The sequence below is a fragment of the Enterococcus sp. AZ078 genome (assembly GCF_051714985.1).
In the GTDB taxonomy this organism is placed as follows: Bacteria; Bacillota; Bacilli; order Lactobacillales; family Enterococcaceae; genus Enterococcus_B; species Enterococcus_B hirae.
On sequence record NZ_JBIOSW010000001.1, the window covers coordinates 2,777,672 to 2,835,342 of the forward strand.

At 37.0% G+C, this 57,671-nt stretch carries 55 protein-coding genes and 1 other annotated feature (2 of these 56 running past the window's edge); of the genes, 12 read left to right on the forward strand and 43 right to left on the reverse strand.

Annotated elements, in window-relative coordinates; genetic code table 11:
* From lanM to yfmF, 8 genes are all read right to left on the reverse strand, one after another.
* Positions 1-195, reverse strand: the 5' portion of a protein-coding gene (gene lanM, locus IGJ18_RS12950; RefSeq protein WP_438843408.1) for a type 2 lanthipeptide synthetase LanM. It extends 2,709 nt beyond the left edge of the window; the window shows 195 of its 2,904 coding nt (coding positions 1-195); its start codon is at positions 193-195; its stop codon lies beyond the left edge, outside the window.
* Between the two features lie 474 nt (positions 196-669).
* On the reverse strand, positions 670-2,226 hold the full coding sequence (gene rny / locus IGJ18_RS12955; protein WP_010720620.1) for a ribonuclease Y: 1,557 nt from the start codon (positions 2,224-2,226) through the stop codon (positions 670-672).
* A gap of 569 nt (positions 2,227-2,795) precedes the next feature.
* Positions 2,796-3,836, reverse strand: a complete 1,041-nt coding sequence (recA, locus tag IGJ18_RS12960) for a recombinase RecA (RefSeq protein WP_010720621.1) — start codon at positions 3,834-3,836, stop codon at positions 2,796-2,798.
* Positions 3,837-3,941: 105 nt separating this feature from the next.
* Positions 3,942-5,189 carry a competence/damage-inducible protein A gene (locus tag IGJ18_RS12965; RefSeq protein WP_438843409.1) on the reverse strand — a complete coding sequence of 416 codons (1,248 nt, stop codon included), beginning with the start codon at positions 5,187-5,189 and terminating at the stop codon, positions 3,942-3,944.
* Between the two features lie 321 nt (positions 5,190-5,510).
* Entirely contained in the window at positions 5,511-6,089 is a 579-nt protein-coding gene (pgsA, locus tag IGJ18_RS12970) for a CDP-diacylglycerol--glycerol-3-phosphate 3-phosphatidyltransferase (protein ID WP_010720623.1), read from the reverse strand.
* Between the two features lie 169 nt (positions 6,090-6,258).
* A complete protein-coding gene (locus IGJ18_RS12975) occupies positions 6,259-7,149 on the reverse strand; it encodes a RodZ domain-containing protein (RefSeq protein WP_010720624.1) in 891 nt (296 codons plus the stop codon).
* Between the two features lie 230 nt (positions 7,150-7,379).
* A complete protein-coding gene (yfmH, locus tag IGJ18_RS12980) occupies positions 7,380-8,669 on the reverse strand; it encodes an EF-P 5-aminopentanol modification-associated protein YfmH (protein ID WP_010720625.1) in 1,290 nt (429 codons plus the stop codon).
* Positions 8,662-9,930, reverse strand: coding sequence for an EF-P 5-aminopentanol modification-associated protein YfmF (gene yfmF / locus IGJ18_RS12985; protein WP_438843410.1), 1,269 nt, complete (start codon positions 9,928-9,930; stop codon positions 8,662-8,664). Before yfmF ends, yfmH begins: the two co-directional genes overlap by 8 nt.
* 235 nt (positions 9,931-10,165) lie before the next feature.
* Here yfmF and mscL point away from each other — a divergent pair, with 235 nt between their 5' ends.
* Positions 10,166-10,630, forward strand: coding sequence for a large conductance mechanosensitive channel protein MscL (gene mscL / locus IGJ18_RS12990; RefSeq protein ID WP_010720627.1), 465 nt, complete (start codon positions 10,166-10,168; stop codon positions 10,628-10,630).
* Between the two features lie 226 nt (positions 10,631-10,856).
* Here the strand turns inward: mscL and IGJ18_RS12995 are convergent, their stop codons facing one another.
* From IGJ18_RS12995 to IGJ18_RS13050, 12 genes are all read right to left on the reverse strand, one after another.
* Positions 10,857-11,294 (reverse strand): GNAT family N-acetyltransferase, encoded by a 438-nt coding sequence (locus IGJ18_RS12995; RefSeq protein ID WP_010720628.1) that lies wholly within the window; start codon positions 11,292-11,294, stop codon positions 10,857-10,859.
* A 92-nt stretch (positions 11,295-11,386) separates the two neighbouring features.
* Positions 11,387-11,632 (reverse strand): Veg family protein, encoded by a 246-nt coding sequence (locus IGJ18_RS13000; RefSeq protein WP_005875105.1) that lies wholly within the window; start codon positions 11,630-11,632, stop codon positions 11,387-11,389.
* A gap of 113 nt (positions 11,633-11,745) precedes the next feature.
* Complete coding sequence (locus IGJ18_RS13005) at positions 11,746-12,324, reverse strand: sigma-70 family RNA polymerase sigma factor (RefSeq protein WP_034700053.1); 579 nt, start codon at positions 12,322-12,324, stop codon at positions 11,746-11,748.
* 77 nt (positions 12,325-12,401) lie between these two features.
* Entirely contained in the window at positions 12,402-12,932 is a 531-nt protein-coding gene (locus IGJ18_RS13010; RefSeq protein ID WP_034700055.1) for an NYN domain-containing protein, read from the reverse strand.
* A gap of 4 nt (positions 12,933-12,936) precedes the next feature.
* The gene (rlmB, locus tag IGJ18_RS13015; RefSeq protein ID WP_438843411.1) at positions 12,937-13,824 is read right to left on the reverse strand and encodes a 23S rRNA (guanosine(2251)-2'-O)-methyltransferase RlmB; all 888 of its coding nucleotides are present in this window, start codon (positions 13,822-13,824) and stop codon (positions 12,937-12,939) included.
* Positions 13,817-14,212 carry a Mini-ribonuclease 3 gene (locus tag IGJ18_RS13020; RefSeq protein ID WP_438843412.1) on the reverse strand — a complete coding sequence of 132 codons (396 nt, stop codon included), beginning with the start codon at positions 14,210-14,212 and terminating at the stop codon, positions 13,817-13,819. The genes rlmB and IGJ18_RS13020 overlap by 8 nt, the downstream gene beginning before the upstream one ends.
* Positions 14,209-15,621, reverse strand: coding sequence for a cysteine--tRNA ligase (gene cysS, locus IGJ18_RS13025; protein ID WP_207433446.1), 1,413 nt, complete (start codon positions 15,619-15,621; stop codon positions 14,209-14,211). Before cysS ends, IGJ18_RS13020 begins: the two co-directional genes overlap by 4 nt.
* Positions 15,618-16,154: a serine O-acetyltransferase EpsC gene (gene epsC, locus IGJ18_RS13030; protein ID WP_010720635.1), complete on the reverse strand. Its 537-nt coding sequence runs from the start codon at positions 16,152-16,154 to the stop codon at positions 15,618-15,620. The genes cysS and epsC overlap by 4 nt, the downstream gene beginning before the upstream one ends.
* A 75-nt stretch (positions 16,155-16,229) precedes the next feature.
* Positions 16,230-16,470, reverse strand: a binding site (T-box leader).
* On the reverse strand, positions 16,467-17,927 hold the full coding sequence (gene gltX / locus IGJ18_RS13035; RefSeq protein ID WP_438843413.1) for a glutamate--tRNA ligase: 1,461 nt from the start codon (positions 17,925-17,927) through the stop codon (positions 16,467-16,469). It overlaps the preceding feature by 4 nt.
* A gap of 216 nt (positions 17,928-18,143) precedes the next feature.
* The gene (locus tag IGJ18_RS13040; RefSeq protein ID WP_010720637.1) at positions 18,144-19,304 is read right to left on the reverse strand and encodes a PIN/TRAM domain-containing protein; all 1,161 of its coding nucleotides are present in this window, start codon (positions 19,302-19,304) and stop codon (positions 18,144-18,146) included.
* Positions 19,305-19,337: 33 nt separating this feature from the next.
* A complete protein-coding gene (radA, locus tag IGJ18_RS13045) occupies positions 19,338-20,708 on the reverse strand; it encodes a DNA repair protein RadA (RefSeq protein WP_010720638.1) in 1,371 nt (456 codons plus the stop codon).
* A 51-nt stretch (positions 20,709-20,759) separates the two neighbouring features.
* Entirely contained in the window at positions 20,760-21,290 is a 531-nt protein-coding gene (locus IGJ18_RS13050; protein WP_053765952.1) for a dUTP diphosphatase, read from the reverse strand.
* Between the two features lie 201 nt (positions 21,291-21,491).
* Here IGJ18_RS13050 and proB point away from each other — a divergent pair, with 201 nt between their 5' ends.
* The 3 genes from proB to IGJ18_RS13065 all read left to right on the forward strand — a co-directional run bounded on the left by proB (position 21,492) and on the right by IGJ18_RS13065 (position 23,987).
* Positions 21,492-22,298: a glutamate 5-kinase gene (proB, locus tag IGJ18_RS13055; protein ID WP_010720640.1), complete on the forward strand. Its 807-nt coding sequence runs from the start codon at positions 21,492-21,494 to the stop codon at positions 22,296-22,298.
* Positions 22,295-23,539: a glutamate-5-semialdehyde dehydrogenase gene (locus IGJ18_RS13060; RefSeq protein ID WP_034700060.1), complete on the forward strand. Its 1,245-nt coding sequence runs from the start codon at positions 22,295-22,297 to the stop codon at positions 23,537-23,539. Before proB ends, IGJ18_RS13060 begins: the two co-directional genes overlap by 4 nt.
* 103 nt (positions 23,540-23,642) lie before the next feature.
* A complete protein-coding gene (locus IGJ18_RS13065) occupies positions 23,643-23,987 on the forward strand; it encodes a hypothetical protein (protein ID WP_438843414.1) in 345 nt (114 codons plus the stop codon).
* An 88-nt stretch (positions 23,988-24,075) separates the two neighbouring features.
* On the opposite strand, the gene IGJ18_RS13070 is transcribed toward IGJ18_RS13065, so the two are convergent.
* Both IGJ18_RS13070 and IGJ18_RS13075 read right to left on the reverse strand, forming a co-directional pair.
* Entirely contained in the window at positions 24,076-24,393 is a 318-nt protein-coding gene (locus IGJ18_RS13070) for a hypothetical protein (protein ID WP_010720643.1), read from the reverse strand.
* Positions 24,394-24,654: 261 nt separating this feature from the next.
* Positions 24,655-25,869, reverse strand: coding sequence for an MFS transporter (locus IGJ18_RS13075; protein ID WP_034700062.1), 1,215 nt, complete (start codon positions 25,867-25,869; stop codon positions 24,655-24,657).
* A gap of 112 nt (positions 25,870-25,981) precedes the next feature.
* Between IGJ18_RS13075 and IGJ18_RS13080 the strand changes: the two genes are divergently transcribed.
* Entirely contained in the window at positions 25,982-26,497 is a 516-nt protein-coding gene (locus IGJ18_RS13080) for a PadR family transcriptional regulator (RefSeq protein ID WP_081128956.1), read from the forward strand.
* Between the two features lie 153 nt (positions 26,498-26,650).
* Here the strand turns inward: IGJ18_RS13080 and IGJ18_RS13085 are convergent, their stop codons facing one another.
* Positions 26,651-27,091 carry a DUF2798 domain-containing protein gene (locus IGJ18_RS13085; protein ID WP_010720646.1) on the reverse strand — a complete coding sequence of 147 codons (441 nt, stop codon included), beginning with the start codon at positions 27,089-27,091 and terminating at the stop codon, positions 26,651-26,653.
* A gap of 445 nt (positions 27,092-27,536) precedes the next feature.
* A complete protein-coding gene (locus IGJ18_RS13090) occupies positions 27,537-28,364 on the reverse strand; it encodes an SDR family oxidoreductase (protein WP_438843415.1) in 828 nt (275 codons plus the stop codon).
* A gap of 127 nt (positions 28,365-28,491) precedes the next feature.
* Here IGJ18_RS13090 and IGJ18_RS13095 point away from each other — a divergent pair, with 127 nt between their 5' ends.
* Positions 28,492-28,959 (forward strand): Rrf2 family transcriptional regulator, encoded by a 468-nt coding sequence (locus tag IGJ18_RS13095; protein ID WP_010737255.1) that lies wholly within the window; start codon positions 28,492-28,494, stop codon positions 28,957-28,959.
* A gap of 156 nt (positions 28,960-29,115) precedes the next feature.
* Positions 29,116-30,348 (forward strand): SWIM zinc finger family protein, encoded by a 1,233-nt coding sequence (locus IGJ18_RS13100; protein WP_034700067.1) that lies wholly within the window; start codon positions 29,116-29,118, stop codon positions 30,346-30,348.
* 348 nt (positions 30,349-30,696) lie between these two features.
* Here IGJ18_RS13100 and essC read toward each other — a convergent pair whose 3' ends face one another.
* The 11 genes from essC to IGJ18_RS13155 all read right to left on the reverse strand — a co-directional run bounded on the left by essC (position 30,697) and on the right by IGJ18_RS13155 (position 45,944).
* The gene (essC, locus tag IGJ18_RS13105) at positions 30,697-35,007 is read right to left on the reverse strand and encodes a type VII secretion protein EssC (RefSeq protein ID WP_438843416.1); all 4,311 of its coding nucleotides are present in this window, start codon (positions 35,005-35,007) and stop codon (positions 30,697-30,699) included.
* 70 nt (positions 35,008-35,077) lie between these two features.
* Complete coding sequence (gene essB / locus IGJ18_RS13110; protein WP_438843417.1) at positions 35,078-36,250, reverse strand: type VII secretion protein EssB; 1,173 nt, start codon at positions 36,248-36,250, stop codon at positions 35,078-35,080.
* On the reverse strand, positions 36,251-36,526 hold the full coding sequence (locus IGJ18_RS13115; RefSeq protein WP_010720653.1) for an EsaB/YukD family protein: 276 nt from the start codon (positions 36,524-36,526) through the stop codon (positions 36,251-36,253).
* A gap of 150 nt (positions 36,527-36,676) precedes the next feature.
* On the reverse strand, positions 36,677-36,970 hold the full coding sequence (locus IGJ18_RS13120; protein ID WP_010720654.1) for a WXG100 family type VII secretion target: 294 nt from the start codon (positions 36,968-36,970) through the stop codon (positions 36,677-36,679).
* Positions 36,971-37,230: 260 nt separating this feature from the next.
* Positions 37,231-38,100: a phytoene/squalene synthase family protein gene (locus IGJ18_RS13125; RefSeq protein ID WP_053765960.1), complete on the reverse strand. Its 870-nt coding sequence runs from the start codon at positions 38,098-38,100 to the stop codon at positions 37,231-37,233.
* Positions 38,087-39,577, reverse strand: coding sequence for a phytoene desaturase family protein (locus IGJ18_RS13130; protein WP_063627654.1), 1,491 nt, complete (start codon positions 39,575-39,577; stop codon positions 38,087-38,089). The genes IGJ18_RS13125 and IGJ18_RS13130 overlap by 14 nt, the downstream gene beginning before the upstream one ends.
* A gap of 860 nt (positions 39,578-40,437) precedes the next feature.
* Entirely contained in the window at positions 40,438-41,400 is a 963-nt protein-coding gene (locus IGJ18_RS13135) for a tRNA dihydrouridine synthase (RefSeq protein WP_010720657.1), read from the reverse strand.
* Positions 41,401-41,516: 116 nt separating this feature from the next.
* Complete coding sequence (locus IGJ18_RS13140; protein WP_053765962.1) at positions 41,517-42,035, reverse strand: GNAT family N-acetyltransferase; 519 nt, start codon at positions 42,033-42,035, stop codon at positions 41,517-41,519.
* A 260-nt stretch (positions 42,036-42,295) separates the two neighbouring features.
* The gene (locus IGJ18_RS13145) at positions 42,296-43,066 is read right to left on the reverse strand and encodes an ABC transporter permease (protein ID WP_010720659.1); all 771 of its coding nucleotides are present in this window, start codon (positions 43,064-43,066) and stop codon (positions 42,296-42,298) included.
* Positions 43,059-43,994: an ABC transporter ATP-binding protein gene (locus IGJ18_RS13150; RefSeq protein ID WP_010720660.1), complete on the reverse strand. Its 936-nt coding sequence runs from the start codon at positions 43,992-43,994 to the stop codon at positions 43,059-43,061. Before IGJ18_RS13150 ends, IGJ18_RS13145 begins: the two co-directional genes overlap by 8 nt.
* Positions 43,995-44,294: 300 nt before the next feature.
* Positions 44,295-45,944 (reverse strand): MutS-related protein, encoded by a 1,650-nt coding sequence (locus IGJ18_RS13155; RefSeq protein WP_438843418.1) that lies wholly within the window; start codon positions 45,942-45,944, stop codon positions 44,295-44,297.
* 232 nt (positions 45,945-46,176) lie between these two features.
* On the opposite strand from IGJ18_RS13155, the gene IGJ18_RS13160 reads away from it, so the two are divergent.
* Positions 46,177-46,545 (forward strand): hypothetical protein, encoded by a 369-nt coding sequence (locus tag IGJ18_RS13160; RefSeq protein WP_438843419.1) that lies wholly within the window; start codon positions 46,177-46,179, stop codon positions 46,543-46,545.
* Positions 46,546-46,667: 122 nt separating this feature from the next.
* Here IGJ18_RS13160 and IGJ18_RS13165 read toward each other — a convergent pair whose 3' ends face one another.
* Complete coding sequence (locus tag IGJ18_RS13165) at positions 46,668-48,101, reverse strand: 6-phospho-beta-glucosidase (RefSeq protein ID WP_088762092.1); 1,434 nt, start codon at positions 48,099-48,101, stop codon at positions 46,668-46,670.
* 585 nt (positions 48,102-48,686) lie between these two features.
* On the opposite strand from IGJ18_RS13165, the gene IGJ18_RS13170 reads away from it, so the two are divergent.
* The 4 genes from IGJ18_RS13170 to IGJ18_RS13185 are packed head-to-tail and all read left to right on the forward strand — an operon-like array spanning position 48,687 to position 52,030.
* Positions 48,687-49,571: an ABC transporter ATP-binding protein gene (locus IGJ18_RS13170; protein WP_368020519.1), complete on the forward strand. Its 885-nt coding sequence runs from the start codon at positions 48,687-48,689 to the stop codon at positions 49,569-49,571.
* Positions 49,568-50,320, forward strand: coding sequence for an ABC transporter permease (locus tag IGJ18_RS13175; protein WP_438843420.1), 753 nt, complete (start codon positions 49,568-49,570; stop codon positions 50,318-50,320). The genes IGJ18_RS13170 and IGJ18_RS13175 overlap by 4 nt, the downstream gene beginning before the upstream one ends.
* A complete protein-coding gene (locus IGJ18_RS13180) occupies positions 50,317-51,432 on the forward strand; it encodes a sensor histidine kinase (RefSeq protein ID WP_094940713.1) in 1,116 nt (371 codons plus the stop codon). The genes IGJ18_RS13175 and IGJ18_RS13180 overlap by 4 nt, the downstream gene beginning before the upstream one ends.
* Complete coding sequence (locus IGJ18_RS13185) at positions 51,425-52,030, forward strand: response regulator transcription factor (RefSeq protein ID WP_034700108.1); 606 nt, start codon at positions 51,425-51,427, stop codon at positions 52,028-52,030. Before IGJ18_RS13180 ends, IGJ18_RS13185 begins: the two co-directional genes overlap by 8 nt.
* 250 nt (positions 52,031-52,280) lie before the next feature.
* Here IGJ18_RS13185 and IGJ18_RS13190 read toward each other — a convergent pair whose 3' ends face one another.
* The 7 genes in view from IGJ18_RS13190 to IGJ18_RS13220 are tightly spaced (at most 26 nt apart) and all read right to left on the reverse strand, a layout consistent with a single transcriptional unit that may run on beyond the window.
* Positions 52,281-52,796 (reverse strand): YjbQ family protein, encoded by a 516-nt coding sequence (locus IGJ18_RS13190; protein ID WP_034700170.1) that lies wholly within the window; start codon positions 52,794-52,796, stop codon positions 52,281-52,283.
* Positions 52,793-53,488, reverse strand: a complete 696-nt coding sequence (locus tag IGJ18_RS13195; protein ID WP_053765969.1) for a triose-phosphate isomerase — start codon at positions 53,486-53,488, stop codon at positions 52,793-52,795. The genes IGJ18_RS13190 and IGJ18_RS13195 overlap by 4 nt, the downstream gene beginning before the upstream one ends.
* 12 nt (positions 53,489-53,500) lie before the next feature.
* Positions 53,501-54,328, reverse strand: coding sequence for a class II fructose-bisphosphate aldolase (locus IGJ18_RS13200; RefSeq protein WP_438843421.1), 828 nt, complete (start codon positions 54,326-54,328; stop codon positions 53,501-53,503).
* Between the two features lie 26 nt (positions 54,329-54,354).
* Complete coding sequence (locus IGJ18_RS13205) at positions 54,355-54,639, reverse strand: PTS sugar transporter subunit IIB (protein WP_010720673.1); 285 nt, start codon at positions 54,637-54,639, stop codon at positions 54,355-54,357.
* A 22-nt stretch (positions 54,640-54,661) separates the two neighbouring features.
* The gene (locus IGJ18_RS13210) at positions 54,662-56,008 is read right to left on the reverse strand and encodes a PTS galactitol transporter subunit IIC (protein ID WP_034700117.1); all 1,347 of its coding nucleotides are present in this window, start codon (positions 56,006-56,008) and stop codon (positions 54,662-54,664) included.
* A gap of 23 nt (positions 56,009-56,031) precedes the next feature.
* Complete coding sequence (locus tag IGJ18_RS13215) at positions 56,032-56,493, reverse strand: PTS sugar transporter subunit IIA (RefSeq protein ID WP_010720675.1); 462 nt, start codon at positions 56,491-56,493, stop codon at positions 56,032-56,034.
* Between the two features lies 1 nt (position 56,494).
* A protein-coding gene (locus tag IGJ18_RS13220; RefSeq protein ID WP_438843422.1) for a BglG family transcription antiterminator crosses the window boundary here: on the reverse strand, positions 56,495-57,671 show its 3' portion. The gene runs 767 nt beyond the window's last position; the window shows 1,177 of its 1,944 coding nt (coding positions 768-1,944); its start codon lies beyond the right edge, outside the window; the stop codon is at positions 56,495-56,497.

Consider the following 57,671-nt stretch of genomic DNA (forward strand, 5'->3'; position numbering starts at 1 on the left):
TGAATCAACTTGTCTCCATTCTTTTAGTTCATTCAACATCTCTTCGTTCTGATCTTTTAGCAGTTTTTTTGAATGAACATACTGTTCCTTAAATTCATTAATATTCTGAAAATGAAAAAATTGTAAAAATTCCTCTTGCATATCTGAAGTCATAAATTCTGCTAAATTGTATTCCAACAACTCATAATTATCCATCTGCTTATCCCACCTCATCTATATTTAGATCATATAGAATCAATTACTTGTGTTTTCAAGAACAAAAACTATATCTTTCTACCCAATAAATCCTAGTAAAAAATTGTACATAAAATTGATTTCAAACTCATAGATCAATATATTACTAGTTTATACAACTTTTATCTCTCGTTAACAAAATGTACAATAATGCAACAAATTTTATTTCCTAACTATTCTTCATCCTAGTTTGATTTTCTAGTAGTCATTAAGAATAATTTTGATCTACTTTAATGATAGAATAATCGTCTCTAGTTAGATTATGCCTACTTCTTATTAAGAAGCTAATTTAGAACTCAAAGTTAACACACCATGTTTATAGCTGCTCAACCTCTTATCAAAATAATGTTAAAACGATCAAGCTTGATTAAATAGTGGTTTAAAACAAAAAAGACGCTACGATTATCCTAACTAATCGTAACGTTCTTTTATTTTTTACTTAGCGTAGTCTGTCGCACGCGTTTCACGAATAACGATGACTTTGATATGCCCTGGATAATCTAATTCTTCTTCAATTCGTTTACGGATATCTCGTACTAAACGAACTGCATCTAAATCAGAGATCTCTTCTGGTTTTACCATAACCCGAACTTCTCGTCCAGCTTGAACAGCAAAACTAGATTCTACTCCGGCAAAGCTATTTGAAATGTTTTCTAAGCTTCTTAAGCGACGGATATAATTTTCCAAGGATTCACTTCTAGCTCCTGGTCGTGCAGCGGATAAGGCATCTGCAGCAGCTACCAAGACAGAAATAACTGACGTTGCTTCAACATCTCCATGATGAGATGCAATCGCATTGATCACTACAGGATTTTCTTTGTATTTAGCAGCTAACTCTGCGCCGATCTCTACGTGAGAACCTTCGATTTCATGATCTAATGCTTTCCCGATATCATGAAGCAAACCAGCTCGTTTAGCTAATTGGATATCTTCGCCTAACTCAGCGGCTAGTATACCTGACAATTTAGCAACCTCTACTGAATGTTTCAAAACATTTTGTCCATAGCTAGTTCTAAAATGAAGACGACCCATGATTTTGATCAAATCTGGATGAAGGGTATGCGCACCAACTTCAAACGCCGCTTCTTCCCCATACTCACGGATTCGTTCATCCATTTCTTTACGCGATTTTTCGACCATTTCTTCGATTCGTGCAGGATGGATCCGTCCATCTTGGATCAGTTTTTCTAAAGTCATCCGAGCGATTTCTCTACGAATTGGATCAAAACCTGAAAGGACCACTGCTTCTGGTGTATCATCAATGATCAAGTCAATTCCAGTCAATGTTTCTAGTGTACGGATATTTCGTCCTTCTCGACCAATGATGCGTCCTTTCATTTCATCATTTGGTAAAGTTACTACGGATACAGTTGTTTCAGATACTTGGTCTGCCGCACAGCGCTGAATCGCTAACGATAAAAGATTTTTGGCTTTACGATCTGCTTCTTCTTTTGCACGTTGTTCCGATTCTTTGACCATTAACGTCAATTCATGATTCAATTCTTCTTCAGTTGATTTCATGATGACATCTTTTGCATCTTCTTTAGATAAACCAGCAATTTTTTCTAATTCTCTTTGTTGTTCTTCAATCAACTTTTCAACGTCTTTTTCTCGCTCTTCAATCAATTGCTGTTTTGAACTAAGTGCTTCTTCTTTGCTTTCAAGTGAGGTCTCACGTTTTTCCAATGAGTCATCCTTACGATTCAACGTTTGTTCACGCTGAATTAAACGATTTTCTTGAGATTTTAATTCTAACTTGCTTTCTCTCAACTCACTCTCCACTTCAGAACGATATTTCTGGTTTTCCTCCTTAGCTTCTAACAATGCTTCTTTTTTTAGAGTTTCTGCTTCTTTCTTTGCACTATCAATAATTCCAGCTGCTGATGATTGAGCACCTGCAATTTCTTTTTCATGACGTGACTTTGCAACCATAAACCCTAAACCAAGACCGACAATTAAACCGATGATAGCGAGGAGAATATTGAATACCATAAAATCCACCTCCATACTATCTTTTTCATTTTTATCATCTATATAACTTTTATGATAAAGTACTCTAAACTTGTTAATATGCTTTATGCATAGGTGTACAAAAACATGCACAAGTTTATTCTAATGTTTGTACCCCGTAGTGTCAACTTTAAATACATAAGAAACGGCTTTCTCGATTTTCATTTAAAGGTCATTTTATGAATAAAAGATAATATTAAATAATAACCAAAACATATTAAGAACAAATAATTTTGCATTAATGAAAATTAAGAACAAAAAATGACTTTTAAGTAACATGTTATCCTTTCATTTAAGTAGAATAGTCCCTTTCTGTCGATGTAGTCAATCACTGCTTAAACATCCACCATTTTCCATTATGTTTTAGGAGAAAGTATAGTCAAATGACTACTTAAAAGACAAAAAATAAGCCGAAATTTTAAAAAATTTCGGCTTATTAGATTCAATCGACAACATATCAAAGGAAAACACTTTCTCTGAACGACGCGAGTTCTCTCGATGCTCAAACATCCTTTGAATAGTTATTCGATTATTTCTATTCTTACTTCGTCTTATTCCTCTAAAGGAAGTTCTGCTTGCGTTTCTTCGGGTATTTCTACATCTTCACCGATCCCATAAGCCGCCCGGACTAAAGCAGAAACTTCTGCCATCATTTCAGGATGAGTGGACATGTAATTTTTTGCATTCTCACGACCTTGTCCAATACGATCTTCTTTGTAAGAATACCAAGCACCACTTTTATCAACGATATCTTTTTCAACCGCCATATCAAGCAATTCTCCTTCTTGAGAAATTCCTTGCCCATACATCACATCGACTTCAGCAATTTTGAATGGTGGCGCTACTTTATTTTTAACTACTTTGATCTTCGTACGGTTACCAACAATGTCTGTTCCTTGTTTCAATTGTTCCGCACGGCGCACTTCTAAACGAATCGTTGCATAGAATTTTAATGCACGTCCACCAGGTGTGATTTCAGGATTACCGAACATCACTCCAACTTTTTCACGAATTTGGTTAATGAAAATAGCGATCGTTTTTGTTTTATTAATCGACCCAGATAGTTTACGCAATGCTTGTGACATTAATCGAGCTTGTAACCCTACGTGAGAGTCACCCATTTCTCCATCGATTTCAGCACGTGGAACTAAAGCTGCAACCGAATCGACTACTACGATATCTACTGCACCACTTGATACAAGCGCATCAGCGATTTCTAGTCCTTGTTCCCCAGTATCTGGTTGTGAAAGAAGTAATTCGTCAATGTTTACCCCTAATTTTTGAGCATATTGTGGGTCTAAAGCGTGCTCAGCATCGATAAAAGCGGCTGTTCCGCCATTTTTTTGTACTTCAGCGATTGCATGTAAGGCAACGGTTGTCTTACCAGAACTTTCAGGACCATATACTTCAATGATACGTCCTCGTGGGTAACCACCAACACCTAAAGCAACATCTAATGCAAGAGAACCACTTGGGATAGTCGAAACTTGTTGGTCGATTTTTTCGCCAAGTTTCATGATCGAGCCTTTCCCATAGTTCTTTTCAATTTTTTTCAACGCAGCATCTAAGGCTGCTTTACGATCATCTGCCAATACGATAATCCTCCTTATATTCACAAATCAGTGCGACATTTCATTGTACTAATCATATCGTTTTTAATGACAAAAAGCAAGAAAAAACCGAACAAATATTCGCATTTATTTTTTTCTTAATAGTTGTCTTCTAATGAGATCAAATCCTTGCATTACTGCGCTATTCCTTATATGAGAACGGTCTCTGGTAAATTGGTATTTCTGCGAAATGACCTCCCCTTCACTTGTTGCAACCGCGATCCAAACTGTTCCAGCTGGCTGTCCTTCTAAGGTATCTGGTCCAGCCACTCCAGTAAACGAAATCGCATAATCTGTTTTTGCTAAATTACGTGCTTGGATAGCCATTTGTTCTGCACATTCTTGGCTGACGGTTCCATGCTGCTTCAATAGTGCATCATCGATGTGTAAAAATTCTGATTTAGTTTCTAAAGAATAGGTAATGTAGCCTCCTGGGAAGACTTGAGAAACACCAGAGATCTCTCCCAAAGCTGATTGAAAGGCTCCAGCAGTCAAACTTTCTGCTGCAGTTATTGTTTGGTTTCTTTCCTTTAATAATTCTACGACCACTTTAGGCAATGAATTATCATCACCATATCCATAGAAGTACTCTCCTACTCTCGCCAATACTTTTTCTTCCAAAGCAAGTAAGGCTTGGTTTCCTGCATGTTTGTCTTTGGTCTTCACAGTTAATCGTAAAGTGACTTCGTTAGGTTTTGCGTAAGGGGCAATCGTTGGGTTGATCTGTGTTTCAATCAAGTCTTTTAATTCTGTGACTAGTTGAGATTCCCCGATACCGTAAAAACGTAAAACTTTTGAGATCAGCATTTCTTCAGATGGAAAGTTTTGCTCCAATAATGGGCGAGCTTGTTCAATGAACATTGGCTTTAATTCACTCGGTGGTCCAGGTAACAAGAGATAGACATGGTCCGCTGTTTGATAGAACGTACCTAATGCTAAGCCTGTGCGATTAGGTAAAGCAATCCCCCCATCGATGATTTGTGATTGTTGTAAATTGTTTTCAGTCATTTTACGCTTGGTCGTTTCAAAAAATGCTAACAATTTTTTATAGCCTTCGGTGTTTTGGATCAATTCTTCCCCTAGATGTTTCGCAGTAACTTCTTTCGTCAGGTCGTCTTCTGTCGGTCCCAACCCTCCACATAAAATGATCAAGTCACTTCTGGTTTCTGCTAATTGGAGTAATGATTCTAAGCGGTCGGGATTATCACCAACCACCGTTTGATAATACACATCAATCCCGAGGTCTGCTAACTGTTCGGATAAAAACGTGGCATTCGTGTTGACTACTTGTCCTAGTAAAAGTTCTGTCCCTACTGCTATGATTTCTGATTTCATTTTTTCGCTTCCTTCATTACAACAGACGAATTCTCGTTGGCCTGTTTTGGTCTCTTCTCAATCTCTTTTTATCTACTAATAGTATACGCCATTTGCTAAACGTTTCATTTATCATTTGCTCATTTTCTGATAAAGAGTTTCATCATTTTCATTTTCATCTTCATCATAAGATAGCTAGGCATCTAGCTAGTTTAGAAAAATGGCGATCAAATAAATGATTGAAACGTGAATCAGCATAAATAAATTCGTCTTACCCCAAAATATAAAATGTTATTTTGGGGTAAGACGAATTATCGAAATGGTACATCTTTGTAAGGAATCTTACATCGAACCTTTGAACACACCACTATTTTTCATAAAATAATCAACACCTGAATAAATCGTGAAGATCAAACAAGCATACAACATGATTTGATCCATCGGTAAATTGATCAGATTAAATGGAATATTATTGATGAATAATAAAATAATAGCCACCATTTGCGTAGCCGTTTTTACTTTTCCTGGCCACGCTGCTGCCATGACTTCCCCATCTTCGACTAACAATAGTCGCAGACCGGTAACAGCTAGTTCTCGACAAACGATAATCGCAACTACCCATCCTGGTGCCTTACCTTGCCCCACCAACATGATAAAAGCGGTCATCACTAACATTTTATCTGCTAATGGATCAGCAAACTTTCCAAAATTGGTAACTAATCCTCTGGCACGAGCAATTTTTCCATCGAGCCAATCGGTAATACTTGCTAAAGCAAAAATAATCGCTCCTACTAATTGTGTTACAGCAAGTGATGTTGTTCCTACGGTTACTTGTCCCCAATCTAAGGGTAATCCGACAACTAAAATAAAAATCGGGATCATACAAATTCTAAGTACAGTTAATTTATTTGGTAAATTCACACTATCGACTCCTTTCTTCCCTATTCTACGTGACTCGTTCTAAACTTTCCACCGATAATGATCAGTTTTTATCAGCAGTCGTGAAAAAAAGATAAGCACCTAAGATGAATCTGCCTTCCCAGGTACTTATCTTGTTTTCTTTTTTCACATCATTCTACTTATAAGCGATTTACTCTGCATACTGTAGTGTCAATGTGACATTTTTAGGATTTTGATTATTCGCTCCTGGATTAACAGGGATTTCTTCCCCGTTTATCTTAACCGTTGCATTACTTGCAGCTCCTAATCGAATCGTTGCATTGGTTGCCGTTTCCGGTAATTGCGTGCTTTGTGTTTCATTTGCTGCTAATGTCCCTTGATAAACATAGGCATTATCCACTAATACACCGATCCAAATTCGGTTAGTCGCTGCAAATTCAAGTGTAACAGGTTTTTTCGCATCCGTAACATTCACTGCGATCGTACTACCTGTGTCTTCACCAGCCGTAATCGCCATCTTTTTCTCTTCTTGTGTTGTTGAAGTGGTTGTCGTACTTGTTGAAGAAGAGGATTCACGCTCTTTCTTAGTGCTAGATGTCGTTTGTGTAATTGCACCGTCAACCGAAACTGAAGTTGCCGTTGTATCAATAATCGGGTCAGATTTTCGATCCTGCCAAGTCATATAACCCACAACAGTAATAATTGCTAAAGCGACTAAACCAAGTAAAATAACCGGTAGACTTGTCCAAAACTTACTTGGATTGGCTTCTTCCTGATGCATCGCTTTTCTCGAACCACTCACCGTTTCTGGTTCAGGACGTGCGACAACTTCTCCAGCTGATAATTTGCTTTTCCCATCAAATACATCAACTAAATGATCGCCATCTTCACCGACAGCTTCTGCATATTGACGAATAAATGCCCGAACATAAAATTTTCCAGGTAGTTGATCAAAATCATCATTATCGATTGCTTCTAGATAACGTTTTTGAATTTTCGTAATCTGCTGTAATTCATCTAAAGATATTTTCTTATTTAGGCGAGCTTGCCTTAATGTTTCTCCGATGGTTTCAAAAGCCACTCGTTCATCTTCTCCAGTCTTTTTATTCTAACCAGCAATTGTATAAACGCTAGTCGTCTAATTGTTCCTTTTCGTTAAGAATGTAACACGCCATACACCAACGCCCATTTTTTATTCTTTATCTTCTTAAGAATACCATAAACGAAGTTATCTTAGGGTAACATTGAATGCACTCTATAACGAAATTTAAGAGTTTAACTACTTTCCCATTCGTCATCTCTACTTCTATATCAGACATTTGGCTGCATATAAAACTCACTGAACGCTTCTTCTTTGATAAAAGAACGACCTACTTTTAATACATCTGCTAATTGAATGGATTCAATAATTTCTGGTAAATCAAATAATGTTTGATCCCCAAATAGGCTTTGCGTGAATTGGTTTGCAATGTATTCCAGTGAATTTAATGTTTGGAAATATTGTCCTAACATCTTTTTCTTCAACAATGTTAGATTTTCTTCAGACAGTTCTTGATCCTCTTCAAAATGCAGAAGAATTTCTTTCACTTTTTCAGCTGCTTTTTCTGGCTGATCCGTGTCTCCGCTAAAGTCAGCAAAATGAAATTCTCGATCTAAACTAAATTCAAAACCGAAGCTGTCATCAATTAAACCATCATTGTACATTTTCAAATAATTTTGAGAAGTATTCCCTAATAACAATTGGAATAAAAGATTGAGAGCGGTCTTGTATCTCAATAATTCCTTCCCTTCTGCTGGTAAAACATCTAGCCCTTTGATCCCCAAGACAAACTTATCTCTAGTGATTGCTGAGCGCATTGAGCTTTTCGCAATAATATCACCATTATTGTCAGGGAAATAACGTTTGATTTTTTGAGCTGGTGGAAAATCCTTAGCATTTTGATTGGTTCGAATCAATTCCATCAACTTTTCCGGCTCTAATTTTCCTACTACGAACAAGACCATATTACTTGGCTGATAAAATGTCCGATAGCAAGTGTATAAATCATCAGCAGTGATTGCTTCAATACTTTCAACTGTGCCAGCTATATCGATATGCAAAGGATGTTCAGGGTATAAATTATTCAAAATGCCAAAAAACATCCGCCAATTTGGATCATCTTCATACATTTGTATTTCTTGTCCTATGATCCCTTTTTCTTTATTAACAGTTTCTTCCGTAAAATAAGGTGCTTGGACAAAATCAAGTAAAGTCGTCAAATTTTTTTCAACTTGATCTGTCGTTGAAAATAAATAACTTGTTTTGGTAAAACTGGTAAACGCGTTAGCTGAGGCACCTTGTTGTCCAAATAATTGAAAGACATCGCCATCCTCTTTTTCAAACAATTTATGTTCCAAGAAATGGGCAATACCATCTGGAACTTTTATCTTTTTATCTGAACCATATGGAATAAATTCATTATCGATCGAACCGTAATTTGTACTAAATAAACCATATGTCTTATGGTAATCATTTTTAGGTAATAAATAAACAGTCAAACCATTTGGTAATACTTCATGGTACAGTGTTTCGTTGATTTGATCATATTCTGTTTTATTCATTTGTTGTACCTCCGTCTAAAAAGAAAATTGCCTGCAACTCGATTTGTCGAGCTATTTTTTGGATGTCTTCGACCGTTACTTTTTCCATCCGTTTTAACCATTCGTCAGCTGTTAATTTCGTTTCTGGCAACCAATTCTCTAAATAGGCAGTCTCGACAGCTACTTGCGGGGCATCTAATGATAATAGATATTGGTTTCGTAACATGGCCTTAGTTTGTGTCAATTCAAGTTCTGTGACTTCCCCATTTCGTAGACTTTCTAATTGTTCATGGATCAGATGCAATACTTGGTTACGTTTACGTCCATCAATTCCTGTTTGTACACTTAGGAACCCACGAAAAGTATCAATGCTGCTGGAAGCATAGTAAGCTAGGCTCTCTTTTTCACGAACATTCATAAATAATTTAGAGTGTGGGAAACCGCCAAATAATCCATTGAAGACCATCAATGAAAAACGATCCGGTTGGTCATAATAGACATTGGTTTGATAAGCCAAATTTAATTTCGCCTGAGTCACTGGTTCTTCGATCTGTCGCTCTTTGATGATATTTTCTTGCGGTTGGCTATAAAAAATTTCCGGGTGTAATCTTTCTCGCTCTGGAAATGCCCATTCACTAAAAGCTGCTTGGACTTCTGCAGGAGAGACATCTCCCACTACGAAGATATCGATCTGATCTTCTGTGATCATCCGATGATAATAGTCAGCTAACACTTCAGCTGTGAGTTCATCTAGATCTTCGATTGTTCCAAAACTTGGTATTTTCTGCGCCTCCGACTGATCAAAATACAACTCTTGAAGCGCCAGTGAAGCCATCGTTTGCTTGTCTTCATTTAAGCTCTCTAAATAAAGTTTCAAATTGTTTTTTTCTAAAGCAAAAGTGGCTGGATCAAATTTTTCCCCCGTAATGTTTGGATAAAAGAGAACTTCTTTCAAAAAAGCAACAGCTTGGTTTAAAATGCTGGTATCGTTGATATACTTGCCATTGACAAAGTTGATGCTAGCATCCAACCAGTGAAGATTGCCTTTTTTTCTCACGGACGTTCCAAAACTAGCACCATAAAGATCCGCCAATTTTGCACTTAACTGAGTCTGGTCAGGATAATTTAAACTGTTCGTTTCTAACAAGCTACTTAAAAGGGAACGTTTCGTGATGACTTCTTTTTTTAAACGCGTAGTAAAGCGAACAAAGATACGAACCGTTTTATATTGTTTTGTTTGCAAGACGTGGAGGTTTACACCTTCTGCCAGTTGATATGTCATAGTACATGCTCCTTTATTAGCAGTTCGTTCTCCGACATGGTTGATTTTATCTTGGAGGATAAAAGAATATGTGGCTACTATTTTTTACTGCTTTGATTCTCTCTTGCATCACTTAAGAGTCACCTTCTAGTATAGCATATAAGTACTTGAACGACAGACCTTAGCCATAAATGCATGTCGTTTTTATATTTTTTTATTCTTCGTTATACTAAGGATAAGTGAGAGGAGGAGAAAAATGATTAAAGAATTTAAAGAGTTTATTATGCGTGGCGACGTATTAGATTTAGCCGTTGGGGTTGTTATCGGGAGTGCATTTACTAGCATTGTCAATCAGATCGTTCAAGGTTTGATCACACCTCTTGTAGGCTGGGTTGTAGCGATGATTACTGGCACGTCTGATTTGGAAGGCGCCCTTTCTATCTTGGACTGGTCACCTACTAAAGGAGTTACGTTTGCTTTCGGCAATGTTATTAGTGCAATCATAACATTTATTATTACAGGGTTTGTCTTATTCTTAGTGGTGAAAGCAGCCAACCACGCTAAAAGATTACGTCCTGAAAAAGAAACAGAAGAAGCACCTGCCAAACCAACTGCTGAAGATTATTTGAGCGACATTCGTGATCTACTTGCACAACAAACAGCAGAAAACAACGGACGGCCAACTACACAAGCAACCGTTGATCAGACAACTGAAAAATAAAGAAAATTAAATGATACAAAAAGGGACTGGGACAAAAGTTGTCTCAGTCTCTTCTAGTATCTCTAAAAACGAATAAACGGTGAGACAAAAGTAGCATCTTCGGAAATAAGCCGAAATTTACCAAAAATTTGAGAAGCAATTTTCGGAAATTCCTTCTTATTTCTTGATGCTGAACACTTTTGTCTCAACCTCTTTTTGTATTGCGCTACCTATCGTCATGATCACTTTAGCTCGATTTTTTCATATCGATATGGGGAATGTCATCTTCTAAATAAACATCTGAAATGGCCTCGAATCCAAATGACTCATAAAAAGATTGAAGATAGACTTGCGCCCCAATGACGATCGGTCGTTGCGGGTAATTGGCTTCAATTACTTCCATCGTACGTTGCACGATCTTACGTCCCAACCCTTCTTTACGATGTTCACTATTGACCAACACTCGACCAAAATGAATGGTTCCATCTTCTTCAAAAATACGTGTATAAGCAGAAATTTTCCCTGCTTCATCTTTGAAATACGTATGCCAAGCTTGGCTATCAATTTCATCCACTTCTTGGTAGGGACAATTTTGTTCTACGACAAAAACAGCAATGCGTTCTTTGACAATCTCATAAAATTCTTGAGTGGTCAAATCTGCAAATTTTTTTACATAATGTTCCATTTGAAAGTGCCTCCAATTCTCTTTTTTTCAGCATACCTATTTCCAAACAAAAAAGCAAACGAACCTTATAAAAAACTAGGCTCGCTTGCTTTTTAAACTGCTTCAGTTAAAAATTCAATCTCGACTGTTCGAGTAAGTACATCTGAATAGCTATACGATACTCGTTCAAAAGAATTTTCTTCAGGATCCAAATCAACAACGAATACTGAAGGATAGGTTTCTGTTAAAACGCCTCGGCGTTCTGTTTGACGCTTTCTTCCTGTCTGAGCAACCAGCATGATTGGGCTGCCGATACGACCTTCTAAATCTTTTTTGATTGTAGCTAAAGTTGTTGGCATACAGTTCACCTCATTACCCAATATACCACACTTTCTAAAAATTTTCAAGTTTACCATATAAAAAAAAGAAATGCAATAAAAACAAATAAGAAAAACATTAATAATTTTATAAATTATTCCTCATGATAATTTTTGAGATGTTGTTTTATTTTAAATTTCACACGGCTATACGCACTCTTGACTTGTTTGACATCCATTGAAAGTTCCTCTGCCATCCTCTTGAAATCGGTTCCTTGCATATAATAATAAAATATTTTTGCTTCCTTTTTTGAAAATTTGATTTCACAATCTTCAATGGCTTCATTTAACAGTAATCGTTGCATCGCAAGTGGTTCTTGAGTAGTGATTTCTGCTAAAAAGTCCGGACCTTCTGTTTCAACCTTCTGATCAATCGATAATTCATCTTTTTGGTCTCTACGTTTCAATGCATTTTGTTTTCTTAATAATGAATAAATTTGATTACTGATAATGCTTTTATAATAGCTGCCAAAGCTAACGCCTTTGTTATTTTCATAAGTCTTTAAAGCTTGGTATAAGGCGATCCTTGCTTCTTGTTCCCAATCTTCATACACATAATTTCTTAGGTAGTACATATTTTTTAAACGTAACAAAAGTGGAAAATATTTTTGATATAGGATAGCGAATGCTTCTTCATCACCGTCACGTGCGGCGCGCAATAACTCCTCAGACATAAAATAATTCCTCCATCTCTTTCGATTATGGAGGAATCTTACCATCAATCATCCGATTGACTAATCATATAACTGTGTTATCTATCTTTTCGCATTAAATCGTCTAACTTTTGGGACAATTTTTCTAATTGTTCTTTACTCCAAGGCGAATTACGACGAAAATTATCAAATTGCATATTTATATTATCTTGTGCAATGTTTTTCTCTGTTTTCTGGATCGTTTTATATAATTCATAGGCAGAAGTCCGCAAAGCCCCTTGTGAAAAGATCATCCATTGCTCGGCTAAGTCACTCGTGGCAACAGTTACTTGCGTTAAACGATCATTCAATTGGCCAGCAATACGTTCAATATAACTATCTGCCGTTTCATCTTCTTTTGTGAAGACGACTTCTAATTGGTATTTCTTGTAGTTTTGCTGAATGCCTGGAACCAATTGTGCATCAAAAACAACTATCACTTCAATTCCTTCGTATTTGGCATAATTTGACAAACGATGCAACAAAGCTTCTCTAGCATCCGCCATCTTTTCTTGTTTTTTCAACAAAACGAGTTCTGGCCAAGAACCGATCATGTTATAACCATCAACAATTAGGAGCTGCTTTTTCATCTGATCACTCTCCTTGACGTTGAGAAAAAGCTTGATACATCAACAATCCAGCAGCAACACTCGCATTCAAACTTTGAACGTGACCGACCATTGGAATGGTCAAAAGTTCGTCCATTTCTTTTTTCAATCCAGGACTCATTCCTCGTCCTTCGTTACCAATCACTAAAGCAATAGCGCCTTTTGCATTCCATTTTTGGAAATTTGTACCATCCATATCTGTCCCAAAAACCCAAAAACCGGCTTCTTTTAGTTGTTGGACCGCTTGAACAAGATTGGTCACTCGTGCTACAGGTACATGTTCGACTGCTCCAGTAGAGGTTTTTGTGACGATTGGCGTAATGCCTACCGCCCGATGCTTAGGAATGATTACGCCGTCTACCCCACTTGCATCCGCTGTTCGTAGGATCGAACCAAAATTGTGAGGATCTTCAATACTATCTAAAATGACAAAGAAAGGTGTTTCTGTTTTTTCTTTGGTTTGCTGAAGAAGCTGGTCTAAGGATAAATATTCATACGGGGTAATCGCTAAGACTACTCCTTGGTGTACACCATGATCACTTAATGTATCTAATTTTTGTTTTGGTACCCATTTAACTGGTACAGCTTGATCTCTAGCAATGTTCTTTAACTCTTCGGTTTTTTCTCCCCCTGAGTCCTCTTGTAAAAATAACTTATTCCCTCTACCTTGTTGTAAGGCTTCTACTGCTGCATGATGACCAAAGACAAAATTATCTTCGATTGCTTCCTCTTTTTTCTCCCCAACTACAGGTTCATAGGAAGTGTCATAATGGTTTCGCTTTTTTTGCGATTTTTTCTGTGATGAAGCGTTCATTGGCTGTTTCGTTGCTTTTTTACGTTTGTTATAATGACGTTCTTTTTGTTCTCTACTCATTTTTTTCACCGACTTTCTGGATACACCATTCAATTAATTCTTCTAACCGTTCTGTTTGTTTCGTCAAATGCAGATACCCCATCAAAGCTTCAAAACCTGTGGCAATTCGATAAGTTGTGACATCTGCATTTTTTGCACTTGTATGACTTTTGGCATTTCTACCACGACGATAAAAAGTTTCTTCTTCTGGTGTCATCAATTTTTCTTCTAGCATCTCTTTAATCAGATAAGCTTGTGCTTTTGCTGAAACATAATTCGTGGCTGCTTTATGAAGTTTATTCGGTTTAGTCGCCCCTTGTTCGATCAAATAGTCACGGATATAGATCTCATAGATGGCATCCCCTACATAAGCTAAAGCTAGTCCGTTTAATTGTGTATAGTCTTTCATGCTTCTCTTCTCCAACGAGTTCCTTGCGGTGTGTCATCAAGCAAGATCCCTTTTTCTTTTAATTGGTCACGGATTTCGTCACTACGGGCAAAATCACGATTTTTTCTTGCTTGCGTACGTTCTTCGATCAACTGCTCGATCTCTTCATCAAGTAATTCCTCAGATGTAAATAAAATACCAAAAATAGCCAACCATTGGGTAAATAATGCTTCCCCTTTTGCTAGAACATCCGCTGAAACAGTTGTTTTCTCCAAATACGTGTTTAACCATTTTGCCAATTCATAAACGACGGTAATTCCATTCGCAGCATTAAAATCGTCGTCCATTTCTTCAATAAACCGTTGTTCAATTTGTTCAAGCTCAGCTAAATACTTTGTGTCATCTGCCAGAGATTTTTCTGCTGTTGCTAGGCGGAATTTAAGATTATCAAATGTATTTCTTAAGCGTTGCAAGTTTGTCGCTGCTTCCTTCATCGTTGCCTCACTATAACGAATCGGTCGGCGATATTGAGTTGTTGCCATGAAGAAGCGTAACACTTGTGGATCTACCGTTTGGATCATTTCATGGACAGTAATAAAGTTACCTAATGATTTACTCATTTTCTGATCATCATCGCCAATCGTGACGTAACCATTGTGCATCCAATAATTGGCAAATTTCTTTCCCGTTTTTGCTTCGCTTTGGGCAATCTCATTTTCATGATGTGGAAACTCTAAATCTTGCCCACCACCATGGATATCAATTGTTTCCCCTAAATGTTTCGTTGCCATAACGGAACATTCGATGTGCCATCCTGGACGTCCGGGTCCCCATGGAGAATCCCAAGAGATCTCATTAGGTTTTGCTTTTTTCCATAGTGCAAAATCAAGCGGATCTTCTTTCTGACTTTGTTCTGCTCCCGTCCGTTGACTCGCGCCCACTTCTAACTCATCAATCGATTGATCACTAAGCTGTCCATAGGTTGAAAATTTTCTTGTACGGTAGTAGACATCGCCATTTGATTCATATCCATAACCTTTTTCGATCAATACTTGGATGAAAGAAATAATATCTGGCATATGATCCATCACACGAGGATGCGCTGTAGCTGGCTCCACATTCAACGCCTTGGTATCTTCTTCAAATGCTTGGATAAAACGGTTGGCTACTTCTGGCGCCGTGATCCCTAATTCATTAGCAGCACGAATGATTTTATCATCTACATCAGTGAAATTGGAAACATAATCGACTTGATATCCCCGATATTCAAAGTAGCGTCGAATCGTGTCAAAAGCAATCGTGCTGCGGGCATTTCCAATATGAATATAGTTATAAACAGTCGGACCACAAACGTACATACCGACTTTTCCTGCTTGAATCGGTACAAATTCCTCTTTTTGTCTAGTCAATGTATTGTAAATTTTTATCATTCTGATCTCCTCACTTTTTCTCCATTAATCCGTACTACTTTTGCAGGAACCCCCACGGCTGTAGCATAATCTGGAATGTCTTTTAAAACGACTGCACCGGCACCAATCTTCGTATGTTTCCCAATCGTGACCGGTCCTAATATTTGAGCATTAGCAGAAAGCATTGCCCCTTGTTTCACTGTGGGATGCCTTTTGCCCGTTTCTTTACCTGTACCACCTAACGTAACTCCATGAAAAAGAACTACATCATCAGCGACCTCTGCGGTTTCTCCAATCACGATCCCCATCCCATGATCGATAAAAACACCTTGTCCGATCTGGGCTCCAGGATGTATCTCGATTCCTGTTATAAATCGCCAAAATTGTGCATTGATTTTTGCCAGCAAGTAAAGTTTATGCTGATATAAGTAATGTGACACCCGATGCCAAAATAAGGCATGAAACCCTGGATATGTCAAAACGATTTCTAATGTTGAACGAGCAGCCGGGTCATTTTTTTTAGCTGCCTCTACCGCTCGGGCAAACCACCCCATCGTCATCGCTCCTTCCTCTCAATAATTTATGTAGTTCTCTGACAAATAAAGAAGCGCCTTTAACAAGTTTCCTTATTAAAAGACGCTAATTGGCGTGGTTCCACTTTTATTTATAATCAGATATGATTACCTCTAGCTGTTAACGTAAGCTTATACGTTCTCGACTACCTGAAATTCGTCACAAAGAGATGTGTCTATTTCACTCGCCGAAACCACTCCCAGAGGCATTTCAGTAAACATCGATCAGTGACTTCCACCGCCCGTCACCTCTCTTGAGATCAATGATTACTTACTTCTTTCTGTTCATCGTGTTTAGTTGATGACTTGATTTAAATGTGCTAATGATTTTTCACGACCAAGCAATTCGATCGTATCTGGTAATTCTGGTCCGTGCATTTGTCCTGAAACAGCTACTCGGATTGGCATGAAAAGATTTTTACCTTTAACGCCAGTTTCTTTTTGGACAGCTTTGATTGCTACTTTTACGGTTGGGGCATCCACGACTTCCATTTGTTCTAGTTGTGCTTTAAACGCATTAAGAACAAGTGGAACAGTTTCGCCTGCTAATACTTCTTTAGCCGCATCGTTCAATACAGGATGTTCATTGAAGAATAAGGAAGAAGCTTCTACGATTTCAGCTGCGTAACTCATTTGTGGTTGATACAGACTAACGATTCTTTTGACCCATTCGATCGTTTTTTCATCAGGATTTTCTTGTACTCGACCGTCAGCGATCAAGTAAGGCAAGCACATGTCTGTTAACTTATCTAAATCCATTTCTTTCATGTAATGGTTATTCACCCATTGTAATTTCTTCGCATCGAAGGCTGCAGGTGATTTACTCAAACGATTTGGATCAAACATGTTGATCAATTCTTCTTGGTTGAAAATTTCGTCTTCGCCTACTGGTGACCAACCTAATAATGCAATAAAGTTGAACATTGCTTCTGGTAAGTAACCTAATTCACGATACTGTTCGATAAATTGTAAAATCGATTCATCACGTTTACTTAGTTTTTTCCCAGTTTCTGTATTGATGATCAATGTCATGTGACCGAATGTTGGTGGTGTCCAACCAAAAGCTTCATAGATCATCAATTGTTTAGGTGTATTTGCAATATGGTCATCCCCACGTAAGACATGAGTAATCTTCATCATATGATCATCTACAGCTACAGCAAAGTTATATGTTGGCATACCATCACGTTTTTGAATGACATAGTCGCCACCGATATTATCTGATTCAAAGGTGATATCCCCTTTGACCATATCTTTGAACGCATATTCCGTATTACGTGGTACACGGAATCGGATCACTGGTTCAATCCCTTGCGCTTCTTTTTCTGCTTGTTCTTCTGGTGTTAGATTTGCACAAGTACCCGCATAATGAGGCATTTCTCCACGTGCACGTTGTTCTTCACGAGTTGCTTCTAACTCTTCTTCTGTACAGTAACATTTGTATGCCCGATTACTTGCAAGAAGTTGATCAATCAAAGGCTGATAAATTTCTTTTCTTTCAGATTGACGATAAGGACCATATTCTCCAGGATTTTCAGGAGATTCATCCCAATCAATACCTAACCAAGCCAAATTTTCCAATTGGCTCTTTTCACCATCTTCAATGTTTCGTTTTTGGTCTGTGTCCTCAATACGAATAATAAAGTCTCCATCGTTGTGGCGAGCAAATAGATAATTGAACAATGCTGTTCGAGCATTCCCAATATGTAAGTGCCCAGTTGGACTTGGTGCATAGCGTACGCGTACTTTCGTCATTTTCTTCCTCTTCTTTCAAACTAGACTTTAAAATATGAGACAAAACACGAAAAACATGTTCTGTTTTACATCCTCATATTTCTTAAAGGCTTTTTCATTAAAATGAAAGCCACTCAGCACAAATTTTACCTTTAATATGGGAAATAGTAAAGCCAACTGGTTGAATTTCCTTACCAGTTGGCTACTTTTTATACTCATATTCCGATTTTTCTTTCGTTAAGCATGTTTACTTTTTTCAGTTTCTTTTTTATTGTCTTTATTATCGATCCCACGACCTGCATGGGCTGGTTTTGCAAAAATCATCCGCCCGGCAGCTGTTTGTAAGGCACTTGTAACAACCACTTCGATATGTTCGTTCATATAATGCTGTCCATCTTCCACGACCACCATGGTGCCATCATCGAGATAAGCAACCCCTTGTTGACGTTCTGTTCCTGCTTTTACGACTAAAACATTCATGTTTTCACCTGGAATAACTACCGGTTTTACTGCATTCGCTAAAGCATTGATATTCAACACTGGTACATTTTGAAACTCTGAGACTTTATTTAAGTTATAATCATTTGTCACGATGACACCATCTAAAAGTTTCGCTAATTTGATCAATTTGCTGTCCACTTCAGTGATATCTTCAAAATCACCGTCATACATTTCAACAGAGATTCCTTCTTCTTTTTGCAAAGCATTGAGGATATCCAGCCCGCGGCGTCCGCGAACACGTTTTAGGCTATCGCCAGAATCAGCAATATACTGTAATTCATAAAGCACAAAATTCGGAATCATCAGTGTGCCTTCTAAAAAACCAGTTTTGGTGATGTCATAGATTCGTCCGTCAATGATCACGCTAGTATCTAAGATTTTGTATTTATGAAAGTTCTCGCCTAATTTCCGTTCCAGTATTTGGCTCTCCACTTGACTAGGTGTTTCTTGTTCCACTTTCTTGTTTCTTGAACCAAAGATTTTTTTCCATTCATCGATTCGAGTGGTTCCCATCCTGAATCCTAAATAGCCTAAAATAACCATTAATAAGATGGGAAGAACACTATTTACAAACGGAATTTTCAAATTATATAGTGGCGTTGAAATAATTACACCTAAAGTTAGCCCGATAATCCCACCAATTGCACCAAACAATAGGTAAGTTAAACTAACCTCACTTAATTTTTCCTCAATTTGCTTGATAACAGCTGAGATATGTTTTGCCAATAGCAAAGACAATAAAAAGAAAATAAGTGCACCTAACAGGCTATTGGTAAATGTATTATTCAGCCATCCATTTGTTTGCTGACCAATTGTCTGCCAAGCCATTGGTAAAAAAGAAATACCTAAGCTGGCACCGACAATAATCATCAGCAAGGTGATGACACGTTTTTGCATACTCTTTCCTCCATTTCTTTAATTTTACTATTTTTAACGAAAGACACGTTTTAACGTTTCCGCCAAGGTAGCGACACCTACGACTTCAATGCCAGTCGGAGGATTCCACCCTCCTAGATTGTTCTTTGGCAAATAAACTTTTGTGAAACCCAGCTTTTGTACTTCTTTGACACGCTGTTCAATATGACTGACACGGCGAATTTCGCCCGTCAACCCGATTTCGCCAATAAAACATTCTGTCGGTTGTGTCCCTTTTTCTTTGTAACTGGAAGCAATACTCACAGCAATCGCTAAATCAATGGCTGGTTCATTTAATTTTACCCCACCTGCTGCTTTTAAGTAAGCATCTTGATTCTGCAACAGTAAGCCTGCTCGTTTTTCGAGAACTGCCATGATCAATGATACTCGGTTAAAATCTAAGCCAGTAGTGGTTCGTTTAGCATTTCCATACATTGTTGGTGTTACCAGTGCTTGGATTTCCACTAAAATTGGGCGGGTACCTTCCATCGCCACAACAATCGCTGAGCCTGTTGCTCCTTCTAATCGTTCTTCCAAAAAGATTTGGGAAGGATTCGCAACTTCTTCTAATCCATGTTCATGCATTTCAAATATACCAATTTCATTTGTTGAACCAAATCGATTCTTTACTGCTCTCAAAATACGAAAACTATGATGCTGTTCTCCTTCAAAATACAAAACAGTATCAACCATATGTTCAAGCATACGTGGACCAGCAATCGAGCCTTCTTTCGTTACATGTCCTACGATAAAAATCGCAATCCCATTTGTTTTCGCTATTTTCAACAACTCAGCAGTCGTTTCTCTCACTTGACTGACACTCCCTGCTACACTCGTAATATCAGGTTGTGTCATCGTTTGAATCGAATCAATGATCACATAATCTGGTGAAATCTGTTCGATGGCACGGCTAATTTCATTCATATCAGTTTCAGCATATAAGTAAAATTCTGTATTGATTGAGCCCAAACGCTCGGCACGTAATTTAATTTGTTCTGCACTTTCTTCTCCAGAAACATATAATACTTTTCCGCCGATATCAGCTAATTGTTGGGATACTTGTAAAAGTAATGTGGATTTACCGATACCTGGATCGCCACCAATCAAAATCATTGACCCCGGAACTACGCCCCCACCCAAAACTCGATTCAATTCATCTAATTTTGTTTTGACTCGTGGTTCCTTTTTAGGAATCACTTCTGCAATTTTCGTTGGTTTGGCTTTTTCTCCAGTCAAACTTGTTCGTGTTCTACGGTCAGTCGTATCTTGCTCGATTTCCTCGACCATCGTGTTCCATTTCCCGCAATTTGGGCAACGCCCTAAGAATTTAGGCGAAACATAGCCACAATTTTGGCAAACAAACTGGACTTTCGCTTTTTTTGCCATTGTCCCGCCTCCTTTAAATAATTATTTTTGAATTAAATAAACCTTGAATGGTTATACATCTGATGAACCAAAGCCACCTTTACGGGCCTGTTCTGTTTGGTCTTGATCTGCTTTTAAGAATGGCAAGAAAATTCCTTGTCCAATTCGCTCACCTTTTTTGATGACAACATCCTTCAAACCAAAATTAGTAAATTGGAACATGATATGCCCTTCATTTGCATCATTATTATAGTAATCACTATCAATGACACCTACTCCGTTACTTAAAACTAAAAAACGCTTCAACGGATTACTTGAACGATTGGCTAATTGTAAAAATTCATCTTCTCCCATATAGGCTTTGATCCCAGTAGGAACAAGAACTGGTTTTAATGTTTTCTCGTCGACTGTTGTTTCTTCATTTTTCAATACCTCTGAAAGAGCTGTTATCCCTTGTTTTAATCCAGCTTTCCAAATACTTGGAATAACAATATCTTCTGCCGCTTCAAAATCATATCCAGCAGCATGATGAGTTGCTCGTTGAGGTAATTGTATCTTTTGTTGTGCATATGTTGAAATAACTTCAAACCCTCTTTTTCTCACCGAATTTCCTCCCAAAATAGACTATATTTATTTTACCATATTCATGATACCAAAAGGACGACTTAAAAAATTCTTCATTAATTTATGTTAAGATGAATAAAATACTGCTGTCATAAAAAAATAAATTTTATACATGACTTTATGGTGTAAAACAAGTAGAATAGAACGAAATCAAAACGTGTATTTAGTTAGAGGTGTCACATGCGAAAAGAAGTTACAAAAGCCAAACGAATTGTTATTAAAGTGGGAACGAGTACTTTAATCTATCCCAATGGAAACATCAACCTCGCTGCGATTGATCAGCTTGCCTTTGTCTTGTCTGATCTTCGGAATCAAGGGAAAGAAGTCGTATTAGTTTCATCCGGCGCTGTTGGTGTCGGGATGCACAAAATGAATCAAGCTACACGCCCCACAACGATCCCGGAACAACAAGCAATCGCTGCGATCGGGCAGGCAGAATTGATGAACATTTATAATCAACGTTTCAGTGTTTACAATCAGCAAACAGCTCAGATCCTCGTTACTCGGGATGTGATCGATTTTCCTCAAAGTCGAGTCAATGTGATCAACACACTTGAACAGTTATTAGCAATGGGAACCATCCCGATCGTTAATGAAAATGATACTGTAGCAGTCGATGAACTTGAACATACAACGAAATTTGGTGATAATGATCAACTATCTGCGATCGTTACAAAATTGATCACAGCAGATTTATTAATTGTTTTATCTGATATTGACGGATTTTATTCCGCCGATCCTTCAAAAAATCCAGACGCAAAGATGTATCAAACCGTTTCGGTCATTGACGAGTGTTTAATGGCACAAGCGGGTGGTGCTGGTAGCACCTTTGGAACAGGAGGAATGTCTAGTAAGTTACAAGCAGCATTACGTATTTTTGAAGCCAACAGTACAATGATCCTGGCAAACGGAAAAAATCCTACCATTATCTTCGATCTTTTAGCCGGTAAAGAACTTGGAACCTTATTTAAGGAGGAACACGTATGACTGATTTAAATCAACTTGGAAAAAATGCAAAACAAAGCGCCCAAACCCTTGCTTTGATGAGTACAGAACAGAAAAATGACCTTCTCAAACAGATGGCATTGATGCTCAAAAAAAATCAGGGAGCGATACTTGAAGCCAATCAGAAAGATTTAGAGCAAGCAACCGAAAATCAGATGAGCGAAACGATGCTTGACCGCTTACGCTTAACGCCTGAGCGTATCCATGATATGGCTGAAGAAATCAGTAAAATTGCTTCATTAGAGGATCCAATTGGAAAAGTAGAACAAATGTGGAAGAATGCTGATGGGTTACTGATTGGAAAAAAACGTGTCCCACTTGGTGTCATCGGAATCATTTATGAATCTAGACCGAATGTGACGACTGATGCAGCCAGTTTGGCTTTTAAATCAGGAAATGCCGTTATTCTTAGAGGCGGAAAGGAAGCTTTCTTTTCCAATCAATTATTAGTGAAGCTTCTGCAACAAACGTTAACTGATGCTGGCCTGTCTCCTTACGCTGTTCAATTTGTGGACGATACATCTCATGAAACGGCTGCTGAATTAATGAAATTAACAGAGTACTTAGATGTGTTGATTCCTCGAGGCGGCGCAAATTTGATCAGAAGAGTGAAGGAACAAGCCACAGTCCCAATCATTGAGACTGGCACTGGTAACAACCATATTTATATCGATAAAGATGCTCAGTTGACCATGGCAACGAATATCATCGTCAATGCAAAAGCTTCTCGTCCATCTGTTTGTAATGCTGCAGAAACATTGTTGATCCATTCAGAGATCGCCCCTTTCTTTTTACCTGTTATTGAAAAAGCATTAGTAGAACATGGGGTTTCTCTACGTGCAGATACGCGTGCCATGGAATATTTAGAAACCGCAACCCTTGCAGAAAAAGCTGATTGGGATACGGAATATCTAGACTATATTCTGGCTGTGAAAGTCGTTGATTCTTTAGATGAAGCGATCGACCATATCAATCGCCATAATACAAAACATTCTGAAGCCATCGTTACGGATAGTTACCAAGCAAGCCAACGTTTCTTGAACGAAGTGGACGCCGCTGCGGTTTATGTGAATGCCTCAACTCGTTTTACTGACGGAGCTGTTTTTGGTTTTGGTGCTGAAATCGGTATTTCTACTCAGAAATTACATGCTCGAGGTCCGATGGGATTGAATGAACTGACCTCTACGAAATATATCATTTACGGCGAAGGTCAAATCCGCTAAAATGTTTCACACGAAACATTTTAGTCTTCACAATAAAAATATGACAAAATTTTTCTTTATTTTTTGATTCTTGAAAAGTTTTTTAGTTAGAAAGGTTACTTTTATGTTCGAAATTTTCACGATATTTTTAGTATACTTGATTTCTTTAAACATCGCTGCCTTTATAGGAGTGATGATTTTAGCCACTTTTTTCCAAATAAAAAAAAGAAATTTTAATCCCACTCAGGAAAAATGGCAAGTTTATCTTCAAAAAATTGGTCCTAAAGACATTGTTCAAAGGCTACATGTTAGTTATATGCTCGCTTTAGGCATTTTAGCTGTGATCAATTACAATCTAGCGTTCCACCATTCGATTGCTTATACGATCACTTTATTGATTGCCGGGATTTTCCATTTGTCTTTCAAATATCAATTAAACAAAAATAATTTACCCAAGCGCTTTAACTAGAATGCCTCATAACTGCAATGATTGAAATAAGCTATTATCGACTAAAAGAAACGCATTAAGCGTAACTTCAAGTCGATAATAGCTTATTTTAGCCAAGATGATCTTCATTATCGTTAGCAAAAATGGCAAACCCATCGAATGTCTCACCATCATAATATCTTAACAATTCTTCTGTCGACAGATTCATTGTTTTTTCTTTTTCTATTTCCATATCTGTAAGTAGTTGTTCACGATAGGCTTGATACATACTCGCTAGTTTCTGGTGCATGATTTTTCGAGATTCTCCTGTCGCATTGATTACAGGCAGCTCTTTTAGATAACCACCATAAACGGGTCGATCATCCACCAACTCGATGGGAAGTTCAACCAACGTGATACCTACTTCTTTGAAATATTCTTCAATCATCGCTTTTCCTCACTTTTTACTGGCTGTGTCTTATTCTCATCATAACATGATTTATGACAAAAACAGTGTATTCATTGACCTTTTTCGTTGAAACACATGTTAAAAATAAACCCTCTCACGATACCAGTTACCAGAACTGTAGATCGAACGTCACAAATAACAAAAAAAAACCTTGAAACACAGTATGTGAAATTCAAGGTTTTATTGATTCATCATTAACTATTTTTTTCGGTTTTTATTCTTTCTTTCAAAACCTCATTTTTATTGATCTTCATCTGTTACAAAATAATTTTGATGATGAATAATACAAAAGACACTAATTACGACAATGATCGCAGCAAAATAAAAAGCATAACTTTCACCTAGTTTTTCGCCAATGATCCCTGCAATAAATGGCGCTAATGCCCCACCAAAGAAACGAACAAAGCTATAACTTGAAGAAGCCACATTTCTTGGTAAACCTGGTATCTCCATAGCAATCGTTGTCAATAATGTATTGATGATCCCTTGGAAAAAACCTGAAAGTACAATGCTGATTGGCACTAAAATTTGGATAGTTGAACCGGCACCTAGTAACGCCAAACAAATAATAAAGAAAACAAACGCTGCTAAAATCGTTCGGTAAGTAGTGAATTTTTGTTCTAGTACTGGTGCGACAAAAATCGAAGCAATTGCTAATAAAACGCCCCAACCAAAGAAAACAAAACCGACCTCTAACTCACTATACCCCACTAATAAGAATGGTGCATAGGCAAGTAACGTAAAGAAACCAAAATTATATAATAAGGCAATCAGACCAACGGAACGCAATTTGTGATTACTTAACGCCTTGACCCCTTCCCAAAAACCAACCTTTCTTTGTGGTTTTCCTGCCTCTGGAAGAAGAATCGCCAATGCTAAAAAGCCAATAAACATCAACGTAGCTACCCCATAAAAAGGATAACGCCACGAGCCACTTCCTAGTATACCACCAACTAATGGTCCAACAGCCATCCCACAGCCTAGTGCTGCTTCATACATCATAATAGCTTTTTCAGTGTTACCCACTAAAATACTTACAATAGTCGCAAGTGCTGTTGAAACAAATAAAGCATTCCCTACACCCCAACCAGCACGCAATCCGATCAATGTACCAATATCATTGGATAATCCACCTAAGCCAGCAAATACAACAATAATGACCAAACCTGCCATCAATGTTTTTTTCAAACCAATTCGACTCGATAAAAAACCTGTAAACAACATCACTACTCCCGTTACCAACATGTAGCTCGTAAATAATAATGTCGTTTGGGCAGGTGTTGCATCTAATTGAGCAGCAATCGTTTTTAAAATGGGATCTACTAAGCCAACTCCCATAAACGCAAACATACAAGTTGCAGCGACTACTAACGCTGAATTCTTTCCTTTACTTTGTTCCTGTCCTTTCTCTGTTAGTTCTTCTTTGATTTCTATTTGATTCTCCAAATTCCCCATTCCTTTCTCTATCTAGCATCATACATGATTTATTTTACATGTCAATATGCACATGTAAAAACAAAAATAAAAAATATGCTATAATAAGAGAAAATCAGTCAGGAGGTATCGTATGAATACTTTAGCCTATATCTTATTATGCGTTCTTTTGTCTAAACCTCGTTCCGGTTATGAACTAAAACAATTAATCACCATTTTCTGGGAAGCTCACCACAGTCAGATTTACACGACACTGGCTAAATTAGACCAGAAAGGTTATATTTCTGTCATGGAAATCGAAGAACATTCGCAGAAAAAAATTTATACCCTTACCAATGAAGGAAAAGCGATCGTAGAAGAATGGATCAAAGAAGAGACCCCTGCTCCTACTCAAAAAGATGAATTTTTAGCCAAACTGTACGCTTTTTCTACCTTAGATAAAACAACAGCGACGGGTCTTTTATTTACAAGAGAACAACAATTAAACAAAATCATGCAAAAAAACCAAGCAAAACTAGCAGATCTTTCAGTAAATAAAAAAGAAGAATTTGGACGTTATGTCGTTATTCAACGAAGAATTTTACTTTGTCAGCAAGAACTACAATGGTGTACACAGGTTCGTGAAATGATGCAAACATTTTTTGATTAATTGTTCTTAAAAAAAAGAGCATGTGACTGAAGTAGCTCATTCAAAAAATAAACGAAACTTCCTAATAAGCGTGTACGCAATTTTAGGCAAGTCCTTTTATCTCTTGATGCTATACAAGTCGCATCCTCTTTTTTTATAATCTAAAAGATCTTTTTAGTTTTGGATCGTGCTTAATACCAATCGAGAGATGGGACCTACGATTAGTAATTGCAAAGGCAATGCAACAATCACATTCATTTTCCATGCGGTAAGGTACGCTGAAAGTAATTGGTCAGGTATTCCCTGCTCAATCACAACACCAAACAACGACATACAGGTAACCATTCCTAGGACCATCAGACAAGAAATCGTTACGATCATTTGAAATTTACTTTCTGAATTTACTGGCAACTTGAAAGCTATTTTTTTCGCAATCACACCAACAATAAAGACATCTAGAATAAACGCCACGATGAATCCTGGAACTAAACCAATCAATAGATTTGAAAAATATAAATCCCCATGAAGCCAGAGATTATACACACTCATTCCTAAGACCATGAGAAAACACATTAGTGATGTAAAAATAATTCCTTCTTTTTTGTTTGTAGGCAACTATACCACTCCTTTAAATTTGTCACGAAAAGTATCGTAGCATATTTCTCATTTTCTCGTAAGTGTTTTTTTTATTACATTCAAAAAAGTCAATCTTCTACTTATCACTTAAATGCAAAAAAAAGAGCCTGATCCCAGACTCTTTAAATAGGTGTGAAAACGAATAAACAGTGTTCAACCAGCTACTCTTTGAAATAAGTCCGAATTTTTCAAAACCAAAAAACTGGTTCCAAAAAATCTTTCTTATGGTTATCAGAGCTAAACGATGCTTCACGACCTTTTGTTCACGGTTTTCACTGACTAAATTTTCAGCAATAAACTCAATAAGAAACAGTAAGCAGGTAAGTGTCAACCGTAAAAACCTTATTTTTATACTTCTTGTCACTTGCGAGAATTTACCCTTGTTTCATAAAATTAATAACGTTGTCTCAACCGCTTTTTACAACTATTGATTCAACAATTCTTCTAGTCCATCTTTTAAAGAGACAAGTGGATGTCCCAAAGCTTGTTCAAAATCTTTTGAGGAAACATCGAGTTGATTATTCTTGATATCTTTTTGAATAGCTGCAAACATTTGTGCAGCAGATTCAGGATAACCAGCCTCCTCTAAATTTTTGATGAACTCATGGTCATTGGTAGCCACGATATCAATAGGTTTGCCTGTCACTTCTTTTAATTCTTTAGCTAGTTCTTTATACGTAATCGGTTGACCCGATAATTCAAGAACTTCTGGAAAGTTCAAGTTCGCTAGTGCTTTTGCTGCAACTTCGGCATATTCTCGTTTTAATGCCCAGCCAGTTTTACCTTCACCTGCTGAATAAATAAAGCGCCCATTCTTTAAGGCAAGTTCAATGAGTGGCCATTCATTTTCTAAGTACCAATTATTACGTAAAAAAGTATGTGCGATTCCAGAATCAGCAATTACTTTCTCTGTAAACTGATGATCTGGCGCTAGAATACTGGTCGAGTGATCGGCATCAGCAAAACTAGTATAAGCAATGTAAGAAACACCAGTTGCTTTTGCGGCCTTCACAACATTTTCATGCTCAGCTTGCCGATTACCAGGTGCACCAGACACAAACAACAAGCGATCAATTCCCTGTAAGGCATTTTTCATAGAAGAATAATCAGCATAATCTCCGAAACGGACATTCCAACCCTTTTCTTCATTCCGCGCCAACACATAGATATTTTCCTGAGGAACGAGCTGTTTTAAGTACTCCATAGCATAGTTACCAAAACCACCAGTTGCTCCAGTAATGAGATAATTCATTCTAACCACTCCTTTTTTCACATTGATAAATTTTTTAAATAAAACCTGTACATTTTTAAGTTACACCATTATCTTAAAGAGTATGTTAAAATAAGTCAAGAATAAACGTCGAAAGGAATGGGATAGTATGAAATATTCTTTACAATTGAGCGATGCGATCCACATCTTAGCCTACATAGCAATTTTTCAAGATAGCGATATGTTATCTAGTGAGATGATTGCGAAAAGTATTGAAACCAGTGCAGCTAATGTCCGTAAAATCATGAGCCGACTAAAAAAAGCGAATTTGATTATTACGCAAGTCGGAAAAGCTGCACCTTCTTTAGCTCGTTCTCCTGAAAAAATTTCACTTTTAGATATTTATAAAAGTATTGAAGGAAATACTAATCTCATTCAAGTGGATCCGAAAACAAACCCAAATTGTATCGTTGGTGCGAATATTCAAGAAACATTGACGGCAAGCTATACCCAACTCCAAGCAAAAGTAGAGGAAGAAATGTCACATATCACGTTAGACTCTTTGCTACACAAAATTGCTGTATTAGAAATTGAAAAACGCCCTCACAATCACGAAAGAATAAAAAAATTTCTTTAAACAACAATTGGTAATTATTTTACTATAAAAAATATACTTAAAAATAGCCATTTATATTAAAATTAAATAACTTACGTATCAACAAAAAAATACTGTTTTTCATTCATTTATCCGTTAAACTTATTAAGTAAGAATTAATATAAAGGAGGAGATTAGGTGAACAACTGGAAAGAATATTTTTTAGAAACTACAATAGATTTAGGATACTCCTATTTTATTGGGGAACAGGTAAAAAACTTTAAGGTTAAGCAAAAACAGATTACTGCCAACATTACTAGTAATGAAAACTATCATGCAATCATTGACCTCGTTGACCACTTTTATTTAGAAAAAATGGTTTGTAGCTGCCCCTGCTTATCGAACGATCATTGTCCCCATTTAGTAGCCGTTTTATTCGAATACAATAAATACTTACAAAAGAAAGATGCAAATAACAGCGCATATTTGGTTTCCTACGCGGAAGATTCACAAATCCGTCCTTTTTTAAAGATGATTTTAAAGGAAAATGACCACTTAGCAAAACGTTTTCAACAATATATTTATTCAGATGCTTCTTTTGATATCAATAAATATCAAGCATACTATGAGAAACAATCTGCTTCCTCGTTGAAGAAAGAACCCGCAGACAAAAAAAGAGGATTGAAAAAAAAGAAACAAATTTTATCTGTTAAACAAATGGAGTACTTAAACTATTCCAAGCAAAAAATTCAACATACTATCCAAGAAAACTGGCACTCCCCTACTATCAGGACACAATATGTTAATTACTTACTTAAAAATAGAATATACAAAGAAGCAGAAAAAGTATTACAGGAGAGTCTGCTTTTGGATCGTCAATCTCCTGATCTCGTTCAACTTCATCGTTATTCTCTAAAAAAACTCTATTATAAATTAGGAAAAAAAGAAGCATACATAAATCAAGTTTTTAAGTTATTGATTGAGAATGATGCATTAGATATGAATCTAGTTCACCAATTGAAAAAAACTTGTTCAAAAGACGAATGGATATCGTTGCGAAACCGTTTGTTCCAAGAATTACATAATCATCAAGACATTGGCTTACTTTATTCACAGGAAAAATGCTATGATCTATTATTGAATCGTGTGTTAGAGACCTCTGGAATCAAAGAAGCTAATCGTTATTTCAATATTTTAAAAAAACAGACTCCCGAAGCACTATTACAGAAATATGAATATGAATTGCGGAAAATAGCCCACACTATGACTACTCGGAATCATTATCATAAACTGGTGAGATATATTGAAGAAATGGCTACTTTACCAAACAGCATGATCTCAGTTCAATTGTTGATCAAAGAATTAAAAGAAAAATACCCGCGAAAAAAAGCAATGATCCAAGAATTAAAATTACTCGAAAAAAAAATGTAACTATTTATTATGCCAACGTTATTTACGAGTGATCCTGAGTTTTTTGCCAAAGACAGAAAAAAATTCTTTAAACTTCAATAATAAGAAGAAGTTTTCAAAAAAAATTACCGTTAAGAGTCTGGAACAAAAAAGGACTTCCCAGACTCTTTTAGGTGTAAAAATGAATAAATGGTGAGCATACCTTCTTACCAAATAGACATTCCAGAATTAATTCCTCGAAATCGCATGAATTTTCGAACACTTGAGAAGCTATTACAAAAAATTCTTCCTTCTGTTGTTGGAGCTAACCCTTGCGCCCGTTCCCTCTTGTTCGGGTACATTATTTTTAGTGCGTTATCATTTTTACCCTCACTCTTCTTCGACAGGAACTACTATGATTTCCAACTTTCCATCCTTTAAACTGTAAAAACTATTTTTATTATTTGGGTTATTTTCTCTTGTAAATGTAAAATCATCAACAAATCCTTGAGTTTGGAGACTCCCATCAAAAAGGATCTGAGAAACATTTTCTTTTACTATTTGAGTCATTCCACCATAAAAATTGCCAGTTTTCGCTAACAGATCAATAAAAATGAATTGAAAACACGAATTTCCTCTATTTAATAACTTGCCCACTTCTCCCGAGAATAACCCCATTTCTTCCACGAAATCAGCCAGTCCATTAAGAACCACGATTTTTCTCGTTTTTGGCGTGAACCACAGTTCATCCCAGAAATGAGTAAATTTCTCACTTCGTTTTGCGACATCATGCAAGCTAAAATACGAAGTCACTTCGTTTTTTATTTGCTCCAATGTTCCAGAAACATCGATTAAAATAACATTTTCTTCCACATCTATCATTTGTGACAACCACCATGAAAACATCCTCTGCAATTGTACATTGGAAGTAAAAAATAAACCTAGCTGCTTTCCAAGAAAAAATGCAAATGATTCCACCTCAACTGTTTGCTTATTCAAACCTAGATACACCAAGTCTTTTTCTTTATTGCGCACAAACTGACTGAAAATTTTTGTCGTTAACCGTTCGGGCACCATCAGGATTTTTTCAGGACGTTTTCCTACCCATTCTTGATCTATATTTGTTATTTCTTCTGCCATTTTTTCGAATATTTCTGATTCATTTTGACCATTAGTGGGTAAATAAAATTGTAATATCGTTGGTCGGTCAAGCATCACTTGCCCTCTTCCTTTAATAGGCAACGCAACAATCGCTTCTCTTCCCAGCACTTGTTTGATTTCACTTTCATCATGTAAATACATAAACAGCTTTGTTGCAAATTGACTCATCATATTTAGGCGAATACTCCCGACACGATTTGCAGATAGAATAAGATAAATCCCTAAACTTGCACCATCTCTTAGTAAATGCACGATTGTTTCATCGATGGAATCTTTTCGTTTATCCTCTATCCCCAAACTCTCGTAGCTATCTAATATAATAAAAATGATCGGTAATTGGATGCTCGTTTTTTCTTGGTATTGGTAGAGATTTGTGGCACCCTTTTCTTTAAACAGTTGTTTTCTCTCCGCCAATGATCGATTGATTCTCACAAACATTTTTTGTCTTTTTTCTTCTTCTAAAGTGACGATGTCAACGACATGTGGCAACTTCTTCAACGGTAAAAGGCCATTAGTACCAAAATCAACTAGATGAAACCATACTTGATTTGGAGTATTTTGTCTTGCAAGACTTAAAACAATTGTTTGTAATAACGTAGATTTTCCATATCCAGAACTAGCGAATACAACGGTATGACTACTTTTCTCGCAATCATAGTAATAATGACTTTGCTTTTGCTCATGAGGTACATCTAACAAGCCTATGGGAACCTTTAATGTATTCCGTTCATTTCCTTTAAAGACAGGCATTACTAACCACGTTGGTAATTCTGGTAACCAAGGTTGTGATGGTTGGCTGAATGTTGATTGTTGAAAAGTTTGTACAATCAACCTTCTGACTGCCTCATATTGCGTAACTATACTGCCCGCTGCTTTCCTCGAATCTTTTTCTGTAGGAGCAAAGAGGACCTCCTTTTGACCAAATTCATTCACAACAACGATCCGTTCATCTTCAAGAGATTGGTTTGGTGCGTAGGGTGCTTTTGTATAACCACTTTGGAACAATTCATAGACGTCATTTTCTCCTACCTTAAGATAACCCCTCCCTGGTCTTGACACATAAGCTGCATCTGTTGTTTGTAAAAGTTCCTTTGAGTCTTGAACACTTGCCATTTTCAATGCCACTTTACTTTTACTATTCGCCTCGATTTGGTCGTTGACTACTCCGGCTGGTTTTTGGGTAGCTAAAATTAAATGGACGCCAAGTGAACGACCAATCCGCGCTACTGAAGTCAGCTCCTCCAAAAATTCTGGCACATTGACTTTTAATTCGGCAAACTCATCGGATACTAGAAAAAGATGAGGCAGCGGCTGATCAGGGTACGCAGAAACGTTCCTTTGTTTTCGTTGTTTGTATAACTGCATATACTCATTGATGTTGTTTACTTCATAGGTCGCAAGTAACCTTTGTCGCTTTTCCAGCTCCGCTTTGATACTGATCAATGCACGGGACGTACCAACTCGGTCTAAATTAGTGATCGCACCCATAAAATGTGGCAACTTACTTACTGTTTGTGCGAGGCCGCCACCTTTCCAATCAATCACTAGAATCCCTACATCTTCAGGAGAAAAATTGATGGCTAATCCCACTAAATAAGTAATCAGAAATTCTGACTTCCCTGAACCAGTCGTGCCACCAATTAAAGCATGAGGTCCATGTGCCTGTTCATGGAGATCCCAGTAGATCCCCTGATTTTTTCTCTGCCAGCCGATCAATGAACGCAATGTCTTACTTGGCTCTGCGTTCAACCAGCGCTTAGAAATCATTAACTCCTCAACAGTCTGAACTTGATATTGCTCTAATAAATTGATTTTTTCTGGCAGATTTTGATTTTCAATTTCTTCATGGAATAAGTTAGCTAAGCGAAAAATTGCTTGTTCAAGTGGATAACTAGTTGGTAAACGATTAGGTGTAAATGGTTGATTAATGTGTTGTTCTTTATGATTGATCAACATAGCAATATCTTGACTTTGATACGCTATTAACGTCGTTACAGTTTCAGGCAACTGATCGATAGATTCCTTCGCCCAAATAACTACGACACCATACCGATTTAATTCTTCCGTTAAAAACTCACTGATTTCATGCTCCCACAAGCCTTCTTCTGTGATAATTGAAAAAACATAAGTTGGTTTAAAAGCTATCTTCTGATAATCAGCATGTTGTAGTTGCTGCTTCCTTTTAGAAAGGATCTTATAAAATGCACTCAAAACCAACTCTCGATTTTTTAAATTGAATAGGAGCCCTCTTTGTTTAAGTGGAAAGGATCGCAACGTATGATGTGGTAACCAACGCCAATTTTTCCATGTTTTTTCATATTCTTTTTCTTGAAGAAGAGTGATAAACTCAACCTCTTGGTAAGAGTGCAAGACAGAAATTTGAAATAGTAAAGATTGAAGAGCTTCCTGCAAAACATTCGATGGACCGACAAGCCCCACTGACTGAGTTGCAAACGAAATCGCAATAGGTGCGTTCTTTAATTTTTGATAAGGACGAATAAAATCGGATAGAACTTCATCGTTCCATTGATCCTCATCCAAATGAGAACTAACAATTTTAAAACTGGATGGACGTTCGCCTATTCCTAAGCGAACGGTTAAAAAATCTTTATCCTTTGGTCGACGTTCATAGATTCTTGGATGACATTCCTTTGTCATTCGTGCTAATTGATTATTAGAAGGATACATGTACTGTAAAACTTCTTTTTGTCTTTGCTGTAACCTGTTTAATTCAAAAGCTTTTTTGATTCTATATTGTTGGATAGTTATTTTTTGTTCACTTTTTTTTCGTTTTATTTTCTTTTTGTTTAATAAATAATTGATAGTAGAGATACTGGACGTCAATAAATTAAGTCCATACATACCTAGTATCAGAAGCAGGTTTCGATTGCTAAAAAATAGAAACATTCCGCTTAAGATAAATATACCTAAAGACGGGAGAACCAATTTAAAAAAGGATTGTTTCTCCTGAGCTGCTTCGTGTCTCGGTAATCGAACCTCCACTTGTACTTTTGGCTCTTCCAGATAGATTCTAGGGCTTCTTCTAAAAAAGGGGAAGTGCTTAGGATATTCAGGTATATAAGGGACTTCAGAAAGTACCCATGGATTTAATTGGATCGCTTGACCTAAACCGATGATCTGCCACTGCTTTTCCCGCCTTTCGATAATCCACTGATCCACTACGATCTGATCACCTACTTGGAAAGTAAATACACCTTTTGTTACAAGTTGCTGGTTATAATAAACGGGTGCTTTACTAGGATATATACTCAATTGATAGTTATTATCCTGATAATCTATCGCAATCATTGCATCTGATTCAATCATCAAAGCAGAGGTCGTTGCACATGAAATATCAATCAATTGCTTCGGTGGATCGATCCACTTTCTCTGCAATGTTTCATGCTTTAATATCAGAAACCTCGGATCATCTTTGATCGAAGAGTCTGAAAAATTTATATGCTGTTTGATATAACAGATTTTTTTGCCGGCGATCACCAGCTCTTTATCATTTTGAGTAAATACTTCATGAATAAACATCTCCCCAAAATAAAAGAGATCAAAAAGGATGGAAAGACTGATATTCATCTGATTCTCGGTGCATAGTGTCTTATTTTGTGGGATTTTCAGATTTATTCTCTCCTGGCTTTTTGCTATATTGACTAATTTTTTCTTGATAGTTTTTTAGTAATTTTTGCTTTTTTTCACCACTCATTTGATCGTTCATTTTTACTGTCAGATATAACTTAGTATAGATATGCAAAAGATACTGCTCATCTCCAATGTTTTGAGCGATATCCAATGCCTGTTGGAGATTATTTCTGTCAATGTAAATCCAATAAAGCAAACGATTCTCACTTGACTCTTGAGATAATTGATTTAAAATAGCTGTTTTTTCTAATGAAGTTAAATGATCTAATTGAATGACACTAACAGCCACTATATATTTGATACTTTGAGAAAACAAACTGGGGGATACATCTGCTAAAGCCGTTAAAACACCTGCATAATCCTTGGCTATATATTTTGCTTGTGCATCCATGCTCCGTTCTATCTGTGGTAATTGATAAAACGCATAATTTCCTGTTAATAAAGCAAAAAGGATGGTTGACAAGCTGAATAAAAGGCTACCCCATTTAAAAATAAAGTAATTTTTCCTACTGACCACACGTAATTCTGTCGCTCGAATCTCCTTTTGTGTTTCGATTTGGTCGCTAATAATCTGATTGATTTCTGTTACATTTTTTGCTCCATGGAGCAATTTCGACAAGTCATCTGTTAATCCTTCACTTCCTCCATTTAAACTCTCATAACTCAAATTAGGATATAAGATAGCCAACACCAGTGCCCGATATTGCTTCAGAAAATCATTTTCAGTGACCGTATATGGAGCGATAACTTGCATAAACCCTCGATGTGCAAGAAAAATCTCTTCTCCAAACAGAAACAAATTATCGGGATGAAACAATGGTTGGATCGGTCCATTCATAAAATCACACAATTGATTGACTTTTTGGGCAAGCAATAATCGTTGGTAAAAATCTAATTTAATCAAAACCTGTGAGAAACACTTCATTTGATTTGTTTTTTTGTATTGAATGATTAATTTTTCTGTAGATAAATGGCTAACGTCACCTGCCAGTAAATTTCTTTTAGGTTTTAAAAAAAATGTATATTGTTCGATCTGATCCAGCGCATATTGATTCGCTTGTAGCTGAATTTCCACTCGTTCATCGGTTATTTTAATACCTTCTTTTTCAAATACATCCTTTTCGCTCTTCAATTACTTGTTGTCACCACCATTAAGGATACGTGGCTTGATTAACAGTTGGTCACCATGACTAATTGGATAATCTGATAACAGAAATTCTTCATTCAATCGTATTGATTTATTTGTCACTTCTAAATCGAACGCAGCCGGTAGCACGATCGAAGAAACCTGAAGTGCGTTCACAAATAATTCCTTTAAGCGCCTAATGGTTATTTCCCTAGGTATTTGCAAGTCGATCGTTTGCTGTTCGATTTGCAAACAAATATCAATGACTATTCCCTGCTTCATTGAGTTACCCCTTTTTCATGTATGGCTTATTTTTTACATTAAAAGTCAAGGAATCAAAACAAAAACCAAATGAAAATAGCTAAAAAACAACTGACATTTGCTGCTTTAATGGGTACAAGTCAAACGAAGATTGGTTTTTACTGATAAACGCTATAGCAACCCAAAATTCCGAGCATCTTGACGATCCCGTTCTGAAACGGTATTCGCATAGTTGTTGAGTTGCTCATAAATACTTTCAAATAATTGTGTCATTTGTTTAACGCTACCTTCTAACTGGTGATACTGATCAAGATATGCTTGAAAAGCTTGTCCTTTCCAATTATGAGCAATTTGCTGGTTCATCGTATTTACTTTTCGGATAGCCTCTTGTATTTGGAGCGCTGATTGCTGATAGATCTTCGCTTGTGATTTTAATTGATCAGGCGTAACTGCAATTGGTCCCATTCTTCCATCCTCCTAGCATTTAGTTGGTAAAACTATTACCTTGGTCATGAATAATATACGACAAGTTCTAAAATATTCCGCTAAATCTTTATTTTTATCTGAAAATTTTTCTCGCATAGAAAGACCTATGTAACAAAACAGTGATAAAAAGCCCGACAACCTTTTTGGTCTCGGGCTCATTGCTTTCAATTTTTTCAACTAATGATCGTTTGAAAACAACAATATTGAATTTATATTCGGTTCTTTAATAATCAGACGGTTCAATAGCTTTTGAGATAACTTTTGACCTCTTTTAAAAGCTGTACTTTTCGATAATGACTGACTTTATTCTTATTATCAAATAAAGAATAATGCTGTTTTCTCACGATATTTAATTGCTCACGATAAATAAACGCAGCACTGGCAAGTGCTTGACGACAATCTTCTGTAATAAGAGGAAACATTTCAAAAGATTCTTCATATAAGTTTTCAGCCTGCTGAGCCAGTGACTCCCATAAAGCGACTAATTGTGTTTGGGCTTGCTTTTCTTTTAACATGGTAGTTGCTACCCCAAATCTAGTCATGTCTTCTTTTGTCAGGTAGATTCGCCCCATTTGATAATCTTCTCCAACATCTCGTAAAATATTCGTTAACTGCATCGCTTCTCCTAATTTTTTAGCTGGTACAACGATGTCAGCTGGGCGCTCAGTTAAAAGCGGAAGCAACATCAAACCTACACTACCTGCAACGTAATAACAATATTCTTCAAGATCTTTTCTTGTTTCTGGTTGCTTAAAATCAGCATCTTTTCGTTGACCAGTCAGCATATCAAAAAAAGGAGCGGTTACCATGGGGAAATTGTCAAAGACCACTGATAGCGCACGCCAGACTGGATCGTTGGGAACCTTTCCCTCATTAAAATCTAGCAATTGCCGTTCTAACTGTCTCAATCCCGCTTGATTGTTGTCGCGATCAATCAAATCATCTGCACGTCGGCAAAACGCATACACGGCATAGACACTTTGAGCTTTTCGTTTAGGCAACTGTGAGAAAGCCAGGTAAAACGATTTTGAATTTTTCTTGATGATTGATTCACAATAGGCAAAATCTTTTTGGTATTCTTGAAAAGGATCATTGTTAATGGTTATCATCTCTCAACAGCTCCTCTACCGCTAATTTTGCGCTTTGCATAACAATTGGTACCCCTGCGCCAGGATGGGTACTACTCCCACAAAAATATAAATTTTCTGCTGCAGAAAATTTGTTATGCGGGCGGTAATAATTACTTTGTTTCAATGTCGGTTTTAAGCCAAAAGTCGCTCCATTATAAGCATTGAAACGTTCAGAAAAATCTTTGGGCGTGATCAATGTTTCGGATACGATATGCTCATCGATATCCTTAAAAATCGTCTTTTCTTTGAGCAATCGGATGATTTTTTGGCGATAGGCTTGCATCGTTTGTTCCGTCCACTTCTCATATTTTGACAATTCTGGCACTGGTACTAAGACATATAAGCCTTCCTGACCCTCAGGTGCAAGCGAATCATCCATCAATGACGGTCGGTACAAATAAAAAGATGGATCATCTGGTAACTTTCCTCGTTCAAAGAGATCATCAACATTTTGTTTAAAGTCTTCTGCAAAATAAATACTATGCAAGTGTTCCTCTGGGTATTTCTTGTCTAAGCCAAGATACATCAAAAAACAAGAACATGAATATTCAAATTTAGCGATTTTTTTATTTGTATACTTTCCCCGTTTTCTTTCATCAGGAATTAATTCCTTCATCGCATAAGGAAAATCAGCGCCACATACAATAGCATCAGCCATCACTTGTTCTTTCCCGATTCGGATCCCTTTAGCAATCTTATTGTCAATTAGGATTTCATCTACTGATGTTTCGTAAACGATCTTTCCACCTAATTCTTCAAACAATCGAGCCAATGAAGTCGCTAACGTATACATTCCACCTTCAATAAAATAAACACCATAAAATAATTCGATCATTGGAATAATCGTATATAAAGAGGGTCCTTGATAAGGCGATACCCCGATATAAAGTGTTTGAAAAGCCAATGATTTACGCAAACGGTCATCCTTCACGAATTTAGAAATAGACGTATACGCATCGCTGAATGTCCGCAAGCGGATCCCTGCCCATAATGATTTAGGATTATAAAAATCCCAAAAACCACGAAATGATTTCGTGATAAAGGCTTCTTTTGCAATCGTATATCGCTGATAGATATCTGCTAAAAATGCGAAATAACCTTGTGTATCTTCTGGCGAAATGTTTTCCAACGTCTTTGTCAATTCAATTAAATCATTGGAAAACTCGATTGGTTCCTCTTTGTTGAAATACAGTTTTAACATTGGATCAACTTTTTTCATTGGAATGTAGTCATCGGGGTCTTTCCCACAAAATTCAAATACTTCCCGATAAATTTCTGGCATCATCACAATCGTTGGCCCTAAATCAAAGGTAAATCCTGCCGTTTTGATTTGATTCATTTTCCCGCCAACTTGACGATCTTTTTCGTACAGTGTGACTTCATATCCTAGCTTTTGCAACCGAACTGCGGCACTTAATCCAGCTACTCCCGCCCCAATGACAATAATTTTTTTCATGGGATCACCTACTTACCTTTTTTATCACTTGATAAATTTAATGATAACGCAAAATTTATCAAGTGATAAACTAATATGCTCAAAGAGGTTGAGACAAAAGTGTTTAGCATCAAGAAATAAGAAGGGATTTCCGAAAATTGACAAGAAACACAAAAACTCGTTTTTGATGTTGATTGTTACCTACTTGGTGCTTCTCAAATTTTTGGTAAATTTCAGCAAATTTTCCGAAGATGCTACTTTTGTCTCACCGTGAACAAGAGGTCGTGAAAAGAGTGTTTTGACCTGAGCGCTCACCAAGTAAAAACTGCGACGAGTAATCGCAGGAGCATTAAGGATGGAAATCTCGAAACAGCTTCCCATGTTTTGAGATTTTTTGACTTATCGCCGAAGGTCAGCTCTTTGAACACCGTGAATCAGAGGTCGTGAAAACATCGGGTAGCTCTGATGACAATAAGAAAGAATTTTTTGAAACAGCTCCTCATGTTTTGAAAAATTCAGGCTTATTTCAAGGAGCTGATGTTTGAACACCGTTTAGCAAGAGGCTGTGAAAGAAGCGTTTAGCTCCGAGCGAATAAGAGAGGATTTTTTAAAATAGCTCCTCATATTTTAGAAAATCCTCTCTTATTGTTGAGGAGTTGCTTCTTGAACGCCGTTTATCCGTTTTTAGAGATACTAGAAGAGACTGTGACAAGTTTTGTCTCATTTGCCATTCAATTTTCTCATTAAATAACTACTTTTACAAAAAAAAGCCCAATGATCACGAAAATTCATTCGGATCATTCGGCGTTTTATCTACTCTGATTTCTTTTATAAGATTCAAAAATACAAACAGAATACAGTATTCTTGAAATTTTCATCGGTTACTCTTGATTAGAAAAAGCATTTAAAAGCGCTCTGACTTCGTCGGTCGATTTAGTATTCATTAATTGAACACGTAAGTCACTTGCGCCCGGAAATCCTTTGACATAGATTTTAAAGAAACGATGTAGCCCAGTCATTGAACGGGGGATTTCTTTGGCATATTGGTCTTGGAGATCTAATTGCAGACGTAAAAGATCAATCAATTCAGTTGCTGAATGTTCCCTTGGTTCTTTTTCAAAAGCAAAAGGATTTTTAAAGATCCCACGACCGATCATAATCCCGTCTACACCATATTTTTCAACTAATTCCAAGCCCGTTTGCCGATCAGGAATGTCGCCATTGATCGTAAGCAACGTTTGTGGCGCAAGCTGATCTCTTAATGCTACGATTTGAGGGATCAACTCCCAATGAGCATCTACTTTACTCATTTCTTTTCTCGTACGTAAATGAACAGAAAGATTGGCGATATCTTGTTTCAATAAATGACTCAACCAACCTTCCAACTCTTCTTGTTCTGTATAGCCGATTCTTGTCTTGACGCTTACAGGTAATCCTCCTGCTTTCGCTGCTTCGATCAGTTCCGCTGCAACTTCCGGACGAAGAATCAAGCCACTCCCTTTCCCACGTTCAGCAACGTTAGGAACCGGACATCCCATATTCAAATCGATCCCTTTAAAACCCATTTCTGCTAGTTCGATACTCATTTGTCTAAAAAATTCTGGTTTATCACCCCAGATATGAGCAACCATCGGCTGTTCATCTTCGGTAAATGTCAAGCGACCTCTGACACTTTCTTTACCATCAGGATGGCAGAAACTATCGGAATTTGTAAATTCTGTAAAAAACACATCGGGCGCTCCTGCCGCCTGCACAACATGTCGAAACACCACATCTGTGACATCCTCCATTGGTGCTAATATAAAAAAGGGCTTCGGTAATTCTGCCCAAAAATTTTCTTTCACTGATAACTCTCCATTTCATTGTAGTTTCGCCATGTAATACTCTTCGTTCACTATTCTAAAAAACAGAGTCATTATACTAGGAATCAACAAAAGAAGCAAAACCACTGCTTCCTTTACTAAAGCAATTTTTGATACGCCAATCGTTCATTGTCTATCTCATCGTCAACATAGACGATACCACGTAACTCAAACCCACAATGAGCCATGATACGTTGCATACTAGTATTCTTTTTGTGCGTATCAACTCTTACTTGTGCCATTCCTAAGGCCTTTGTTTCTGCTTCTGCATACTCAACGAGTCGGTAAGCCAGCTTTTGTCCGCGAAATGCATCAGCTAGTGCAATGCGATGGATTGTTGTATAGGGCGCATCAGCTTTTTCCCAACTTCCTTCAAAGATTTCTTGATAATTTTTATCAGGTGTTTTTTGTAAGGCTAATGTTCCAGCAATGATTCCATCGACTACCAAAACATAAGACCATGTTTTTTCGATATCTTGCCTGATCGTTTCTTCATTTGGATAACCATTTTGCCATTGCGGACTATCAGCGGAAGCTAATAACCGTTTTGCTTCATTAATGATTTTCATGACGGCTGGTACATCAGTTAACGTCGTTTCGCGAAATTCAATTGTCATTCCATATCCCCTTTTTATTTTTCTATACTAGATAAAACACTAAAAACTAAAGTTTAGTTATCATTTTAACATATTATATTTAGTTAATTTAAGAGTAGATCGTCTAAATTTGTATGAGGAAGTCCTTTAATCGAACAAAAAAAGTCTAGGATAAGCATCTATCCTAGACTCAACTATTTCTTGTCTATTACCAAAAATTTGATCAAATCAATCCGTTTCTGTAGAAAACCGAATAAGTTTTTTTGATCATTCCACAAACTCTAGCTTCTTAACCCTCTACCTTTATTGATTAAATACCAGCATAGTGAATAAAGCACTAAACTAAATAACACAAGAATCGTGATCGAAACCATGATGGGTACATCTGTCGTTCCAAGGAACCCATAACGAAATCCTGAAATCATGTAAACGATCGGATTAACTTTAGAAATTGCCTGCCAGATTGGTGGCAACATAGAGATCGAATAAAAGACACCACCGAGGTATGTCAATGGCTGAAGGACAAAGGTCGGCACGATCGACACATCATCATACGACTGTGCGAAAATCCCATTGATCAAACCCGCTAGTGAAAATAAAATCGAGGTCATCAGCAAAGTAACAATCACGATGCCCCAAGAGAAGACATTTAGCGGAACGAAGAATAGCGAAATCATTGTTACCAACGCCCCGACCAAGATACTACGTCCCAGTCCACCAATCACAAATCCCCAAATAATCACATGTGTGGGAACGGGCGCAACTAAAATTTCTTCAATATTTTTCTGGAATTTTTGAGAAAAAAATGAGGACGAAACATTGGAATAAGAACTAGTGATAACGGACATCATGATCAACCCTGGAACAATAAATTCCATGTAGGAAAATCCACCCATATCACCAATACGTCCGCCAATCATTTTCCCAAAGATCACAAAATAAAGTGAGGTGGTAATCACTGGTGGAACCAGTGTTTGGACCCAAATCCGCAAGTAGCGATTGGTTTCCTTGATGGCTAAACTTTTTAAAGCTGTAAAATAAAGACTAAACATTTTTTTCCTCCACATGACCATTTTCTTCCGTGATTTTCAAGAATAATTCTTCTAAGCGATTCGATTTATTTCTCATCGAAAGCACTTTTATCCCTTGTTCACTTAATTGATCAAAGATTCCGTTGACCCCTTGATCCCGTTCTACTTCAACAGCAAGGGTCCGCTCATCTTCAAACGTACTAGTGTACCCTTGTAGAACTGGCGCTTGTTCATACGGTGCTAAGTCAAAAATAAACGTTTCAAATTGTAATTTAGAAAGTAATGATTTCATACTTGTATTTTCAATCAATTCACCTGATTGGATAATCCCGATATTCCGACACAACATTTCGGCTTCTTCCAAATAATGAGTCGTTAGAATAATCGTGGTACCTTGTTCATTTAATTCTCGCAAGAACTCCCACATTTCACGTCTTAGTTCAATATCTACACCTGCAGTAGGTTCATCTAAAATCAATAGTTTCGGTTCATGCATCAATGCTCTAGCAATCATCAGTCGCCGTTTCATCCCACCAGAAAGCATGCGCGCACGAACATTTCTTTTTTCCCAGAGATTGGATTGTTTAAGGTATTTTTCACTACGCTTGATTGCTTCTTGACGTGAAACACCATAATATCCTGCTTGATTCACCACGATCTGTTGAACTGTTTCAAAAGGATTAAAATTGAATTCTTGCGGTACTAATCCGATTTGTTGTTTGGCACGAACCAAATCAGTATCCAAGTCATAACCAAACACTTTTACTTCACCAGAAGTTTTATTCACAAGTGAAGTGATGATCCCAATTGTCGTAGATTTCCCCGCACCATTAGGACCAAGCAAGGCATAAAAATCGCCCTCTTCCACCGTTAAATCAATCCCTCGCAACGCTTCAACTCCCGTTGCGTATACTTTTTTTAAATTCTTTATTTCAAGAGCCTGTGTCATTTTTTTAACGATCTCCTTTTTTCCATCTGATTCTCTATTGTAACATGGAATGATTGAAAGAAAATGAATAAAGTTTTCAAAATAAAATAGAATTTTATGTATTCGAGCATCCAATATAAAATCAATCATTCATCTTCTTTCGATCAGTTGTTCTACTAAAATAAATCGAATCCTTTTATCCATGTCCAAAAAGGAAGAAAGCATGATTTCTCCATCAGGAAAAGGCACGCTTTCTTCCTTTTTTGATATAAATGAGTTTGCGACAAACCATTCAAGCCTGACATATTAAGTCCGTACGTTTTAGTCAAAAATCTCCCATTTTCGATGTTGATCAAAAAATGTTGCTGCTTCTTTTGCATCCGCAACTAGTTTTTCCGGATAATTTAAGACTTTCAATAATGCAATCGCATTTCTGGTTTTTGCTGGACCTTGCTTTAATTTAAAATCAAAACTGATTCCTTTTTCTGCTGTGACCTGTTCCTCAAAATGGACATTCTCACATTCATTTTTCAATATCTCAGTCAATTCAATATCGTGAGTCGCCACAAAAGCTAGTGAAGGATAATCTGCCAACCATCTTACTACTGCTGCAGAAGAAGCAATCCGTTCGATCGTATTGGTTCCCTTTAAAATCTCATCCACAAAACAATAACATCTTTCTCCTTTTTCCACTTGATCTAGTAGACGTTTAATCGATTTGATTTCTGAAACAAAATAACTATCTCCTGCAAACAAGTCATCTTCGATCGCCATAGAAGTCAGTACGTGACCGTGCTGCAAGGTAAACTTTTCTGCGAGGGCTGTTTGGATCGTCTGTGCTAAGATACAATTGATCGCAATACTTTTCACATAAGTAGATTTACCTGAAGCATTCGAGCCCGTCACTAAAATGTTCTGGTGCCAATCTACTGGGTTCACTACCGCTTCCTTCAAGAGAGGATGATAGAGATCTTCTGCCTCTACGCCATTGTCCGTAAATTCTGGCTGACAGGTAATGGGCATGTAAGTACGATAGTTGAGAACCGCAGCCGCTACTTCCATTTCTCCCAATAATTCCCAAACCTTCATTGCTTCTTTCGTTTTTTTCTCTAACCTGCTAATAACAAAGTGATAAGAAATAAACGGCAACATGAACATCATATTGACATAATCAAATAAAATTTCTGCTTCCGACCCACTCTTAACTCGAAAAGAAAAACCAAATTTAGGAATATCTTTTAACGGTTTAACATTTTGCCGTAATTCATCTTGAACCGGTGTAGCAATCTTTACTACTTGATTCGCTGTTGAGATCGTTGAGACTAGGTAACCCATACTATTAATCTCAGTTTCTAATGTCTGTTTCTTGACTTGATAATAAAGTGTGTTAAAAATCAAACTACCAATCGCTAGATAGATACCTAAGACTTGTCCAAATAATAATAAAATTAAACCAATGATCGGTAAGAGACCTAAAAAAGTATAAAAGCCGACATGTCCGATCTGTTTACTTTGGCCATCCGCTAAATATTGCTTTGTAAAATTACCATCTTTTTTCCCTAGTCGTGCAAATTGATATTGGATTTTTTCTCTTGTTTGAGGGTTTTCTTGGTAAAAAGCAATTAACTTTTCTAATCGCTGATCTTTTCCAAAGTTAAAGCTCCTCAGCCGTTGATATAAAGCTTCTGAACCAATACTAGAGTATGTCAGATTGATGCCTTCAAAAACTTCAAACATATCCAAATCGTACCACGTCAAGTCATCCACTTCACTTGACCATGAACGAAATTCTTTTTCTGTGAGCCACGCTTCCTTTAAACTTTTTTCTTTATCAAATCGAGGTTGATAAGGCACTCTTCCCCATTTCTGATGGACACTTTCTTTTAATTTTCGACGCGCATTGAAATCTAGAGCAATGAGCAAAACGATCACGCCACAAATCAATAGCACAATAAATGTTTTTTGATCCATACATTTTTCTCCTATTCTGTTTTCCATTGGATAAAGTATAGCATTGTTTGACCCCTTTTATGAGCTGAATAATGAAAGTTCAACATAAAATAGCTGTTTATTCACTATGTAGCTATATGAAATGAAATTAAAAGAAAAAGCACACTTATTTCCACCAACTTAAAATAGCGCTTACAAAATAATTGTCGTATACTAGAGATAACGAATAGGTGAAACGAAAGGAAGAAAACAAATGGCTACTACTTCGATGAACAATTCTCAAAAATATGCGGAACAAAAAATGAAAACTATTGTCATTTTTGATCTGTCTTTTAATTTTATTTCTACCAATGGTAGTTTGCAAACCCAGTTCTTAGAAATGAAATTAGCGAAGTTTTTAAGAGAAAAAAATCAACCTTGGGCTCTTAAAATATATGAAGCAAGTCAGATAGACGAACACGCCTCGGAAGCAGATATTATTTTATTAACCCCAACGTTTGCCTATGCCAAAGAAGAAATTGAAAAGAAATTCCCTCAGATACCAGTGATAGCTATTTCTAAAGCAGAGTACGGAACAATGGATCTGGATCACTTATGGGAAAAACTAAAAACGGTTCTATAAACAAGGTTGGTCAACTTGTATAAACTTTTTACTCTCTTTCAATTTAATACAAATAAATAGTAAATCAGCTGATTTGAAAACAACCAGCTGATTTTTTGTGGTCTATTTACATGTTTGCTCGTCTAAAGCTCTGTTCCATTAGAGGTTGTTACCCGCTTATACCAATCATAGGAGTCTTTTTTATACCGTTCTAGCGTACCAGAACCATCATTGTTCCGATCAACATAGATAAAACCGTAACGCTTTTTCATCTCCCCTGTTGTAAATGACACGCAATCAATACAACCCCACGGCGTGTAACCCAAAAGCACGACACCATCTTCATTGATCGCCTTTTCCATCTCTTGGATATGACTACGTAAATATTCGATACGGTAAGGATCATGAATCGTGTGATCCGCCTCCAGAACATCAATGGCACCAAACCCATTTTCAACAATAAATAATGGGAGTTCATAACGCTCATAAAAAGCATTCAATGAATAACGGAGACCTTCTGGATCGATCGCCCACCCCCAGTCAGATTCCTTAATGAAAGGATTCGTTACGGAGTACGTACTTCCACCACTAACATTATTTGACACATCTTGATGAACTTGTGAATCGACCGTATTACTCATGTAGTATGAAAAACCGATATAATCCACTGTACCTTCAGCGAGTGCTTGTCGATCTGCTTCTGTTATATCAATCTGGTACCCTTTACGCTCAAACATTTTAAGGGCATAATTTGGATAGTGTCCACGAACTTGTACATCACAGAAGAACCAACGATCATGCATCATTTGTTGCGCTAAGATTTGATCCGCTGGTCGAGAAGAAAATGGATAAATAGGCACCATCGCAATCATATTCCCAATCTCAAAATCAGGATTGATTGATTTTCCTAGTTTAACCGCCTTAGCAGAAGCAACTAACGTATGATGGCCACAAATGTACATCGCCTCCTCTGGATTTTCATAATCGCCAAAATGAACCCCTGAGTTTGTCCAACCAAAAATATCATTTGAATAGTTCATTTGGTTGTTGATCTCATTGAATGTCATCCAGTATTTCACCTTATTTTGATAGCGCTTAAATACCACTTCTGCAAACTTAAGAAAGAAATCGATCGTTTGACGATTCATAAATCCACCATATTCTTTGGCAATATGATAGGGCATTTCAAAATGGGACAATGTAATAACTGGTTCAATCCCATATTTCAACAGCTCGTCAAAGACATCGTCATAAAATTGAAGCCCTTCTTCATTAGGTTCCAGCTCATCTCCATTTGGAAAGATACGTGACCAAGCAATCGATGTACGAAAACATTTGAACCCAAGATCAGCAAACAGTGCAATATCTTCTTTATAGCGATGATAAAAATCAATCCCTACATGGTTGGGATAATAGTTACCTTCCACAACCCCATCCGTGATCACTCGAGGTACACCATGTGAGCCAGCTGTCATCACGTCAGCCACCGAAAGTCCTTTTGATGTTCCAATTACACCACCTTCAAATTGATGGGCTGCTAATGCACCGCCCCATAAAAAATTCTCTGGAAAAGCCATCCTATCCGCTCCTTTTTCATCTCAAATTTATTTCAATTGCTTTAGTAAACGAAGTTAGAACACCACCAAATGCACACTTGTCAGGAAAAACTTTAGTGACAAGCGCATCAGGTATCGTTTTCCAATCAATGATATCAACGAAAGTATACTCCAAGCATCTAAGTATCTTTCTTGAATCAAAAATACAAACGCTTTCAATCGGTTGTAAGAGGAAAATGAATGAAACATGTCCGTCATTTATTATACCGTAGAACGTCTGATAAAAGTAATTTACGTGCCCCCTGAATCACAAACTTCCAAAAAAAATCAGTTGGTTGCCAAGTAACAAAAGTCGTCCCCCACATCAAAATTAGCGAAATTTAATAGTAGATATAAGTGCAAAGAGTTTCCATAATGAACAATCAACAAGGTAGTTTAGCTTTTCTCTACTTCTTTAATTAATAATAACAACTTTTTGACTATTCAGTCAGCAGTCTACATTTCTGTGTTCTTTAGACATGACAATTGTCATGTCCAACTGATGACATCCATGACTGTTTTACAACTCAAAAAATAGCTAAGATAACATCAGCAGGAGGAAAGAATATGAATCCAATAATCGATGTACAAAACTTATCGAAGGTGTATAACAGGACAACCGTTTTAGATAATATCTCATTTCAGATTGCACCCGGAGAGACTGTCGCACTATTAGGAGAAAATGGTGCAGGAAAATCCACTCTGATCAATCTACTTAACCAATTGATTCAACCAAATTCAGGGACTACCTATGTGATGGGAACCCAAGATATCAGGAAAGTCCGTGACAAAGTCGGTGTAATGTTGCAACAAAACTTATCACTCGAACGAGTCACCGTCAAAGAGTGTTTAAATCTTGCTCGTAGTTACTATCACAACCCATTATCTTATGAAGCCTTGATTCGCTTAGCCAACTTAAAAGAAAAAGAGAAGTGTTACTTAGACCAATTGTCTGGCGGACAAAAACGTCGGTTGACTTTTGCAACAACTATGGCAGGAAACCCTCAACTAATTTTTTTAGATGAGCCGACTGCTGGAATGGATAGTAATAGTCGACAATCATTCTGGGAAAGTATTGACCGTTTGAAGCAAAATGGAAAGACTTTTTTTATCACTAACCATTATCTGGAGGAACTAGATCAGATTGCAGATCGAATCCTTATTTTAAAAGATACTAGGTTAGTATACGATGGTACCTTGAAATCATTGCGGAAAAAAAGTGGTCATATAACCATCCAATTTACCACTCCATTACCAAAAGAAACATTCACATCCATTTCAGCTGTTAAAGAATGTTTAAAAACTAATCAGCATATTCAATTAATAACTGATGAGCCAAACGTAGTGATGGAAGCTTTAATTCCTTATCTTAATCAATTAGACGAATTAGCCATTCAGCAAAATTCGTTGGCTTCTTTATTTCAAAAAGTAATTGGAGGTAGCGGTAAATGAAAAAATTCTTGTTTCAAGTTCAAATCAACTATAAACGCATCGTATTCCGTAACTTGCGCTTCCTCTTATTCAGTATCGCCATGCCAACAGGCTTTTACCTTATATTTACTCAGGTAATAACACAACCAGTAGTTTCGAAAACATGGAATATCGCTTATATGATTAGTATGATTGTGTATAGCTCATTGATTAGTTCTGTTATGACAGTCGCACATACTCTGTTAGAAGATCATACTAGAAAGTTCGATTTATTTGTAGCACTACGTCCAGGTTCAAAATCACAATATTATCTATCGATGTTAATCGTCTTTCTATCGTTAAATATACTTTCGGTTTTGGCACTAATAATGACTGGAATTTTAGTAAATCAGCTAACAATTAATTGGTTTCATTTAATAGGTCTTTTATTCCTCGTTCCATTGTTATCATTCCCACTTATATTGATTGGAATGATCATCTCTCTATTAGGTTCAGATAACGTAGTAAATTTGCTTAGTAATCTCATCGTTTTTCCCATGGCAATTTTAAGCGGACTATGGTGGCCACTTAGCATAATGCCCCCATGGGTACAAAAGGTTGGACACTGGCTACCAACTTATCAAACAGCTGTAATTTTAAGAAGATTTATCAATTATCAACGTTTTAATTTTGTTAGTTTTGGGGTACTCTTAGTTTGGACGATCATTTTATTCGTACTGTTCAAAGTAGTCGTCTTTTTTCAAAGTAAAAGTGAGGTTTCTACCATATGAGTTTTTTCGAAAAGCACATATTTTTCCCAAAACGATTCGGCATTGCACCTTATTTCTGGTTAGTATTTTTAATACCGACGATCTATTCATTGTTCCCCCTTACTTCTTGGTTTGACTGGTTATTTATATTACTTTTAGTTATTTTTTTAAAAGCTTACCGAGATGGCTATGAAGTTCATAAATTTTTAACATGGGACGTTTTCCTTCAATTATTGATTGCCTGCTTATTTGGTATCTTTCAAAAAAATGGATATCTCTTTATTTTCGTTGCCTGGGAGATTGGCTCCCTGCCAGTAACCAAACGTTTATTCTATCATTATTTGACTGGTTATTATGTAAGCGTCATGATTAGTCTTGGCGCTATGTTGTGGACCACTCGTTTCACCCATTCATCCAGTTACATTAATGTAGGTATCACTATCATAGCTGCTATTATTACACCACTAGCAGCTAAGTCGGTAGGGGAATCTTATCGGCGGATCTATCGCCTCAACCAACAAAATAAACGTTTAGAAGCAGTTGTGCGCCAAAATGAACGAGATCGTATTGCTCGTGATCTCCATGATCATTTAGGCCAAGCGTTTTCCATCATTTCATTAAAGGCTGAATTAGCGGAGAAATTAATAGCAATTGATTCACGCCAAGCAACCAATGAATTACATGATATTGCTGAGACTTCCCGAAAAAACTTATCATTAGTTCGTGGGATCGTTTCAAATTTACAAGAGCGAACAATTGCCCAAACGATGCTAGAAGAAGAAAAAAATTTAGTTCTTACCAATATTCAGCTTCATTCTGTAGGAGAGGAACTAGCCGAAAAATGGCCGACGAACATTCAACATACAGTATCCGCAGTTATTAAAGAAGCCATCACAAATATGATTCGTCACAGCAAAGCTAGTATTGCGATGATTGATTTTACCGAGAATATAGACACCTATTTTATTACCATTCAAGATAATGGACAAGGATTCACTCAACTAAAATCAACCGGCTATGGAATCAGCGGAATGAAAGAACGGATTCAAACTGAAAAAGGACAGTTGACGATCACTGGAACACAAGGAGTAAAGATTGTCATTTCGTTGCCTAAGGAGAATGAGCATGATTAAATTGTATTTGGCAGAGGATCAACAATTATTGAACACTGCATTAACGATGATTTTGAATCTTGAAACAGATTTTGAAGTTATTGGTTCTGCAACAGATGGTGATACGGCATTATCTGACATCATCAAATTGAAACCAAATATCGTTTTATTAGACATTGAAATGCCTAAGTTGACTGGCTTGGAAATTGCTAAGCAGCTTCGTTTATTAAAACAGGATGTGAGAATTATGGTTCTGACTACCTTTGCGCAAGAACACTATTTTCAGCAAGCTTTACAGAACAATGTCAACGGTTATATGCTAAAAGATAGTCCCAGTGAAGAACTTATTCGTTCGATCCGCTCAATCATGGCGGGTGATACGATTTTTTCACCTGAATTGGTTATTCAATCATTCATTACTCAAAAAAACCCTTTAACCCCAAGAGAGCTTGAAATTTTAACGTTGTTAAAAACCGGCATCAGCACCCAACAAATTGCCCAAACTCTATTTTTGAGTGAGGGAACTGTACGTAATTACATCTCTGCTATTCTAAGCAAAACAGCATCACGTTCACGAATTGAAGCGATAAATTTTGCAATAAAGCAAGGATGGATTTAAATAACAATAAATTAAGATCACTGAGAAGAACGCCTTAAGCAAGGTCTTCCCAATGATCTTATTTACCGATCAGATAACTGGCTATACTTTTTCTAAACTAAATAGTTTTTGTTTCCCTATAGTATTCTCTATGATGAATTTTAGTAGTTTAACCAAAAAAACGGAATGAACTAACTATTATCTTTCGTATTAATTTTTATAGGTGTGATCATTCAATTAGTTTCCCAAATGTTTGTTTCTTATTACTTTTCTATTCACCCATTACTAAAATATGGCATTTTCGATTTCTAACACGGTTTTGATCAAAATCAATGAAATAAATCGAGCCGACAGCTCCTGTCATTAGTGTTTCCTCTTTGACAATGAAATTTTCACTTGCTCCGAAGAATGATGCTCGGATATGTGCATCTCCATTTAAAATCGTTCCAGCATCACCAGCATAGTCTGGATCATCTAAGGACAGCAAGAAATCAAGATGCTTCGGACCAGGATAACGATAATCGGTATTTTCCGTTAATTCTCGAGGAATGATCCGATCAAGAATCCGATTTAAATCAACCTGTAAAAATTCATCCCCATTAAAATCCAAATCGTGCATGAATTCCTCAAAAATAACTGAACAAGTAGTATGTGGCGACTGAACAAGACAAATGCCATTTTTTATCCCACTTTTTGCCACAATTTCTTTTACTTGTTCGGTAATATTATGATACGTCACTCGCTGTCCATTTGAAGTCAAAACAAGTTGCTCAGTATAAGTTATCATTTTGTCGATTGCTCCTTTTTCCATTTACTTACTTCTTCAATCATCGCTTTCAATGTGTCCACAGGATCTTTGGCACAAACAATCCCGCTGGTTCCACCCGTTGCATCAGCCCCCGAATCAAGTGCTTTGCGAACATCTGCTACCGTTGAAATCCCTGCTGCCTGCAGAACAAAAATTTCAGGATCCATCTTGCGTACAGCTTCATTGGTTTGAATCATATAAGAAATGTCACTTGCTTGACCTGTACCTATTAATTCCGTAGGCTCACAAACCATCACATCAGGTTTCAAGGAAGCTACGAGCTTCGCCTCTTCTAAAGAATTTGCACAGACAATAGTCAATAGACCAAGTTCCTTTGCTCGCTTGACGGCATCGCACAGCTCACTAACCGATAAAGGACGTTCTGCGTGATTCAGGAAGGTCGCTTCTGCTCCAGCCGCTACAACGCCTTCAGGTAAAACGTGTCCCATCCCTCTACCAGGGACTATCCCATCGATATGTTGAACACTCACAATCAACTGCGTTGTCTGTTCTTTAATTAGCCGAACATCAACATGTTGACAAGTAAAAATGATATCAATATCGTATGCTGCAGCTAATTGATCCGCTGTTTTTGCTAGTTCCAATGCCTGTTCACCACACAAATAAGATTTAGGATTAACCACAAAAAATGGTTTTCTTACTGTTCTCATGAGAGCCCTCCTCTATTTTGTTGCAAATACTTTGTAATAATGCACTAACGTATCCGCAATCGCTTGGTTCGCTAATCGTTTAAGTGTAAAATAATCCTCTGGTTTTTCTTCGTTAATTACATCCATTGCTGCTGTGATAAAATCAGTAAAGATATTAATTTTATTGATCCCTGAAACAGCACATTTGTGTAGATTTTCATCACCAGATGATGAGCCCCCATGCAACACTAATGGAATTGAAACTTCATTTTTAATTTCTTCCAACCGCTCAAAGCTGATTTTCGGTGTTCCTTTGTATTGCCCATGAGCCGTACCTATCGAAACTGCCAATGAATCGACGCCGGTTTCTTTCGCAAAACGTGCTGCTTCCTCCACTTCGGTATAAATGGTGTCCGTGGTTTCCTTAAATTCATAACTATTTCCCGTTCCCACGTGTCCAATATCAGCCTCTACCACAACGCCTCTTTCATGAGCATATTCCGCAATCGCCTTTGAACGACGAATATTTGTTTCAATCTCATCTTGCGAAGCATCTATCATCACAGAAGTGAACCCAAGCTCGATTGCTTGCTTGATGATTTCCTCATCTTGTCCATGATCCAAATGAAGTGCTACTGGTACACTTGCTTTTTTGGCTAAATATTTTGCAATTAATGCTGCCTCTTCAAGAGGACATTCTTCAATATGCGCTTGTGCAAAGGCTAAAATTAATGGCTTTTGCATTTTTTCTGCAACCTCTACAAAGGTTCTTGCAGAATCTAAATCAAAAAAGTTTGCTGCCGGAATCGCATAGTTTTCTTTTTGCGCTTTTTCAAACATCTCTTTCGTTGTAACTAACATTTGATTACCTTCTTTTCAAGTATTTTTTAGGCTTTAATCTTCGCTTCAATTTCGTCAAACAACCCATCAATGCCAATTCCGGTTAATAAAGGAAGCCCCATAATTACTTTATCTTTAATGTTGTCAGGAACCACGGTCGTACTGACCACAATATCGTAGTCATCAATTTTACCAATCTCATCAGCAACTTTTGATTGATATAGTTTCACTTCATTTTCGAGTCCTTTTGATTTCAACCATTCTTTTACTTTTCCTGTTACCACTGTTGAAGTAGCCACACCTGTTCCGCACATAATTAATAATTTTTTCATCTGTCATCTCTCCTATTTTGTATTAAGCTTCAGTTTGTTTAGCTGCTCTTTTAGGTAAAATGCGATTCACGTAGAATAGTAAACCTGTAATAATCAGACCAATTCCGACTAGGGCAAAGTAACCAAATAGTTTTGCACCACCCACGTATAGAAGTGTTGTCCACAGTCCACCTTCTGCCATCGCAGTTACTGATGAATGTCCTTGTAAATCAAAGTTTGCCGCTTGTGCTGCTTTTGTTAAAAATGGTGCCACCCATGAAGTGATGTATAAAATGGTGACCATGTAGATCGTCCCACCTAAGATTGTTCGAATAATGTTTCCACCAAAGACAGCTGCCATCAAACAAACTAAGAATGGAATAGTTGCCAAATCACCGAAAGGCAAGGTTGTGTTACCTGGTAAAATCACTGCTAATAAAATCGTGATTGGGACTAAGATTAACGAAGAAGACAATACAGCTGGGTGTCCTACTGACAATGCGGCATCCATCCCGATATATAATTCTCTTCCTGGGAAACGTTTTTGAACAAATGAATTTGCTGATTCTGAGATAGGTGTTAAGCCTTCCATTAAAAGTGCCACCATTTTAGGCATTAAGACCATTACAGCACCAGTTTTCACCGCTAATTGTCCAATTCCCGCAACATCATAGCCAGCTAAAATCCCCATAACCAAACCAATTAAAAAGCCCATGACTGTTGAATCACCAAAGATGCCAAACCGTTTTTGAATCGTTTCTGGATCTGCATGCCAATCTTTCAATCCTGGAATCCTATCGAATAACCAATTTAAAGGTAAGGCAAAAACAAACCCGGGTGCTGCTGTTCCGTGTGGGAAGGTAATATTTGGAAATCCATAGAATTTATTGATGATTGGTCCTAAAATATCGCCAAACAATAAAATCATCATTGTATAAATAACCGTTGCCAACATGCCCATTGCAAAGTCATTCGTTACTGCGTAGACAAGTGAAGCAACAAATGCTGCATGCCAGATATTCCAAATATCAACATTCAGTGTTTTTGTTAAGCCAACAATAATTAATAACACATTGACTACGATAGCTACTGGAATCGCCAAACTACCTAAAACGGTTCCATAAGAAATCGCAGCTGCTGCCGGCCAACCAACGTCAATGGTTGTTAAGTTTAGTCCAAAACGTTCAACCATCGCTTGTGCTGCTGGTCCTAAGCTATTGGTCAATAAATCGATAACTAAATTCAACCCGACAAATCCAACACCAACCGTTAATGCTGAAATAAAAGCCTTACTCGGTTTCGTTCCTAAAATCAAACCAAAAACAAAAATTAAGATTGGCAATACAACGATTGATCCGAGATCAACAAATTTTTGTAATAAATCTAACATAATGCTCCCCCTCAAAATGGTTATTAAACGAATCCTTCTTTTTCAATAATTTGATAATACTCCTCAGTATTATTTACAGCTCGAAGCTTTTGAACCACCTCTTTTTTTTGAAACATCGTAATTAACTTCTGTAACATTTCTAACTGTGCATGTGGTTCTTTCAACGCCAACATGAAGATCAAGCTGACTGAAATTTCCTTATCTGCAGTTCCCATTTCATAAAAAGTTACTGGTGTTTTCAATGACATAAATGCAATTTGAGAATCATTCACGTGTTCTGCATCCGTATGTGGTATAGCAATCCCAACATCATTGATTAATAAGCCAGTAGGAAACACTTCTTCTCTTTTCAGTACATTCTCTGCAAACGAATCCTTCACTAAACCTGTTTGATATAGACAAGTTGCAATAATTGATAAAGCTTCCTTCTGACTCTTTACCTCAGATTGAAATAATGCAATTTTCTTTCCAAAATAACTCGTCATCTTACTTCCTCTTTCCTATAATTTCGTTAATAATCTCATTCCTTGTTTCTTTACTTGCAATACTTTTTATTCTCTCAGGTGAGACAAAGACATCATAAAGTAGTGCAATCATATTTTTCACTTGAATCATATCTTCTTCTGCAATCGCTAAGAATAAAACAACCCTTACATCCACATCTCCCCAAGTAATTTTGTTTTTTAGAGTGATAATAGAAATTTTTGTTTTGACTACATATTTAGGATTTGCATGTGGGATGGCTACGCCTGATGAAAGTCCGGTAGCTCCTAGTTTTTCTCTTTGAAGTACAACCTCAAGAAAATTATCCTTTACTAATTGTTCTTCTTTATATTTCTCAGTGATGAAAGAAAGTACTGATTCTCTACTATCAAAATCTTGATTCAAAAACATCCAACCATCCTTCAAATATTTCTTTAAAATCGTTTTATCCGGTGCAATGGATGGTAAAAATGTATTGTCTTGTTGATTCAAGGTAAGAAGATGACGATTAATCAATGCAATTTCTTCTTTCGTTGGTAATGGTCGAACATAAATAATCGGCGTTTGATATTCATTTTCTAATTTGACTGTTGAAATAATCAAATCGACACTATCTAAGTTGTAATCCTGCAACTTTTGAACATCAATCACTTCATAGACTACGGTGCTAGGAGAACTATGACGAATACGCTGAAATAATAATTGCGAAGTTCCCAACCCCGTTGGACAAATAAGAAAAACATGCTTCGTATTCACAATTTTTTCAAAAGCTAACTGAAAATGAATAGTCAAAAAAGTAATTTCATCATCCGTTACTCTGATCCCCATTGCTTTTTCCAATTTTGGAATACAGTAAGTTGTTAGCGTATACATTGTGCTGTATTGCCGAATGATATCCTCTTTTAAAGGATTTTTAATGGTAATCCCCATTTGCAACCGATAAACCATTGGCTCAATATGGGCAAATAGAGATTGAAGCAGTTGACTATCTTGCTCCAAATCCTTCTCAACCAGTGTCGACATATCTTGAATAAATTGTTTGGTGGTCTCCATGATTTGTTGACTATGGGTTGCCAGATTCACAAACGGTCTCACTCCATGTCCCATAAACAACGAACAAATAAAGTAAAGATCATTTATCGTAAAGGAACAATTCAATTCATCTTTGACCCCATTTGAA

Coding starts and splice junctions, on each gene's coding strand:
- rny (WP_010720620.1), bottom strand. CDS start 2,226: ATGGTATTCAATATTCTCCTCGCTATCATCGGTTTAATTGTCGGTCTT.
- IGJ18_RS12965 (WP_438843409.1), bottom strand. CDS start 5,189: ATGAAATCAGAAATCATAGCAGTAGGGACAGAACTTTTACTAGGACAA.
- yfmH (WP_010720625.1), bottom strand. CDS start 8,669: ATGAATAAAACAGAATATGATCAAATCAACGAAACACTGTACCATGAA.
- yfmF (WP_438843410.1), bottom strand. CDS start 9,930: ATGACATATCAACTGGCAGAAGGTGTAAACCTCCACGTCTTGCAAACA.
- mscL (WP_010720627.1), top strand. CDS start 10,166: ATGATTAAAGAATTTAAAGAGTTTATTATGCGTGGCGACGTATTAGAT.
- IGJ18_RS12995 (WP_010720628.1), bottom strand. CDS start 11,294: ATGGAACATTATGTAAAAAAATTTGCAGATTTGACCACTCAAGAATTT.
- IGJ18_RS13000 (WP_005875105.1), bottom strand. CDS start 11,632: ATGCCAACAACTTTAGCTACAATCAAAAAAGATTTAGAAGGTCGTATC.
- IGJ18_RS13005 (WP_034700053.1), bottom strand. CDS start 12,324: ATGTCTGAGGAGTTATTGCGCGCCGCACGTGACGGTGATGAAGAAGCA.
- IGJ18_RS13010 (WP_034700055.1), bottom strand. CDS start 12,932: ATGAAAAAGCAGCTCCTAATTGTTGATGGTTATAACATGATCGGTTCT.
- rlmB (WP_438843411.1), bottom strand. CDS start 13,824: ATGAGTAGAGAACAAAAAGAACGTCATTATAACAAACGTAAAAAAGCA.
- IGJ18_RS13020 (WP_438843412.1), bottom strand. CDS start 14,212: ATGAAAGACTATACACAATTAAACGGACTAGCTTTAGCTTATGTAGGG.
- cysS (WP_207433446.1), bottom strand. CDS start 15,621: ATGATAAAAATTTACAATACATTGACTAGACAAAAAGAGGAATTTGTA.
- epsC (WP_010720635.1), bottom strand. CDS start 16,154: ATGGGGTGGTTTGCCCGAGCGGTAGAGGCAGCTAAAAAAAATGACCCG.
- gltX (WP_438843413.1), bottom strand. CDS start 17,927: ATGACGAAAGTACGCGTACGCTATGCACCAAGTCCAACTGGGCACTTA.
- IGJ18_RS13040 (WP_010720637.1), bottom strand. CDS start 19,304: ATGCAAAAACGTGTCATCACCTTGCTGATGATTATTGTCGGTGCCAGC.
- radA (WP_010720638.1), bottom strand. CDS start 20,708: ATGGCAAAAAAAGCGAAAGTCCAGTTTGTTTGCCAAAATTGTGGCTAT.
- proB (WP_010720640.1), top strand. CDS start 21,492: ATGCGAAAAGAAGTTACAAAAGCCAAACGAATTGTTATTAAAGTGGGA.
- IGJ18_RS13060 (WP_034700060.1), top strand. CDS start 22,295: ATGACTGATTTAAATCAACTTGGAAAAAATGCAAAACAAAGCGCCCAA.
- IGJ18_RS13065 (WP_438843414.1), top strand. CDS start 23,643: ATGTTCGAAATTTTCACGATATTTTTAGTATACTTGATTTCTTTAAAC.
- IGJ18_RS13070 (WP_010720643.1), bottom strand. CDS start 24,393: ATGATTGAAGAATATTTCAAAGAAGTAGGTATCACGTTGGTTGAACTT.
- IGJ18_RS13075 (WP_034700062.1), bottom strand. CDS start 25,869: ATGGGGAATTTGGAGAATCAAATAGAAATCAAAGAAGAACTAACAGAG.
- IGJ18_RS13080 (WP_081128956.1), top strand. CDS start 25,982: ATGAATACTTTAGCCTATATCTTATTATGCGTTCTTTTGTCTAAACCT.
- IGJ18_RS13090 (WP_438843415.1), bottom strand. CDS start 28,364: ATGAATTATCTCATTACTGGAGCAACTGGTGGTTTTGGTAACTATGCT.
- IGJ18_RS13095 (WP_010737255.1), top strand. CDS start 28,492: ATGAAATATTCTTTACAATTGAGCGATGCGATCCACATCTTAGCCTAC.
- essC (WP_438843416.1), bottom strand. CDS start 35,007: ATGTTTATTCATGAAGTATTTACTCAAAATGATAAAGAGCTGGTGATC.
- IGJ18_RS13115 (WP_010720653.1), bottom strand. CDS start 36,526: ATGAAGCAGGGAATAGTCATTGATATTTGTTTGCAAATCGAACAGCAA.
- IGJ18_RS13120 (WP_010720654.1), bottom strand. CDS start 36,970: ATGGGACCAATTGCAGTTACGCCTGATCAATTAAAATCACAAGCGAAG.
- IGJ18_RS13125 (WP_053765960.1), bottom strand. CDS start 38,100: ATGATAACCATTAACAATGATCCTTTTCAAGAATACCAAAAAGATTTT.
- IGJ18_RS13130 (WP_063627654.1), bottom strand. CDS start 39,577: ATGAAAAAAATTATTGTCATTGGGGCGGGAGTAGCTGGATTAAGTGCC.
- IGJ18_RS13140 (WP_053765962.1), bottom strand. CDS start 42,035: ATGACAATTGAATTTCGCGAAACGACGTTAACTGATGTACCAGCCGTC.
- IGJ18_RS13145 (WP_010720659.1), bottom strand. CDS start 43,066: ATGTTTAGTCTTTATTTTACAGCTTTAAAAAGTTTAGCCATCAAGGAA.
- IGJ18_RS13150 (WP_010720660.1), bottom strand. CDS start 43,994: ATGACACAGGCTCTTGAAATAAAGAATTTAAAAAAAGTATACGCAACG.
- IGJ18_RS13155 (WP_438843418.1), bottom strand. CDS start 45,944: ATGGATCAAAAAACATTTATTGTGCTATTGATTTGTGGCGTGATCGTT.
- IGJ18_RS13160 (WP_438843419.1), top strand. CDS start 46,177: ATGGCTACTACTTCGATGAACAATTCTCAAAAATATGCGGAACAAAAA.
- IGJ18_RS13165 (WP_088762092.1), bottom strand. CDS start 48,101: ATGGCTTTTCCAGAGAATTTTTTATGGGGCGGTGCATTAGCAGCCCAT.
- IGJ18_RS13170 (WP_368020519.1), top strand. CDS start 48,687: ATGAATCCAATAATCGATGTACAAAACTTATCGAAGGTGTATAACAGG.
- IGJ18_RS13175 (WP_438843420.1), top strand. CDS start 49,568: ATGAAAAAATTCTTGTTTCAAGTTCAAATCAACTATAAACGCATCGTA.
- IGJ18_RS13180 (WP_094940713.1), top strand. CDS start 50,317: ATGAGTTTTTTCGAAAAGCACATATTTTTCCCAAAACGATTCGGCATT.
- IGJ18_RS13185 (WP_034700108.1), top strand. CDS start 51,425: ATGATTAAATTGTATTTGGCAGAGGATCAACAATTATTGAACACTGCA.
- IGJ18_RS13190 (WP_034700170.1), bottom strand. CDS start 52,796: ATGATAACTTATACTGAGCAACTTGTTTTGACTTCAAATGGACAGCGA.
- IGJ18_RS13195 (WP_053765969.1), bottom strand. CDS start 53,488: ATGAGAACAGTAAGAAAACCATTTTTTGTGGTTAATCCTAAATCTTAT.
- IGJ18_RS13200 (WP_438843421.1), bottom strand. CDS start 54,328: ATGTTAGTTACAACGAAAGAGATGTTTGAAAAAGCGCAAAAAGAAAAC.
- IGJ18_RS13205 (WP_010720673.1), bottom strand. CDS start 54,639: ATGAAAAAATTATTAATTATGTGCGGAACAGGTGTGGCTACTTCAACA.
- IGJ18_RS13210 (WP_034700117.1), bottom strand. CDS start 56,008: ATGTTAGATTTATTACAAAAATTTGTTGATCTCGGATCAATCGTTGTA.
- IGJ18_RS13215 (WP_010720675.1), bottom strand. CDS start 56,493: ATGACGAGTTATTTTGGAAAGAAAATTGCATTATTTCAATCTGAGGTA.